This is a genomic window from Erwinia piriflorinigrans CFBP 5888, assembly GCF_001050515.1.
Classification (GTDB): domain Bacteria; phylum Pseudomonadota; class Gammaproteobacteria; order Enterobacterales; family Enterobacteriaceae; genus Erwinia; species Erwinia piriflorinigrans.
This window is the reverse complement of sequence record NZ_CAHS01000014.1, coordinates 402,396-452,063: the sequence shown is the minus strand read 5'-3', so window position 1 is coordinate 452,063 and position 49,668 is coordinate 402,396. Positions and strand designations below refer to the sequence as shown.

At 43.3% G+C, this 49,668-nt stretch carries 47 protein-coding genes and 5 pseudogenes (1 of these 52 cut by a window edge); 24 read left to right on the top strand and 28 right to left on the bottom strand.

Translation table 11 applies throughout. From position 1 onward, the window contains the following. Positions 1–325, bottom strand: a pseudogene (locus EPIR_RS18190) (helix-turn-helix domain-containing protein); the annotation flags it as partial. Between the two features lie 304 nt (positions 326–629). Between EPIR_RS18190 and EPIR_RS08265 the strand changes: the two are divergent. Then, positions 630–1,901 carry a hypothetical protein gene (locus EPIR_RS08265; protein WP_023654892.1) on the top strand — a complete coding sequence of 424 codons (1,272 nt, stop codon included), beginning with the start codon at positions 630–632 and terminating at the stop codon, positions 1,899–1,901. Positions 1,902–2,080: 179 nt separating this feature from the next. Here EPIR_RS08265 and EPIR_RS08260 read toward each other — a convergent pair whose 3' ends face one another. After that, entirely contained in the window at positions 2,081–2,788 is a 708-nt protein-coding gene (locus EPIR_RS08260; protein ID WP_157037511.1) for a hypothetical protein, read from the bottom strand. 422 nt (positions 2,789–3,210) lie between these two features. Here EPIR_RS08260 and EPIR_RS08255 point away from each other — a divergent pair, with 422 nt between their 5' ends. Together EPIR_RS08255 and EPIR_RS08250 are read left to right on the top strand one after the other, a co-directional pair. Further along, the gene (locus EPIR_RS08255; RefSeq protein WP_023654891.1) at positions 3,211–4,521 is read left to right on the top strand and encodes an SIR2 family protein; all 1,311 of its coding nucleotides are present in this window, start codon (positions 3,211–3,213) and stop codon (positions 4,519–4,521) included. A gap of 42 nt (positions 4,522–4,563) precedes the next feature. Continuing rightward, positions 4,564–4,929: pseudogene (locus EPIR_RS08250) on the top strand (IS3 family transposase); the annotation flags it as partial. Between the two features lie 74 nt (positions 4,930–5,003). On the opposite strand, the pseudogene EPIR_RS18560 reads toward EPIR_RS08250, so the two are convergent. Continuing rightward, positions 5,004–5,149 (bottom strand): annotated as a pseudogene (locus EPIR_RS18560) (transposase); the annotation flags it as partial. A gap of 123 nt (positions 5,150–5,272) precedes the next feature. Beyond that, positions 5,273–6,196, bottom strand: coding sequence for a hypothetical protein (locus EPIR_RS08240; RefSeq protein WP_157037510.1), 924 nt, complete (start codon positions 6,194–6,196; stop codon positions 5,273–5,275). Between the two features lie 264 nt (positions 6,197–6,460). Between EPIR_RS08240 and EPIR_RS18185 the strand changes: the two are divergent. From EPIR_RS18185 to EPIR_RS08225, 4 genes and pseudogenes are all read left to right on the top strand, one after another. Next, positions 6,461–6,754, top strand: a pseudogene (locus EPIR_RS18185) (integrase core domain-containing protein); the annotation flags it as partial. A gap of 68 nt (positions 6,755–6,822) precedes the next feature. Continuing rightward, a complete protein-coding gene (locus tag EPIR_RS08235) occupies positions 6,823–7,125 on the top strand; it encodes a hypothetical protein (protein WP_240987354.1) in 303 nt (100 codons plus the stop codon). Between the two features lie 252 nt (positions 7,126–7,377). After that, positions 7,378–8,229, top strand: coding sequence for an aldo/keto reductase (locus EPIR_RS08230; RefSeq protein ID WP_023654885.1), 852 nt, complete (start codon positions 7,378–7,380; stop codon positions 8,227–8,229). A gap of 26 nt (positions 8,230–8,255) precedes the next feature. Then, positions 8,256–9,245, top strand: coding sequence for an aldo/keto reductase (locus EPIR_RS08225; RefSeq protein WP_023654884.1), 990 nt, complete (start codon positions 8,256–8,258; stop codon positions 9,243–9,245). 34 nt (positions 9,246–9,279) lie between these two features. On the opposite strand, the gene EPIR_RS08220 is transcribed toward EPIR_RS08225, so the two are convergent. Continuing rightward, a complete protein-coding gene (locus EPIR_RS08220; RefSeq protein ID WP_023654883.1) occupies positions 9,280–10,173 on the bottom strand; it encodes a LysR family transcriptional regulator in 894 nt (297 codons plus the stop codon). A 148-nt stretch (positions 10,174–10,321) separates the two neighbouring features. Between EPIR_RS08220 and EPIR_RS08215 the strand changes: the two are divergent. From EPIR_RS08215 to EPIR_RS08205, 3 genes and pseudogenes are all read left to right on the top strand, one after another. After that, a pseudogene (locus EPIR_RS08215) lies at positions 10,322–10,690 on the top strand (NAD(P)H-binding protein); the annotation flags it as partial. Between the two features lie 201 nt (positions 10,691–10,891). Next, positions 10,892–12,127, top strand: coding sequence for an MFS transporter (locus EPIR_RS08210; protein WP_048697143.1), 1,236 nt, complete (start codon positions 10,892–10,894; stop codon positions 12,125–12,127). A 52-nt stretch (positions 12,128–12,179) separates the two neighbouring features. After that, positions 12,180–13,673, top strand: a complete 1,494-nt coding sequence (locus EPIR_RS08205) for a glycoside hydrolase family 32 protein (RefSeq protein ID WP_048697187.1) — start codon at positions 12,180–12,182, stop codon at positions 13,671–13,673. Between the two features lie 5 nt (positions 13,674–13,678). On the opposite strand, the gene EPIR_RS08200 is transcribed toward EPIR_RS08205, so the two are convergent. The 20 genes from EPIR_RS08200 to EPIR_RS08105 all read right to left on the bottom strand — a co-directional run bounded on the left by EPIR_RS08200 (position 13,679) and on the right by EPIR_RS08105 (position 34,090). Continuing rightward, positions 13,679–14,674, bottom strand: a complete 996-nt coding sequence (locus EPIR_RS08200; RefSeq protein ID WP_023654879.1) for a LacI family DNA-binding transcriptional regulator — start codon at positions 14,672–14,674, stop codon at positions 13,679–13,681. Between the two features lie 235 nt (positions 14,675–14,909). Further along, the gene (locus EPIR_RS08195) at positions 14,910–15,152 is read right to left on the bottom strand and encodes an acyl carrier protein (protein ID WP_023654878.1); all 243 of its coding nucleotides are present in this window, start codon (positions 15,150–15,152) and stop codon (positions 14,910–14,912) included. Between the two features lie 77 nt (positions 15,153–15,229). Continuing rightward, a complete protein-coding gene (locus EPIR_RS08190) occupies positions 15,230–16,516 on the bottom strand; it encodes a hypothetical protein (protein WP_023654877.1) in 1,287 nt (428 codons plus the stop codon). Positions 16,517–16,650: 134 nt separating this feature from the next. After that, entirely contained in the window at positions 16,651–17,718 is a 1,068-nt protein-coding gene (locus EPIR_RS17860) for an IpaD/SipD/SspD family type III secretion system needle tip protein (RefSeq protein ID WP_023654876.1), read from the bottom strand. A gap of 58 nt (positions 17,719–17,776) precedes the next feature. After that, on the bottom strand, positions 17,777–18,895 hold the full coding sequence (locus EPIR_RS08180; protein ID WP_048697140.1) for a hypothetical protein: 1,119 nt from the start codon (positions 18,893–18,895) through the stop codon (positions 17,777–17,779). 47 nt (positions 18,896–18,942) lie between these two features. Then, positions 18,943–20,844: a type III secretion system translocon subunit SseC family protein gene (gene sctE, locus EPIR_RS08175; RefSeq protein WP_023654874.1), complete on the bottom strand. Its 1,902-nt coding sequence runs from the start codon at positions 20,842–20,844 to the stop codon at positions 18,943–18,945. Between the two features lie 21 nt (positions 20,845–20,865). Then, positions 20,866–21,399, bottom strand: a complete 534-nt coding sequence (locus tag EPIR_RS08170) for a SycD/LcrH family type III secretion system chaperone (RefSeq protein WP_023654873.1) — start codon at positions 21,397–21,399, stop codon at positions 20,866–20,868. A gap of 161 nt (positions 21,400–21,560) precedes the next feature. Beyond that, complete coding sequence (locus EPIR_RS08165; protein ID WP_023654872.1) at positions 21,561–22,655, bottom strand: EscU/YscU/HrcU family type III secretion system export apparatus switch protein; 1,095 nt, start codon at positions 22,653–22,655, stop codon at positions 21,561–21,563. A 6-nt stretch (positions 22,656–22,661) separates the two neighbouring features. Beyond that, complete coding sequence (gene sctT, locus EPIR_RS08160; RefSeq protein ID WP_048697137.1) at positions 22,662–23,432, bottom strand: type III secretion system export apparatus subunit SctT; 771 nt, start codon at positions 23,430–23,432, stop codon at positions 22,662–22,664. A 12-nt stretch (positions 23,433–23,444) separates the two neighbouring features. Beyond that, positions 23,445–23,699 carry a type III secretion system export apparatus subunit SctS gene (gene sctS, locus EPIR_RS08155; RefSeq protein WP_023654870.1) on the bottom strand — a complete coding sequence of 85 codons (255 nt, stop codon included), beginning with the start codon at positions 23,697–23,699 and terminating at the stop codon, positions 23,445–23,447. Beyond that, positions 23,696–24,367: an EscR/YscR/HrcR family type III secretion system export apparatus protein gene (locus EPIR_RS08150; protein WP_023654869.1), complete on the bottom strand. Its 672-nt coding sequence runs from the start codon at positions 24,365–24,367 to the stop codon at positions 23,696–23,698. The genes sctS and EPIR_RS08150 overlap by 4 nt, the downstream gene beginning before the upstream one ends. Further along, complete coding sequence (locus EPIR_RS08145; RefSeq protein ID WP_023654868.1) at positions 24,357–25,283, bottom strand: FliM/FliN family flagellar motor switch protein; 927 nt, start codon at positions 25,281–25,283, stop codon at positions 24,357–24,359. The genes EPIR_RS08150 and EPIR_RS08145 overlap by 11 nt, the downstream gene beginning before the upstream one ends. After that, positions 25,280–26,152: a SpaN/EivJ family type III secretion system needle length determinant gene (locus tag EPIR_RS08140; protein WP_048697135.1), complete on the bottom strand. Its 873-nt coding sequence runs from the start codon at positions 26,150–26,152 to the stop codon at positions 25,280–25,282. Before EPIR_RS08140 ends, EPIR_RS08145 begins: the two co-directional genes overlap by 4 nt. Beyond that, positions 26,133–26,594, bottom strand: a complete 462-nt coding sequence (locus tag EPIR_RS08135; RefSeq protein ID WP_023654866.1) for a hypothetical protein — start codon at positions 26,592–26,594, stop codon at positions 26,133–26,135. Before EPIR_RS08135 ends, EPIR_RS08140 begins: the two co-directional genes overlap by 20 nt. Then, on the bottom strand, positions 26,578–27,873 hold the full coding sequence (gene sctN, locus EPIR_RS08130; protein WP_023654865.1) for a type III secretion system ATPase SctN: 1,296 nt from the start codon (positions 27,871–27,873) through the stop codon (positions 26,578–26,580). The genes EPIR_RS08135 and sctN overlap by 17 nt, the downstream gene beginning before the upstream one ends. Positions 27,874–27,888: 15 nt before the next feature. Continuing rightward, a complete protein-coding gene (locus EPIR_RS08125) occupies positions 27,889–28,296 on the bottom strand; it encodes an InvB/SpaK family type III secretion system chaperone (protein WP_023654864.1) in 408 nt (135 codons plus the stop codon). A gap of 19 nt (positions 28,297–28,315) precedes the next feature. Further along, positions 28,316–30,361: an EscV/YscV/HrcV family type III secretion system export apparatus protein gene (locus tag EPIR_RS08120; RefSeq protein ID WP_023654863.1), complete on the bottom strand. Its 2,046-nt coding sequence runs from the start codon at positions 30,359–30,361 to the stop codon at positions 28,316–28,318. Further along, positions 30,354–31,472 carry an HrpJ domain-containing protein gene (locus EPIR_RS08115; protein WP_023654862.1) on the bottom strand — a complete coding sequence of 373 codons (1,119 nt, stop codon included), beginning with the start codon at positions 31,470–31,472 and terminating at the stop codon, positions 30,354–30,356. The genes EPIR_RS08120 and EPIR_RS08115 overlap by 8 nt, the downstream gene beginning before the upstream one ends. Positions 31,473–31,482: 10 nt before the next feature. Next, the gene (sctC, locus tag EPIR_RS08110; protein ID WP_023654861.1) at positions 31,483–33,231 is read right to left on the bottom strand and encodes a type III secretion system outer membrane ring subunit SctC; all 1,749 of its coding nucleotides are present in this window, start codon (positions 33,229–33,231) and stop codon (positions 31,483–31,485) included. Then, positions 33,224–34,090 carry a helix-turn-helix domain-containing protein gene (locus EPIR_RS08105; protein ID WP_023654860.1) on the bottom strand — a complete coding sequence of 289 codons (867 nt, stop codon included), beginning with the start codon at positions 34,088–34,090 and terminating at the stop codon, positions 33,224–33,226. The genes sctC and EPIR_RS08105 overlap by 8 nt, the downstream gene beginning before the upstream one ends. A 401-nt stretch (positions 34,091–34,491) precedes the next feature. Here EPIR_RS08105 and EPIR_RS08100 point away from each other — a divergent pair, with 401 nt between their 5' ends. Genes EPIR_RS08100 through EPIR_RS08075 form a run of 6 tightly spaced genes read left to right on the top strand, consistent with a single transcriptional unit; the run spans position 34,492 to position 38,378 of the window. Next, positions 34,492–35,775 (top strand): PrgH/EprH family type III secretion apparatus protein, encoded by a 1,284-nt coding sequence (locus tag EPIR_RS08100; RefSeq protein ID WP_240987353.1) that lies wholly within the window; start codon positions 34,492–34,494, stop codon positions 35,773–35,775. Position 35,776: 1 nt separating this feature from the next. After that, positions 35,777–36,022 (top strand): type III secretion system needle filament subunit SctF, encoded by a 246-nt coding sequence (gene sctF / locus EPIR_RS08095; protein WP_084007842.1) that lies wholly within the window; start codon positions 35,777–35,779, stop codon positions 36,020–36,022. 51 nt (positions 36,023–36,073) lie between these two features. Further along, positions 36,074–36,397 carry a type III secretion system inner rod subunit SctI gene (gene sctI / locus EPIR_RS08090; protein WP_048697130.1) on the top strand — a complete coding sequence of 108 codons (324 nt, stop codon included), beginning with the start codon at positions 36,074–36,076 and terminating at the stop codon, positions 36,395–36,397. Then, positions 36,397–37,176 (top strand): type III secretion system inner membrane ring lipoprotein SctJ, encoded by a 780-nt coding sequence (gene sctJ, locus EPIR_RS08085; protein ID WP_023654857.1) that lies wholly within the window; start codon positions 36,397–36,399, stop codon positions 37,174–37,176. Before sctI ends, sctJ begins: the two co-directional genes overlap by 1 nt. Next, on the top strand, positions 37,166–37,720 hold the full coding sequence (locus EPIR_RS08080; RefSeq protein WP_023654856.1) for an Oxygen-regulated invasion protein orgA: 555 nt from the start codon (positions 37,166–37,168) through the stop codon (positions 37,718–37,720). Before sctJ ends, EPIR_RS08080 begins: the two co-directional genes overlap by 11 nt. Continuing rightward, entirely contained in the window at positions 37,701–38,378 is a 678-nt protein-coding gene (locus EPIR_RS08075) for a hypothetical protein (RefSeq protein ID WP_023654855.1), read from the top strand. The genes EPIR_RS08080 and EPIR_RS08075 overlap by 20 nt, the downstream gene beginning before the upstream one ends. Before the next feature lie 175 nt (positions 38,379–38,553). Here the strand turns inward: EPIR_RS08075 and EPIR_RS08070 are convergent, their stop codons facing one another. After that, positions 38,554–39,108, bottom strand: coding sequence for a transcriptional regulator (locus tag EPIR_RS08070; RefSeq protein WP_023654854.1), 555 nt, complete (start codon positions 39,106–39,108; stop codon positions 38,554–38,556). A gap of 943 nt (positions 39,109–40,051) precedes the next feature. Between EPIR_RS08070 and ycgZ the strand changes: the two genes are divergently transcribed. The 7 genes from ycgZ (at position 40,052) to dcuR (ending at position 44,480) form a co-directional block, all read left to right on the top strand. Continuing rightward, positions 40,052–40,297 (top strand): regulatory protein YcgZ, encoded by a 246-nt coding sequence (gene ycgZ, locus EPIR_RS08065; RefSeq protein WP_023654853.1) that lies wholly within the window; start codon positions 40,052–40,054, stop codon positions 40,295–40,297. Between the two features lie 173 nt (positions 40,298–40,470). Next, positions 40,471–40,764 carry a hypothetical protein gene (locus EPIR_RS08060; protein WP_048697127.1) on the top strand — a complete coding sequence of 98 codons (294 nt, stop codon included), beginning with the start codon at positions 40,471–40,473 and terminating at the stop codon, positions 40,762–40,764. A gap of 213 nt (positions 40,765–40,977) precedes the next feature. After that, positions 40,978–41,226: a biofilm development regulator YmgB/AriR family protein gene (locus EPIR_RS08055; protein WP_023654851.1), complete on the top strand. Its 249-nt coding sequence runs from the start codon at positions 40,978–40,980 to the stop codon at positions 41,224–41,226. 222 nt (positions 41,227–41,448) lie between these two features. Then, positions 41,449–41,682, top strand: coding sequence for a YgdI/YgdR family lipoprotein (locus EPIR_RS08050; protein ID WP_023654850.1), 234 nt, complete (start codon positions 41,449–41,451; stop codon positions 41,680–41,682). Positions 41,683–41,697: 15 nt separating this feature from the next. Further along, on the top strand, positions 41,698–41,928 hold the full coding sequence (locus EPIR_RS08045; RefSeq protein WP_023654849.1) for a YgdI/YgdR family lipoprotein: 231 nt from the start codon (positions 41,698–41,700) through the stop codon (positions 41,926–41,928). A gap of 195 nt (positions 41,929–42,123) precedes the next feature. Continuing rightward, entirely contained in the window at positions 42,124–43,764 is a 1,641-nt protein-coding gene (locus tag EPIR_RS08040) for a sensor histidine kinase (protein WP_023654848.1), read from the top strand. Next, positions 43,761–44,480, top strand: a complete 720-nt coding sequence (dcuR, locus tag EPIR_RS08035) for a two-component system response regulator DcuR (protein WP_023654847.1) — start codon at positions 43,761–43,763, stop codon at positions 44,478–44,480. Before EPIR_RS08040 ends, dcuR begins: the two co-directional genes overlap by 4 nt. Here the strand turns inward: dcuR and EPIR_RS08030 are convergent. Both EPIR_RS08030 and EPIR_RS08025 read right to left on the bottom strand, forming a co-directional pair. After that, a complete protein-coding gene (locus EPIR_RS08030) occupies positions 44,461–45,429 on the bottom strand; it encodes an FAD:protein FMN transferase (RefSeq protein ID WP_023654846.1) in 969 nt (322 codons plus the stop codon). The genes dcuR and EPIR_RS08030 overlap by 20 nt on opposite strands. A 71-nt stretch (positions 45,430–45,500) precedes the next feature. Continuing rightward, on the bottom strand, positions 45,501–48,278 hold the full coding sequence (locus EPIR_RS08025) for a flavocytochrome c (protein WP_023654845.1): 2,778 nt from the start codon (positions 48,276–48,278) through the stop codon (positions 45,501–45,503). Between the two features lie 584 nt (positions 48,279–48,862). Between EPIR_RS08025 and EPIR_RS08020 the strand changes: the two genes are divergently transcribed. Then, a protein-coding gene (locus EPIR_RS08020) for a DASS family sodium-coupled anion symporter (protein ID WP_023654844.1) crosses the window boundary here: on the top strand, positions 48,863–49,668 show its 5' portion. Its footprint extends 706 nt past the window's final position; the window shows 806 of its 1,512 coding nt (coding positions 1–806); the start codon lies at positions 48,863–48,865; its stop codon lies beyond the right edge, outside the window.

Below are 49,668 nucleotides of genomic sequence, written 5' to 3'. Positions count from 1 at the left end.
GTGCTCCAGCGCGAACGCTGGTAGCCAAAATCACCCGGAGCATACTTTACCAGCTGGCGCAGAAGTGAGCAGATCTGCTCAAACGGCCAGCGTCGACCGCGCCCGGCCGGCAGCGATTTCAAGCCGTCGGTGTCAACCAGTTTATCCAGCGACTAACGGATGAACGCGCGCAGCAGAGCGTTCTGGCAACCTCGCTGACGCTACCCCCCAGGTTCAGCATCAGCATGGTTGTAAGCCTTCGGGCATGGTTTTTATCACGCGTTTTATGAAGCGTTTTTTGCATCAGACGTCGTTCGGTACGGGTTGTTGGTGCTATGATCGGCATCGCTCAGTCCGGTTTGTGATTTGTGATGTTTGGCTATTGATCAGATCGCACAATCCGGACTGAGTTCCCTCGAAGTGATCTACTATTCCGAACGGCTATTTGGAGTCATATTAAAGACCAAACCTTCCCTTAACTTTCGCTTTACGCTCAATGCGCTCCTTGAGGACTGTCAGCCAAGCCTCCGTGCCAGACGAAGGGTATTTCACATATCTATTTGAGCAACACATGCAAAATTACGCCAGTATAGACAGTAGAGTCATCAGCCAGATACTGTTATTCCTGTATAGAAATTAAGGAAAAAGTTATGCAGTGCCCCCCTATTTCAGACGTTCTTTATCTTGCCCTACTCAACAGTGATCAGGAGGCGTTGGCTTCCATCGGTGAAGAACGTCCTGAGGATATGATCCACTTACGCACAATCATGTGCACTACCGCATCTGGGGCAATTGATATTGAGCTCGGACTGGGGCTAAAACTAGCTGAAAACGAAAATATTATTTCATTTTTTGAAGGTCCACGGGCCTACTTCATGTCAGCAGCAGTAAGTCTTCACGCACATTTGACAGGAGGGAAATGTAACGTACTGTTCGATTATTCTCTTAGCTTTGATTCTAATTTTGCCGAGAAACTGCGTGCGGTCGTGTCGGGGGAGAAGATACAGGATGTTGAACGCAATCGCGTTATCGAAATTCTGATGCTGAAGGCAAACAATTCCCGAGTACAGTTCGATATTCTGCCGTTTCTCATGGAAAACACTCGCCTTTCGCGGGGTAATCCTGAAAACAAACGACCTCTCGACACCCTAATTGCTTTCCGTATGCTCGACTATCTGGACTGGAAGTGCTTTCGTGATTCGCCGGGCACGTTTGTTTACAGTAAATCAGCAGATACACTACGGGCAGAACTTCTTGCTGATGCAAAGGCTCTCATGCAGGAGATGCACAATAGTGAGCACATCAAACATTATGAAGCAAAAAGCGCATTCACGCAGGCTCTATTGTTACGCTTTGCCAGACTCTGGCACCGCGATATTAAACGCGATAACGAGCAGATCTTGCGTGAACTTCTCATCTATTCTGTCAGAACGCTTGGCGCGGTCCCCCTCACGGAGTTGCAGCTTATTTGGGGAGGAATATTATCATTACCGATTGCCCCTTTTTTCGGCCCTATAACAGGAAAGTCACGCGAAATACTGAAGGATATACGCGGCATGGCTTGGGATATGACGCTGCTACGCTTGCTGGAACAGATTGCCACTTCTACCCAGAATGGTTCCTTTTTTATTCCCTATTTTGTCTCAAATGATACTCGCTGGCGTAAATTATTACGGCTTAACCCGGTAAAAATGATGGTCATTGATGACCGCGACCATCGAGTACAAATAGCTCGACGGAGTGAGAAAGAGTTCAGAGCTATCTTCAGTGAGTGCCTGCAAGGTGAATTACGCTCAGACATGACACCTGAAAAAATAGAACATCGCCGTCTAGCAGCGAAGAACTTACAACTTGAAATGATGTTAGCCTGCGTCTTGGAAGAGGAAGCATACTGGGACGACATGCTAAATGAGAGCGTCTGAATCTCCACAAATTCAGTAGTCATCTTATAGTCTTCGAGGCCCACTCCTCGCTCACAGCGGACCACCCAGTAAGCCTATCTGCTCCGTACCATAAGCGGAGTTTAGTGATTCAAGAAAGCTCTCGTACTGGTGAAAAATTTCATCGACGACTACACATGAAAGGGCCGGAGCCCACCATTTCAGAATGATGCCAAAGGGATATACGGATATGTCGCTGACTTGTTGCGGGTATCGTCGATCTCCTGATTGAAATCATCAATAGATATCTTCTTGAAAGTCACACCAAGAAGAACCTCATAATGATCAACTAGTTGAGTGAATGTACGCGCACCACCATGACGACCATCCTTGAGCGCCTTGTACAGAGTGGTATTTACCGATCTGATATTTGACGTGCTGGGGGTATCTTTTGACGCTTTTATTAGCTTCTGTAGGACAGTCAGTGTGGTTGATTCGCCTTTGATTTTCCTTTTCTCATCGTCCGTCAGAGAAATGAATGTCTGGAGTACCCTGATTAGACGTTTCATTCTTGGGTCTGATTCAGCTTTCAGCGGCTTTGTTATACCGTACCCACTCGTTTTACTAACACCGGAGGACTCGCCCGTAAGGGGATTGTATGATGGAATTTCCTCAGATCGCTGTCCGTTCAACTCGAACCACCCCTTTGCTGCATACAAGCCACAGGTAAAATACCCTGCAAACTTCGGATTCTTCCTGCAGGTGAACAGGAAAAGGTAATAATCCGTCGTTAGTAGTCCATCGTGATAAGCCGTTTTCACCTGTCCAGGTAGCAGAACCGACCGGGTGATAGCTTCAACATAGTAGAGTTTATACGCTGCATCTCTTACCGCTTGAGTTGTCTTGCTGTACTCTTTAGGCCAATCCATATAGCTCTCCAACTTAATGTTTTTCAACGGGAACAAAAAGTAACAGCGTAACATGCAATCATATCAACGCTCTTAGTGTTATCGCCCATTTTTAGCAAACGTAACAAAGTAACATAAGGGGGATTTATTGTGGTTCGCCGCCCCCTAACGCTTTCCAGCCCACAGCCTGTCCCTTTCAGCGAACTATAGTGCCGATTTCTGTCGGGTGCTGCTGCGGGCGATTTCGCTGCGGAGACGCTTATAATGAGGAAATGTGATGGATTACTGAATTTAGGCACCTAAAAAAAATGTAAATGTCCGCTCCTCGCTCATAGAAGACCTTCATGCCTGTCCGTTAAGTGCCTGAAGCGGACATTCCTATATTGAAAAGGAAATCGCTAAGCTGTATTTTGGCAGTTATAAAAATGAAAAAGGATTCTCAGATGAGAGAGATGTTTGAAATTGCATATGCAGCTGCCACAAATAGACTTTGTCTATTTACCGGAACAGGTTTTTCAAAGGAGGTATCTAATGGCGATGCTCCAACATGGAAAGGTCTTCTCGAAGAACTGTGCGATATTTTACCAAATGCAGATAAGTTAAAGGCGTCACTTTTTCCAAAAGAAAAGCCATCACCTTTGAGCCTGGAAGAAACAGCACAAATAATCTCAATAAAGCTGGCAGTTCAAGACAAGGACATTCATGAAGAGGTTACTAAGATTATTTCTAAGATACAATTAGGTGATAGCAATGAGGAAATTGAGAACTTTTTTTCTAACCGTTCTTTCCGGGTTGTAACAACCAATTATGATAAACTAGCTGAAAGTTTAACATGTGAAAATACTTCTCAATCAATTACACCTGGATTACCCATACCAAGATCTTCTGCGAATGTTAAAGTCTATCATGTACATGGTTCCGTAGACTCCCCCAAAAACATGGTGATCACATCAGAGGATTATTTTAAATTTATAAATAGTGATTCATACTTCTCTCGAAAACTAAGCACTGTTTTGTATGAAAACACTGTTGTGATTTTGGGTTATTCTCTTGGAGATACGAACCTAAAAGCAATTATTAATGATTATAAAGGTTTTTCTAAAAGTCATGTGGTTGGTTCAAATATATTTTTGATTTCCAGGTCTTCAATCGACCAGAATGTGAAAGATTATTACTTTCACTGCTACGGAATTAGAGTGTTAGATGCCCTTGAAATTAATATTTTCTTTAAGAATTTAAATAAAGAAATACCAAAAGCAGAAATGATTTCTGACAACTCTTTAAAATCCATTCGAAAGGTCGTGTATGAGAATCACTCATTCAAAGATACGTTCTTAAAGCTCGAAGACTCATTTTATCAGATTATTTCTGCAATTGCCGCTGAAGGGTTGAGCTGGAATAATACGATGGTAGTAGCAATGATTGGCGATGTTATTGAAACCAAAACAAATTTAACTACCGAGCATAACGCCTGGGAACAATATGAACATCTGGCTCGTTGGCTAATTTATCTCGGAGCTATTTTTGAAGTACGTAAAACCTCAATAGAAGGTAAATATCTTGATGCAGTACTACGCTCGATGACAACGATGAGAAAAGATTACTATATTGGATATTCTTGGCATGCATACCGCTCTTGGAAGAATCGTTGGCCATCTATGATTGTGTCGAACCGGATACTAATTAAAAAACACATTGAGGCAAATACCACGTGGTCTGATGCGCTAGCCATAGTAAATGATATTGATTCATAATTTGTGGACTGCCCCTATGCCGGTAGACGATACTGTCGTATATTGTACCTGGCGGTGGTTATCGACCCCTTCGCCCGAAATTTGGCGGGCTGGTCGATGAAACCGACTCTGTCGCGGGAGCTGGCGCTGGACGCACTGATGATGGCCGTATGGCGGCGGTTCTGTCGGGCTAACAACCTGGCACCCAGCATTAGCCATCGAGGCAACTGCTGGGATAAAGCAGTGGACGAATCGTTTTTCAGTTCGCTGAAAAAAGAGCGCATCAGAAAACGGATCTACAAAACCCGGGATCTGGCCCGCGCTGATATCTTCAATTACATTGAAGTCTTCTACAACCGGGCACGGCGTCACAGACATCTCAGCCCGGAGGCCTTTGAACAGGCCTTCGTGAGGACAGGAAATGTCTAGGGCTGTGGGGTCAGTCCAATACAGTTCGACGCAACGAAACAGGCCAGCAGGCTTGCCAGATGCTTAGAGCAAATATCGGTACCACGTAGCTTTGCTTTCCAGTTGTAGTAACTGGCCTCTGAGATTCCGGCTTCACGGCAAACATCCTTCACCGTTCTGCCAGCCTCCACAGACTTCAGAACGGCGATGATCTGCCGTTGGGTAAGCGGACTTTACGCATAGCGCCCTCATCATTGGCAGTATGCCGCGAGATCTCTAAAAGAGAACGGAACTATCTTACGGGATGGTTACACCCATTTTTAGTGGTCCGAGAGTATTTATTCTCGGACCACTTGCTTATTGCTTACTCATGAGCGCTGGTTTTTTTATTTGCATATGTCCCCTCAAAAGGATGTTCACATCTTGGGTATAATTCTACAGTTATAGGCATTTTCGACTTCTCAGATAGATAAGCGTTTAAATCTTTAAGCATTTCATCTTGAGAATAATTTAAGTTTATAAAATTGAATCCATTAAGGCTAAAATTTCGATCATCGTTCCAAATACTAAATAGTGGATAAAGCATATCAATTGCCGTAAGACTTTGCCAGGGCAAGGGGATTATCCCAGAATGAATAAATTTATTAGACCATGTATTTATGCTTCTTAATGTGTTGATAGACACAGGAAGATCTACATATTTATTGAATTTTTCATTCTGAAAAAAACCAAGTAACTCTGCAATTGTAACCGAATAATTTCGTTCTTTTCCTTTTTTATATTTCTTTTTAGCACCTTTATACTCGATCATATTTTTAATGTATAGCTCTATAGCTAGTCGTAATTTCATCGGAATACACGCTATCTCCAAGTCTCCTTGATAGAAGGGATGCGGCATCTTTTTTATTGCTCGACTCGCATCATAATAGAAATTATTGCTAAATACTGTATTATCACCATAAGTTCCTCCTTCCATTTCAAGGGTTTTTGTTATGCCATCAAAAATGGTTATTCCTTTTGCAAACTCAACATATAAACCTTCGGTTTTGAAGGTATTCTCTGACTCTGGAGAAAGTATCTTTTTAAGGTGTGTATGTAAGGCCTGGAGATGTATTGAAATTATTTCTTTATTCTTACTGTTTAAGTCATCACTAAAGATGTGCTTTAGAAATTCAGTATCAGTTAATTCTTTATTCAAGAGTTGACTGTTCTTTTCATGCTCACACTTTTCTTTGGCCTCCTCTAAAAAACTGCGACCCATGAAAAGTTTTATCTCAGTTTGATTCATTGAAAAAAAATCCATTTCAACCTCATTTTCATTCATTGGGGGTAAATTATTGCGCTAGCAGCTACCATTTTTTCGCGGAGTCGTCGTCACTATTACTTTTATTAGTGATGTAAAAAAATCACCATGTAGTTGAATAACATACTCTTTTTTTACCATCTTTATAATGCGGAATACTTTAGTCTAGATTATGAGTGGTACCTGTCAATAGCAGGTCGAAAGGAATGATGTTAAGGCTATAACTGGAGATCACAAGGTAGCCGCTAAACAAGCAGGCAGTTCCGACAGTTACTGTGGCGATACCGGATCAGACAAAGTATGAGTCGCGGCGGAAACTGCTGGGATAACAGTTTTATGGAGCGCTTCTTCAGCAGACTGAAGAACAAGTGAGTACCAGTGACAGGTTACGTAAGCTTCAGTGATGCAACTCATGCAATAAGGGACTACATCGTCGGATATTACAGCACACTCAGGTCGCACGAATATAACGGTGGGTTGCCACCAAACGAATCAGAAAATCGATACTGGAAAAACTCTAAAGCGGTGGCCAGTTTTAGTTGACCACTTCACTGCGGTTTCCGTTATTAATCGCGGTATACCTTGGCATATTGTATTTTCAGCACGGAGTAGTGGTTAACAGCAATATCCTCTCTGCAATCCTGTTTATTGCGCTCATTGGCGTAAGTGCCTCATTATATTTTCTTCAAAAAGGAATTGAGCTGGCAACCCCTCTGGCGGTATCAACCGTGCTGGCACTTTCGCCGCTTGCAGTATTTATTATCCAGTTGTTTAATTCTCAAACATCTTTCAGCCTGATGTTGTTTGTGACGATCATGATAATTGTAAGCGTCTCAATTATATCGATAATTTATAATGCCGGGCAGATAGGGCGGAGAGTGTGTGAAAATGAAACCTCTCCATGTAAACAGTAGGCTGGTGAATCAGAAAACGGCCTACACCAAGTTTCGATATCCAAAACTGCCCCCAAAAGGCCAATTCTTCGGCCTTTATTTTATCAAAATAAGATCCAGGTGCATCGCCCCATTGAACTCACAGCACAAAGCCGACCGTCAGCCCCTACAAATTAATGAGCATACCTAATAAACCCTAGCTAATTACCCTATCTAATCGAATAAATCACTTTGCGTTATGCTTTTCCTGGACTAAGGCTGAAGGATAACGCTATGCAAACTGTAAAACTGAACAACGGTATTGAGATGCCCCTGCTGGGCTTTGGGGTGTTTCAGATGTCTGATGCCGCCGAATGCGAAAGAGCCGTCATTGATGCCGTCGAAACGGGATACCGCCTGATCGATACCGCTGCGTCTTACCAGAATGAAACTCAGGTAGGGAACGCACTGAAACAGAGCGGTATCGCCCGTAAAGAACTCTTCGTAACGACCAAACTTTGGCTTCAGGATACCCATTACGAAGGCGCTAAAGCACAGTTCGAACGCTCCCTGAATCGACTGCAACTCGATTACGTTGACCTGTACCTGATTCACCAGCCTTACGGTGATGTTCATGGGGCCTGGCGTGCTATGGAAGAATTGCAACAGGCAGGCAAAATTCGCGCCATTGGGGTCAGCAACTTCCATCCTGATAGACTGGCCGATCTTATCGCCTTCAACAACATTGCCCCTGCGGTAAACCAGATTGAAGTTAACCCCTTCAACCAGCAGCTGCATGCCGCTCCCTGGATGCAAAGCCGTGGCATTCAACCAGAAGCCTGGGCACCGTTTGCTGAAGGTAAAAATGGTCTGTTCCAGCATCCCGTGCTAACGGCAATGGGTCACAAGTACGGCAAAAGCGTCGGGCAGGTTGTACTGCGTTGGATCTTCCAGCGAGGCATCATTTCACTGGCGAAATCGGTGCGAAAAGAGCGCATGGAGGAGAACATCAACGTTCTCGATTTTGAACTCAGTTCTGAGGATATGCTGCAGATTGCCGCCCTCGACACCGCAACCAGCGCCTTCTTCTCCCACCGCAACCCAGCAATGGTGGAATGGCTGACAGGCCGCAAACTTGATGTTTAAGTCTCGATAAAAGAGGTATTCATTCAATGCAAAAACGTTATCTGGGTAAATCCGGACTCGAAGTCTCCGCTCTTGGACTCGGTTGCATGGGCCTCAGCCACGGCTACGGTCCGGCGACAGATACTGGTCAGGCTATCGAGCTCATTCGCGCTGCGGTTGAACGTGGCGTAACATTCTTCGATACCGCCGAAGTATATGGCCCCTTTCTTAATGAAGAGGTTGTCGGTGAAGCCTTAAAACCATTTCGTGACCGTGTGGTCATCGCCACCAAGTTCGGTTTTACCTTCGGTGAGGACAACAAGCAGCAGGTCTTAAACAGCCGCCCGGAGCATATCCGTGAAGCTGTTGAAGGTTCATTACGTCGTCTTGAGACGGATGTCATTGATCTGCTGTATCAACACCGTGTCGACCCGGATGTCCCCATTGAAGATGTTGCGGGAACCGTGAAAGACCTGATAGCTGAAGGTAAAGTCAAACATTTCGGTCTGTCCGAAGCGGGTGCGCAAACCATTCGTCGGGCGCATGCCGTACAACCGGTCACTGCCCTGCAAAGCGAATACTCCATGTGGTGGCGCGAGCCAGAGCAGGAGATCCTGCCGTTACTGGAAGAACTGGGCATTGGGTTCGTACCATTCAGCCCATTAGGTAAAGGCTTCCTGACGGGCACAATTAAGCCTGGAGTAACGTTTGGCAAGGATGATTACCGCAGCACCGTGCCGCGTTTCGCCGAACAAGCAATTGAAGCTAATGAAAAGCTAGTCTCATTGCTGGGTAAACTGGCTGCAGAGAAAGACGTGACGTCTGCGCAAATCGCTCTGGCATGGCTGCTGGCACAAAAGCCGTGGATTGTTCCCATCCCCGGCACCACTAAGCTACACCGGCTAAAGGAAAACCTGGGGGCTGCCGACATCATGCTTTCGCAGGATGACTCGCGGCAGATAACACAGGCGCTTAAAACGATTAAAATCGTCGGCGAACGTTACTCTCCCGAGCACCAGGCTCGCGTAGGCCGTTAATACCCGGACGGGTCCCCCGCAAATGGCGGACCTGTTATTCCGAGTAGCGAAGTGCATCGATCATGAGCGCAAAAGCGGGCGGATGCTGCTTACGGCTCGGGTAGTAAAGATAATATCCGGGGAAAGACGGACACCAGTCCTGCAGAACCTGAATAAGCTCTCCCGACTTTATATAATCCTGCACCCTATCTTCAGGTATACAGGCAATGCCAAAACCGGATAAAGCAGCATCAATCCTTTCCGCCTGCAGATTAAACGTTACCTGCCCTTCCACTCTGACCCGTAACGGTTTTCCTTCATGCTCAAACTCCCAGTGGTAAAGTCCACCGGCCGTCGGCAGGCGCATATTGATACACCGATGATGTTGTAACTCGTGCGGCGTTTCAGGCGCAGGGTTTACGGTGAAATAGGACGGTGCTCCTACCACAGCCATTCTCATGTCCGGCCCAATTCTTACAGCAATCATATCCTTATCCACGCTTTCGCCCAGGCGAATCCCGGCATCAAAACGCCCGTCAACGATATCGACAAAGCCGTTATCAACCACCAGTTCGAGATTAATTTCCGGATATTCCCTGAGGAAGGGTTTTAACTTCGGCCATACCAGGCATCGCGCAGCATGCTCCCCGGCAGATAAACGGATATTGCCGGAGGCGGTGCCGTTCAGTTGAACAAGCGATTCCAGCTCCTGTTCAAGATCGGCAATACGGGGTTCAAGGCAGGCAATAATTCTCTCCCCGGCTTCTGTAGGGGCAACGCTTCGGGTAGTACGAGTCAGAAGACGGATATTTAGCCTTTCCTCTAGTGCCTTCATCGCATGGCTGAGCGCAGACTGAGAAACACCCAGTTTGCCCGCTGCTTTGGTAAAACTTCGCTCCCTTGCCACCACAAGAAAGATTTGCAGTTCGTTGAAGTTTTCTTTGAGCATTGGCGATTTCCTTATGGAGGCATTCCCTTCAGCCTGTACTCATGAAGGGTGTTCATATACACAATCATTTTAGCCCCATTACCGACGATAATCATAATTGACAATCTGACCATATCGAAAATAAGTCTGAATTATCAGAAGGTTTATCATGAGAATACTCGTTGCAGGGGCGACAGGAAGTATTGGTCTTCATCTCGTGAATAGCGCTATTGAAATAGGCCATCAGCTCATGGCACTGGTTAGAAATAAGCGCAAAGTAAAATTGCTTCCTCGTGAAACGGATGTTTTCTATGGCGATGTTTCATTGCCTGAAACACTCACCGACTTGCTGAAAGATATTGATGCCGTCATCTTCACACACGGTTCCGATGGCCAGGACCGTATTGGTGCCAGAGCGATAGATTACGGCGGAGTGTGTAATATTTTACGAATATCCAAGGATACGCCTGTTCGCATCGGCTTAATGACCACTATTGACGTGACTGAACGGCTCAGCACCGGGGATCAACATACTGAGGGGATACTCACAGAACACCTCTACCAAAGCGCCTCTCCAAAAGCACCCCGCCCCCCCCGAGCAAAGTGTGGCACCGATCACACCCCCTGAATGTTAACGTTAACATTCGTGATTAACATCACATACTGACAACCAGAGGTATTTATCCAGCCAGGAGTTAACGTTAACAATATGCGCAGTGCTCGGCTACATGGAACAATCATGAATAACGAAACCCGTAAAAACTATCTTCTGCTTAGTGGTCTGCTATTTTTCTTCTTTTTCACCTGGTCCTCATCATTCTCACTAATCTCTATCTGGCTGAATCAGGAGGTGGGATTGCGAGGCGCGCAAACAGGAGTGATATTTTCCGCCATTGCACTGGTCGCGTTCTGCGCCCAGCCGCTGTATGGATTTATCCAGGACAAACTGGGTTTGCGCAAAAACCTGCTGTGGTTTCTGGGCATCATGCTATTGATGTCCGGCCCTTTTTTTGTCTTCGCCTATGCGCAGCTGCTGAAATTCAACATCCTCCTCGGCGCACTGGCTGGCGGTCTCTATGTTGGCGCGACCTTTTTTGCGGGTATCGGGGCGCTGGAATCCTATATTGAACGTGTGAGTCGCATCGTCGGTTTCGAGTTTGGTAAAGCCAGAATGTGGGGCTCACTGGGTTGGGCTTCTGCGACATTTTTCGCTGGCATGCTGTTAAATATTGATCCTGACATCAACTTTTGGCTGGCTTCTGCATCTGCTGCGCTTTTCCTGATCCTGCTGTATTTGTTGAAAGAGGTAAAAGTTGATGCGTTAAGTACCCTTGAATACGGCAACCCACAAAAGCTCACCATGAACGATGCACTGGCCCTGCTTGCCATGCCGAATTTCTGGGCGTTAGTGATATTCGTGATGGGCGTCAGCGTGTACAACGTCTACGACCAACAGTTCTCCGTCTATTTTGCATCGCTGTTTTCAACGCCACAGCAGGGTAACGAAATGTATGGTTTTCTCAATTCTCTACAGGTGTTCCTTGAGGCTGGCGGAATGTTTCTTTCTCCTTTCCTGGTCAACAGGATCGGGGCGAAAAACGGCCTGTTACTCAGCGGTTCGATCATGGCCGTGCGGATTTTCGGCTCCGGTTTAGCGGACGGAGCGATAATGATTTCCGTAATGAAGTTGTTACACGCCGTTGAATTACCCATTCTGCTGATTTCGATTTTTAAATACATTGCTTCGCGCTTCGACCAACGTTTATCCGCCACGCTTTACCTGGTCGGTTTCCAGTTTATTACCCAACTTTGCGCCAGCGTGCTCTCCCCCATTGCAGGCTACGGCTACGACCATATCGGCTTTGCAGACACCTATATGATTATGGGTACCCTGGTGGCCAGCTTTGTCGTGATATCAGCTTTTCTGCTGAAGGGAGAAAAGCAAAGTGCCAACGTGAACGCCGTTTCTGTTTAACGATTTCAACTATTTCCGCCTGCTGTATCGGCCTTAAATGAGTTAAAGAATGATGAAAAATACGCTGCACCGCGCAAATCAAGCCCAACTGGAACTGAAGAAAAAGGTTAATGACCGCTTTTATCCTGAATTCCATCTGGCGCCTCCCGCTGGCTGGATGAATGATCCCAATGGTCTGGTCTTCAGTCGTGGTATTTATCATGCCTTTTATCAGCATCACCCCTACGACCAGCATTGGGGCCCCATGCACTGGGGACACATGACCAGCAGCGATATGATCCACTGGAAGCATCAGCCGATTGCATTAGCTCCAGGTGATGAATATGACCGTGACGGCTGTTTTTCCGGCTGCGCAGTTGAGGATAACGGTGTACTGACTCTTATCTATACCGGACACGTTTGGTTGAAACAGCCCGGTGACGACAGCGCAATCCGCGAGGTACAGTGCCTTGCGACCAGCGTGGACGGAATAAACTTTAGCAAGCAAGGGGTGATACTCACACCGCCAGAAGGCATCATGCATTTTCGCGACCCCAAAGTATGGCGTCAGGATAACCGCTGGTACATGGTCGTCGGCGCTCGTACCCAGGATAATACCGGGCAAGTTTTATTGTATAGCGCTGATTCACTGTACCAATGGCAGTTTGAGCGGGTACTGGCCAGCGCGGATAACCGTTCAGGCTATATGTGGGAATGCCCTGACTTTTTCCGGCTCGGCGACAAGTTTATGCTGATGTTCTCCCCTCAGGGAGTGGCGGCTGAAGGCTATCGCTACCGTAATCTTTTTCAAAGTGGTTATCTGCTGGGTAAATGGCAGCCTGAGAGTGAATTTGTGGTCGAAGAGGCTTTTCAGGAGCTGGATGGCGGGCATGATTTTTATGCGCCCCAATCCTTTCTCGCCGAAGACGGACGCCGCATCATTTTCGCTTGGATGGATATGTGGGAATCTGCCATGCCAAGTAAAAAGGATTTTTGGGCCGGATGTCTGACGCTGCCCAGGGAACTGACGCTGGATGCTGAAGGCAAAGTGAGAATGAATCCGCTACGCGAACTGGAAAATTTGCGTGAGGATCGGCATTCGCTTGCGCCTGCCATCCTCAGCAATCAGCGTTACGAGTTCAGCCTCCCTGTTGTCACCGGTGAACTAGAACTGACACTGGATAGCAAAAACAGTCATGCCGAACGATATGGGCTGGAGCTTGCTGCCGGAGAAAATGGTAACTATATCACCCGGCTGTATGTTGATAATCAATCAAGGAGGCTGATATTAGATCGCGGCCAGTCAGAGCTCGGCGTCACCGGCTACCGCAGCGTTCCGCTGCCAGAGGAAGACCTTCTCGAGCTAAGAATATTTATCGATCGTTCCTCGATTGAAGTATTTGTTAATCAGGGAGAAAGCTGCCTGACCAGCAGGATATATCCGCCAGCGCAGGGGCAAGCACTAAGACTTTACGCAGAAAATGGCAGCGCACAGATAATTCAGTGTACTCACTGGACGTTAGGTCGTATCGCTGACCAGGGTGAGGTATGCAACCCGCACGGCTGAAAGGCTCAATAACGGGTGGAGGCACGAAGCAGCAGCGGACTGGAGAGCTTATGCATTTCCACATCGTTTCGCTGCTCAATGATATGCAGCGCTGCTTCACGGCCAATATCCAGATGAGGCAATTGAACCGTGCTCAGAGCCGGCAGGAACAGCTCACCAATACCCACCATATTGTCATAACCCAGGATTGCCACATCCTGGGGAATGCGCAATCCGGCAGCCAGTAAATACTGATAGGCAACGAAGGCAATACGATCGTTACCGCACACCAGAAGATCAAAATCAGGGCGGCCATTGCGTATATGAGCGGCAATGATTTTGGCGGTATCCAGATAGTGTTGGTCTCCTAAGGGTAAATGCTGCTGACGAGCAGCATCAGGTACACCAGCCTCTTGCCAGGCCATTTCAAAACCCTGCCGCCGCTTGACACCAGCCATAGTGCACTCTGGAAGATAAATACACAGAGGTTTACGATATCCCTGAGCAATCATATTGTGCGTTGCCAGATACTGCCCCTGAAAATCATCCGGAATATAACTGGCTACGGCGTGATCGTCAGTCACGCAGTTGGCCAGCACCAGTGGTTTGTCCTTTAAGCGCTCGGGGATATGCACTTTACGCAGTCCCATCGTGGTAAAGACAATCCCCGTCGGGCGGAAGGAAAGTAATTTATCGACTGCTTGTTCCGCACTATTATTGTCAAACAGGTTAACTACGAAGGTACTCCAGCCATGATGCTGCGCCGTTTTTTCTAATGACAGCAGAAGATCAACGGAGAAAGGCGTGGTAGCCGTATCTAAGGCCAGTACCCCAATGGATGGCGGGGCACCCTCTCCACGAATTTTTCGCGCGGAGAAATCGGGTACATAGTTCAGCTCTTCAATAGCCAGTTTAACGCGTTTGAAGGTCTCCTGACTTAACAGGCTGGGATTATTGATAGCGCGCGATACTGTCATCAAAGAAACCGATGCGAGTTTTGCAACGTCTTTTAACGAGGCCATAATTATCTATTCCTCAAAGAGGGTATTAATATAATCACTATAATACGGTTGGAGAGCATGATAACCAAGCATTTACACCATCCTTTAAGTTCCTTAACTGTAGAAAGTGGCAACGGCTAAGCTTATCTGATTATGGAGTGCGGAGTATCAACATTTAGGGAGGTCACAATGTTGACGTTAATACCCATGAATGAGCCTACTAACATACGGCATTAAGCTGCCCGTTATTTTTGCGCTAATTATTAACAGCTGAATTTATAAATCGTGCAATATCACCTACCGTTAACCCGCTGCTAATTTTCGATTCTTCAACGGTGACTCCGGCCTGCTCAAGTCGTAAAAAGAGGTCAATCAACTCCACAGAGTCCATTGCCAAATCTTTTACAAGGCTATCCTGCTCTTTTATATTGATTGGCAGAACGCCATTAATCTGATGTATTAAGTTAATGGCTCTTGACAACGCACTGGCGTCTATCACGATATTTTCTTACCCCTATTTTAGATTACCTCAGAGTAATACTGGCGCTGTCTCTGCCCCGGCATCTCTGTGGACACTTACGGTTTGCTCCCCGAATTAACGGGTGACTTGAACTCAAATTGGTGTGGATTTCCAGAAATGCCAAATTGCTTGATAGCCTCTTTGATAAGTTCCGACACATTATTCTCATCAATTTTCACTCGCTTAGCCTCGCGAGAATGGAGAGTGTCTATAACAAGCGCCTTCTGAGTTTCATCCATTTCGATCTCTAGTAGCTTGTGGTTTGTATTTCCAGAATTTTCTTCTTCAATTTCATCATCATTTGATTTATCAGAAGCCAACTGTTCAGCACCTATTTCATTCGCCCTACTTCTAACAGTCGTATCTGAATCCCGTTCAAACACTTCATACGAGATGCCACGTGTTTTACTGCTTGCTGGTGGAGTATGTATCTCAGCAACTGTCTGAAGTAGGTGTGGCGATTTGGCATTTTCAACATTTAGGCCATTTGAGCGATCATTTTTAACTTCACTGACAGAGTTTGTAAGAGATCTTGCCAAATATTTGTCAGGAGCATATCCGCTATCCACCGAAGATGCCTGTGCCAGAAAAACTTCCCGGAAGGAGTGAAATCGCATCTGAATTTCAAATTGCGATAAATTCTTGGCAGTTAACCTCTCAATAAGGTCTTTAGCACGGATATTGCAAAACTCTCTATTTACCTTATATTGAACCGCCTGCGGATTGCTCAGTTTATTCTCTGTTTTTTTTCCCAACCACATTTGATCGCACGCAAGGTTAAACTCCCCCATGAAGTGAGTCAATGCTTCGTGACCACTGGTGACTAATAATTCTTTTAACTCTTTACTCATACCCGTATGTTCTGAAAACTCGACAGCATCTTTTTCTATAATTCTATCTATCTTTTCTGTCGTGCGCCCACGATTCTTGATATGACTGAAATTTACGAAAATACCTAACAAGGATAAAACAGTTTTTCTCGCTCTCCCCCCTTCTTCTATATTCAAACCAATACTCGACACTGTCAAATCATTGAAGAGTTTTTTCGCGTCAACAGTAAAAGACGGAGATAGCGAAGTGACTATGTGTTTTTCTTTAACATGATGTTGATCACGGATATTTCCCTGGGTGTCCCCCCCCAAGGAACTGTTATTATCAGATTGTTGATTGCTTGGTGGGTTGTTACTGCCTTTTACTTGCGTAGAAAGACCTAAAGGACTCGGTGAAAGAACAGAAGATATTGAAGAAAGGGTTACATCTCGCGCCCCCATGATTTCTTTGCCTGATAAACGAAAGTTTGGTTCGGCGGCCGATTCAACAACGCTTATAATATTTAATCCCATGGCTCTTCCTTATTTTATTAACCAATATTTGACGTAAAAATAAAAGTCAAAAATTAAATTAGCGTCATACACCACATAGCGATTATCATTGACTCGCCTGATAAGTGATTAAAAAATCAAAAAAAATAAGCTTATTATCTTAAAAAATCTTTGGCATTATCAGCCATTCTACTGATGGTTTCACTAAACACTTTATTTAAAATATCATACGTGCTGTTAGCCTGACTGTAACGTGAAGAAAAAGACTGCATATTACTTTGAAGTGCGGTTCCAGCGGCATTGAATTGTGCCAGCCATGCATTATATATGCTGACAGGCACCTGACCTTTTTCCCCCTTAGGGTATTGATCTTTAGTAGATAAATACGGACGCATATTGAAAGTAATTTTCCCGTCACTGTCAATTTCAAAAGCAGGATCCAGCGTTAGCTTCATACTATCCTTCTCTTGTACAGACATCTTGTTCCAATCTTTCACACTGCCCAGATCGGCCTTAGCTAAAAAAGAATTGAACTCCTCGTAGCCTGCGCGCATTACATCATTATTAAATTTGACGTTATTGCCGTCATCACCGGTTGAAAGCGCGGCCGAAGAGGCTTTCTGAACACTTTTGTTATATGATTGATACATATCTAAATATTTACTCATTAAACGTGAATAAAAATCGACATAATCAGACTTTATTCCTCCTATGGCCACAGCAACCTCCCCCCACAAATCGGCATAACTTGTCCTGGTCGTAAGCTCTCTTTCGAAAGATACTGCTTGCTGATTCTCCAGCGCACGCTTAGACCGATCATGAATACGATTAATATTAATCGTATCGTTATACAACTCACCCTTCACAAGACGTAAAGTGTCGAAGGTCACATCTACGAGGTTATTTTGTTTGCCTATAATTTCTAATACTTTTTGGTTGTCCAATACAATACTATCTATAACAGGTATATTTTTTAAATGTTGGGCTATTTTTTCCACATCCCCCGAGGTTGAGACGTGCCCCTGTAGGTTAGAATCATTCAGAAACCGTTTTAGTTTTTCGATTTTAAAACCACCGTCTTCTAAGATAGCAAGACATTTTAGAAGTATATGGTCATTTAAAATACCTTCCATTTTAAGATGAGAATCTTGTTGTTTCTCATTCGTATTTATTTCAGGGAAAGGTTTGATAAGAGGAGGTTGCATAATCATTGTCACAATCATATTAAGTCCTGTTAGTTTCCGCAACGGGGCATTTTCATGCATTGAGTTAATATCTTTATCAACGACCTGCAATGGCAGAGGCGGCACTGTTGTTATTAGCTATCCAAGATTCAACAAATTGATTAATTGATGCCTGAGTTTCTTCCGAGCCTTTATTTCTCTGTTTATGATTATCTGAAACATCATGATGAACCTGTTGACCAGATTTTAACACTTCAGCTTGGCTGGTTTCTGTGGCAGCATTGATGCCGAAACCTGCTACAATGGCCTGTTGTCCAGAATGGTTCAACTGGTTAACTAAGTCTGTCTTAGCACGCATTTGGTAAGTCTTGTTAGCATTCTTTTGATGATCAATTTGATGATTAGCTGCTTCTGCCTGCAATTTGTTGTGCGATTTTGTCATATTTTGTATCACATCATCGTCAGGTGATTTACCTTCTTTTTTTAGCTGCTGCAGAACCTGTTGAATATTATCCTGGTTTTCTTTAATCTCCAGGCTTTTAATATTGGCAGCCTTGAGATTTCCATTAATAGACTTATTTTCATTTTTTATCGCCTTACACATATTAACACCACTTCCTACCTGTACACCTGAACCGACAATACCTGATGTTAATGCTCCAGAAAAATTCTGTTTAGCAGAAGCGATGATATGTTTACCTGCATTTATTGCAGCGCCTACCATTCTACGAATACTATCAGCAGTCATCTTATTAAACAAAGTACGTGTACTATTGGTCATAAGGATAACGAAATTACTGACGGACAACATATTTAAATCACCAAACATATTTTTAAATGAAGATGAAATGACTGTACATTTCTCTGCCACTCCATTGTTATTTATATCCCCACCCATGATTTCACGAAAACCAGAAGTTAAATTACCGCCATGAGATTGAGCTAATTTTTCCAGATGTTCAACATCTCGTAAGTATGTCATGCTATCTGCAAAAGTCCGGGCATTAAAAATACTAATATTATTTCCATACTCTTTTACCTGCTGCGGTGCTGACAACTCAGGCACATTATAAGTTGAAGCCCGAATATGTGAATCCTGATCTGTAATTAGTTCGTCAATAAAGTTTTTCTGATCTATTTGAGTTTGCTTGCTTGTGATTCTGTCCATATTTTGTGGTGGCATCACATAGGAAGGTAGAACATTGATTGAACTCATAATAATTGTTTCCTTTATAAAAGGTTAATTAGGGATTGAAGCCAGCTCTAGCCCGCTACATGGCTCATTTTATTCAGTATGAATTTCCCAGCCTGCATTTGGTTTTCAGCGACTGCAGCCATATTTTCAATAATTTTTTTAACCATATTAAGGCGTAAGCTGAATGCGTCAGTGGCCTGACTCATCAGGCTATCAAGCAGGTCCTGCATGGCGGAATCTTTCATCATTTTAGCCTGGGCTTGCGCGGCAATAATCAGCATATCAGCCGCTACTATATCACCAGCAGACTTAACAACGGTATTCACCATACCAGCCCCCGTTATGGTAGCCTGACTATAAGTTGAGGTACGCGCAATGGTTATTTCATCCACATTTAAGGAGCGAGAAAGTCCCTGAGTGGCACGTTTGAATACCTGACCGGCCGCACCATCCATGATTTTTCTTAACGACGCGCCTGCTACACCGTTGCTAATTTTTTCCATCAGCAAGCCACTAACTTTGCCAATGCCAATGCCGGCTAGCATCACGCCAGCAATCATAAGCGTCGCGACTGCAATCGCCGCCATAATTTGCCCCGCCATTTCGGCGGCGGCTTTGTCAGCACCAAATATACTGACAACTTCAGTGAATGCATCAGCAAATATATTCATCAGGGGTTGAATAATACTTTCCATAATTGGCTGCATAGCCTCCTGTAAGAAGGAGTGCCCATTAACGGCCTGATTGATTTCATCTCCCAGCATAAGAGCAAGGCCCACCGTGGCGAAAACCAGGGAAGCCCCTCCGGTGAAAGCCGCGGCTGCAACGCTAACCACAGTGATGACCCAACCCAATATCTTTCCTATGCAACCCATCGTTTGCTGCAACTCTTCAGACTTACGGACTTGTTTTTCATACTCCTGGGCTTGTTTTACAGCATCTTTCGCTGCTGCTTCAGATAATTGCTGTTTCAGCAAGGCTGTGGCCTTTAGGTCTTCTCCTGCATTTTGGTTAATCAGCTTCGACATCAAAGCAATGAGAAAAGTCAGGCTTTTCACCTCCTCCTCATTTTCCTGATGACGATTCCGGATCACGTTTTGCTGCTGTGCAGTGAGTGAGCCTATCAGTGATTTTGCCTGCTCTATCGTCGAATTCAGCGCCGATCTAGACAGGCTTTCCAACTTCACGACAGGATCCAGCACCGTAGTCACGTATTTCTGATAATTCAACATCATGCTGTTGAGATTAGACTGCGTTGCTATAACACGATTATCTGCTGCAAGAAGTTTTTCTTGTAGCGTTGGAGATATTGGGTCTTGCGTTTCAGCCTGAGTACGCAAATCGTTGAGAAGATGCTGCGCATCGTCCAATATTGATTGAGCATTAACGGTTTCCGACTTTAGGACGGCAGCATGAGTCCTTGCTACAGATAGCGAGTCGCTGTGAGTACTCCAATCAAGTCCCTGAGTTTCAATGTCAGCCGCTAAGTTTTTATAGGATAGGGTTGCTCCGCCTATCATGGCATTGTAAGCCTGGAGCTTGGACATCATTTTTTCCTGCGTACTATCAGCTACTAACTGAGAGACGGTACGCAACAATGCGGTCATCTCTGCAAAAGAACTATAATGGTTTTCAGCTTCTTGAACGGTAGCCAGCCGGGGAGCCATAGTATTCTCAATCCTCTGGAGATGAAAAGGAGTGGCTAATTCTGGTTTTTTTTGACGATCCAAAGAGACGCTACTTCCATTGCCGTAGAGTGCATTGCCTGCTTTTTCTAACACATGAGACAATTGTTCAGGCTGAAGTAACTTGAGGGCCTCTCTAACTTTATCTACCCGTGGGTCCTCTCTTAATGCTGGATTCGCAAAACGATATAATCGGTTAACGCCCTTTTTTAATTCTTCGCCACTGGCTTCTAATCCTCCAGAAAGATGAAATGGGTCATCTGAACTATCTAAAGGTATTTTCATTATAATCCCTGTTTAACACTTTTATTCATCGCGAAGATCATCAGGACTACCATTAATCTCATTCAGTGCTGAAATGAAGGTTTGTGCTTTTTCTTTCAGCAAAGGAACTTGGCATCTTTTGATCACAATGGAAAAGCATTTTCTAGCCAACGCTTCATTACGCAACATTAAATTACATTGACCTGCATAAAACATGGGCCGGTAATCTTCCTCTGCCAAAGAAAAGGCTAACGCATAGAAGTCAATTGCCTTACGGTACTCTTTTTTTAGTTGATAGACAGCGGCCAATCCCATTGGGTACTCCGAATTATAGAAATCATAAATACAAAGAAATCGGAAAAGAGATTCCGCATCATCAAGCTTACCTTGATGATAAAAATCATATGCGATTTTATAAATATCATGCATTGTTTCATCTGATACACCCTGCACATCTTTGAGAACAGCTCCATTTTGGATGGCATCGATAAGGCTACCAGAGTATTCATCCAGCTGGGTATTGCTGTCAATTTCGTCTTGAGGGTTCGAAACTCGCTCTGTACTTTCATATTCCATTCTTAACCTCGTGCATTATTTCCCAAGTACTTTTTAGAACGCGTAGTTAACCCGAATGCAGACAGTAAAGAATATACCGTATATTATACGTAGCATTCGAGGATCCAGGTACAAAAAAACAGTACTTTCGTGTGGTTATCTCGATCGGGTAAACTAATTAATTATGTATCTGTTACATCGTTTTCAACTTCGCCTGGATCACTGTGCAAAACTTCCCTTTCCATATCAGCAGTTTCGACCTGACGCAACCAAATGAGAATATCCATCACTAACAGCAGATCGTTATCATTCACGGATATAAAACTATATTGAGCATAAGATCGATAAAGCCGTCGCGTCAAAATAACATTGCGTACGACTGGAATACCAATTTTCTCTGCATACGCAATTGCCGATTTGGCTTTGAAATTAGTAGCACGCAGCGCAATAAAAGGCAAAGGAGCGACTTCAGGATTGAAGTAGATAGCAATCGCAATATGGGTGGGGTTCGCCATAACGACTGATGAGTTTCTTATTGCAGATTTCTCCTCGCCAGAGAGGATTTCCTGATGGGCACGCCTCCTGGCACTTTTTATTTGTGGATTACCGTCCGTTTCTTTACGCTCCTGTTTAACCTCATGTTTATCCATTTTCAGGTCTTTGATATGAAGGAAGTATTCCGCTATGAAATCTGCCAAAAACACAAATATTGCCCAAGCAGTAAATACCGTTACCGATTTAACCATGAGAGATGACATACTGGTGATTAGCTGGCCGATACCGGAATGATAAATAGTTAACGTTCTTTTTAAATCGCTATGGATAAGACTGTAGCAGGTGCATAAGAAGACGATTAAATAGCATAACGACTTGATGAACTCCTTCAGCGTACGCATGCTAAAAATTTTCTTAAATCCCTCAACAGGATTCAAAGCCTTAAAGTTTAATTTCAATCCTTCAGTAGCGATACTAAAATGGGTTTGTAAAAGCGTGGCCAAGATACCAGAAACAGCACAAACAGCAATGAACGGAAATATTAATTGAGATAGCAGAAGCATCATATTTATAAGAAAGTCATTTTCGCTTGCAGATGTGCTATCGGTCAGTATCAAAGAATAAAAAAAGATAAAATCATCAAAATTGAAGCTGTAAAGTAAAAAATAACTGCCCGAGAGTAATATCAGTGTAGTGGTAAAATCTTTGACTTTGAGCGTTTGACCCTTTTTCGCTGAGTCCTTGCGTTTTTTTTCCGTTGGAAGTTCAGTCTTTTGCGCCATTGTTCATTACCCGCTTGGAAAAAAAACATACAAAGAGTCAATATTAAAAAATCCGATTGGTTTATCCATCAAAGCATTCATCCCATAAAAGAGAAATATTATAAAGGTAATGAAACTCTTTACTATCAGAGATAGTGAAAATGCATTGAGCTGCGGACAATATCGAGCGAACACGCCAAGTAATATCTCTGTAACCATCATCACTATGATTACTGGTGCTGCAAGCATAATGCTACACTCCACCAATTCAACCAATAGTTTTCCAGCTTTTGACCAGTTGAAATGTGAGACCGTATGCCCTTGAGGCAAGTATTGATAGCTCTCCATCAAAATGGTGATTAATAACAACATTCCATTGCTTGAAAAAAAAATCACACCGAAAGCAAAGTTAAAAAAAGCAGACAGTACAGAACTTTGCCCACCGCTCAAAGGATCGATGCTATCACTTATCGTTGCTCCACGTTGGTTATCGAGAATGTCACCTAGTGCTATTACAATCCAGAAAGGAAGGCACAATACAGTGGCGAGAACTAATCCAACAAAACACTCTTTAACAAGCAGGGAAACCCACCCCTGTTGCAGAGTAATCGTTTTTTCAAAGCAAGGCCATAAACCAATGATGATGAGAGATATTATTGAGTTTTTTACGATCAGATTAGATATGACGCGCTCACCCAATACAGGGAGAATATAAAAAACAATTGCCAGACGTGCATAGGCCATTGCATACATTAGGGCATAATGTTGGAAATCAAAATAAAGCGTGATAAACATTATGAGTATACCGCGTCAACTGAAAGCTAAGGAGAAGGCTTGTCTTGAAAAGTTTAGCATTTCTGCCGAGAACCATTCAAATAACATGAAAATAGTGATGATCACGGCAAGCATTTTCAAACCGAAAGGTAAAGTTTGTTCCTGAATTTGCATTACCGTTTGGAAAAGGCCTACTATAATTCCAACAAGTGTAGCGAAAGTAATAGGCGCAGCAGTGAGCTTTAATACGACGATCAATGCTGCATTGCTAATATATAATATATTATTCATGATGACATCAGATCGACGTATTGCGTGACCAGCCCCTTAGCTAATAACGTCCAACCATCCATTGCGACAAAAAGAATCAATTTAATTGGAATTGAAATAGTCACGGGGCTCATCATCATCATCCCTAAAGCCAATAGAATACTTGACACCACCAGATCTATTACAACGAAAGGAATGTAGAGATAAAAAGCTATCCTGAAAGCACTCTGTATTTCGCTTAGCGCATAGGCTGGCATCAGGGTCATTAAGGACATCTGGCTTAATTCCTCAACATCGAGCTGGTCTTCAACTATTCCATTCGTTTTCTTTTCTACATGATTGAAGAAGCGAATCAAACTATGGTCAGAGTAACGCACAAGATAATCGCGGTAGCTGCCCAGCCCCTCATCCATCAACTGGTGGAGCGATCCACTTTTGTTGAAATCAATATTTTTAGTCTCAATGTAGTCAGTAATACGCTGGCAAACCGGCATCATCACAAACGTAGTAAGTATAAGCGCAACCCCATTGAGAGTCAGATTCGAAGGTACCTGCTGTATACCTAGCGCATTACGCATCATTATCATGACAATCGAGAATTTTATAAAACAAGTCCCTCCAGCAATGATAAAAGGAAGTAAGGTAAAAAGGGAGAGTAATGCAATTAACGAAATCTCATTATTCAACATCAGAGATGTCCTTTGCATCCGATGGAAAAGTATTAACCTGATTGATTTCCACAGCGAGATTTCCATTCTCAAGAGCCACCAATTCTCCACGCGCAAATAATTTTCTATTCAAATAGATCTTGACTCTCTGTTCCGCATTCTGATTCAAAGATAAGGTCATTCCCGGATAGATAACGTCCAACTCGGCCAGCGTGAAATATCTACTGTCGAGGACAAACTCAATTTCAACAGGCAGCTCAGACCACCTTAGCAGCGTTTCTTCCTCATTACGGTAGCTATCTTCAATGTCAGTAAATTTTTCCTGCACGACAACCTCTATATTGTTATCAATGTTCAAAAGAAATAACTTTTTCGTTCCAATTTTTAAATAGCCAGATTGATGCTGAATAAGAAGCAGATCGCCCTTTGCAACATCAATAAATTGGGACACTGGCAGCTGGCTATATCCCAAAACGACATCAACGATAAATGGAATACGGTATTTCTTTAAGTGCAATGCATTAAGTATGGGGTTATCACCAGCTGACCACTCCAGACACAAAAGTGAACAAGGCTGCGCGGGCAGACAAAGCATTTTTTTTGGCAAGACCGTAGGAGGAAGTTCTATCCGCCCAACGTTCCATACCCTGGATTTTAATATAAAAGAAAGCTGCATGCCCTTTAACCACCTCATTAGATAGTTCAAAGGCACCTGACGCCAGGGAATACCCGGTAGCTTGTTATCGGTTTCTTGTAACCATGTATCTACATTGAGCAATGCTTCATTATGCAAATCATTTTCATCATAGAGGAAAATTCTCAGGTAGCGTCCTTCCAGCTCAACCTCTCTAATTTCACTCTCTGGATGATGATTTTTAAGTAACTCAAGCCCGCATTTTTCTTCCTTCTTTAGGCGTAAGCCACTGCGTAATTTCATTCTTCCACTTCTTCTTCTTGATGGCGTCCCCGTTTATCTTGACTTTGCTGCTGCATAAGAACATCAGGTACCATATCATCCATATGTCTGGAAATCGCATCAGCTACGCGTGTGCCAGAAGGTATTAGCTTAATGATGGTCTCGTGACTCAATTCTGTGGAGATGAGTACTTTTACCGAATGGTCACCATTCCAGCGCTGGAACTGATATTCAAGGTCTACACTTTTATTTGCAGGAACGTCATCACTGGCTCCCCCTGTTGTCATCACGCTTTTTCTATATTGCTGTGTATTGCTCGATGCCTGGTACGCCATTTTACTATGTCCTGTATTTTTCTTTTCGGCTGAAGTAGTATTTTGATGAATTATCGGCACAGGATTAAATGGTTTAGTGACAGCAAACTCGTCTTTATCTTCCCTTCTGTTTTTCGGTTCACCCCACTTTTCCGGCCCCGTAAGCATCATTCGTGATACGTCTGGATCAATATTGTCTACATGGTTATTCTTATTGATTTGCGAAAGTTCAGAATCCTTGATCTGTTGAGTTGATACCGATTTAATGACCGAATCGGACAGACGATGGCTCATACCCTCATTACTTATATGTGAGTAAAATTTTTTAAGGTCTTTCTGTGATGATGAGTGGTTAATTTTGGCCTCTTCAGATTTATCACCACCGCCGCCTCCCGCAGAGCGCTCAGGGGATAATTGATGATTGTACGGCTGAGCAAAAGCTGAATCGCATCCCGAAAATTCTGGTTCTTCCAATTTCCTCCGTTTCTCCAACATATCAAAAAAAGAGTCTTGAGCAGCAAAGGCATCATTACATAAAAATGAGACCCCGGATATATTAGTATTTTTCTCTACCATAGGAAATTGTCTCATGAAGTTCACTTTCAATATTGTTCTCAGAGCGAATACGAAAGTCGATATAACGATGACGAAAATAGCTACGAAATTTGTGGTTTTTCTTTTCTAAAACATTTCTTGTGTGAAGAAACACCTGAACATTTAGTTCATTTTTTTCTTTATCTTCCTCAAGCTCGTTGATTTGATGATAGATAAGTTGTTGTTTAGATAATAATACACCCTGACGTCTTATCTTTTGGTAGATATCAGATCTATGGAGCACCCCGGTTGGCGTTAATGAGTTTATTTCGTCAATAATGGCTTTGCGCTCAAATATCTTTTCCTCCAGAAGAGACTGAATTTCAGATAATCTTTTATTGATCTTAGATACCTGACAATTAACTAATGTCTTCTTATACTCTAACAGCGCATTGAGTTGCCGACCTTTACGCCATACACTCATACAAGCTCTCCAGACATGATGACATGTTAACGTTCTCTGATATTTCCTGTTTGATAAATGACTCCATATCACCTGCTTTATTAAAAGCAATATCATTTTCAGCATTTTCGCCATGACGGTATTCACCAAGATCAATATATAACTGCATTTCCTTTTGACGCTGAAGAAAATATCGAAAACGATTAACTAATTGCTGATGGCTATTATCAGTGACATTTGAAAAGACCCTGCTAATACTTTGTAACACGTCAATAGCCGGATACTGCCCTTTTGCCGCAAGTTTGTGGCTCAGATAAATATGTCCATCAAGAATTGAGCGCACTTCATCACCAATCACATCGGGTTCATCTTCATTTTCAATTAAAACGGTATAAAATGCAGTTATTGAACCGGTGATAAAACACCCAGGCCGCTCCAATAATTTTGGCAGTGCTTCAAAAACTGAAGCCGGATAGCCGCGACGCGCAGGCACCTCCCCCATACCCAAAGCAACATCGCGCAGTGCCCGAGCATAACGCGTGATTGAGTCAACGAACAGCAGTACATTGTTGCCTAAATCACTGAAGTATTCTGCAATACTCGATGCGATTTGCGCTGCATTGGTGCGCTCCACCGAAGAGCGGTCCGAAGTTGCATAAACGAGTATGACTTTTGAACTGCGTGAGGAAAGTTTCATAGTTTCAACAAATTCTGTGACTTCACGACCTCGTTCACCGACCAAGCCTATCACATAGAGATCGGCTTCAGAGTGCTCAATGATCATGTTCATCAGGGATGTTTTACCACAGCCTGCTGTCGCAAAAATCCCGATTCGCTGCCCCATACCACATGTAAGCAGGCCATCAATAGCGCGCACGCCGGTTATTAATGGTTTAAGGATGGGTCTACGCAAGGTAAAGTCGAGTGGTACCCTGGACGCTACGATACTTTTCCCCTTGATAGAAGGCATTACGGGCTGCCGATCGAAACGCCCTCTGATGGCACCAGAAGCATCTATGATAGCGCCGATAACCCCTTCATGAACCTCAATACTAAATGGCTTCCCCGTGGGTAATATGACATTCTCTCGGGAAAATCCCTGATTATCTGTTAGCAAACTTAAAAATGTGTTTTCTTTATTAAATCCCGTCACCTGAGCAAATCCCAATATATCATCCTCAATCAAAGATTTCTGAATTTCGCAAATTTCACCAATCTTAGTTCCTGGAAGGAATGCCTCAATAACGTTACCCTGGATACGCAGTGGATGTGCGAGACGAACTAACAATTTTGGATGCATCGATAACACCTCCTCTTAAGCTAAAACATCGCGATAATTCAGCATAATTGTCAGGTAATGATCGAGTACCGACAAAAAATCATCTGCCGAGCCCAAATATTTTTCCATAACCTTCGCACGTAATTCGAGCTGCCCATCAACAGGATATAAACAGGGCTGCCCGAGATAAAATACTTCCTCATTATAATCGAGCATGACCGGCAACAGATTAATACTACAGTAGGCCAGTGAGTTAATATTATATTCGCAGAGATTTGCCCACAGCCATACGTCATCACCCACACTCTTAATATGAATCGCCGGGATGTCATCTTTCATATTCAGAGAAATTGTTGAGTGATTAGTTAGATCATCGCTGAGAAATTCTGACATGCCAGCGTCTTTAAGCATGGTAGAAATCAATTCCGCAATATCATATTTCATATATTTCCTCTTTTAAATTTTACAATGACCCTATAACATCCACATCCACACTGCTAGAAATCTCGCCAAATGAGAGCACATCTAATTCCGGATAGGTCCCTTCTATTAGAGCCTTTGCAAAACGTCTAATATCCATAGATACAATTAAAATAACATCTCGCGTGTTGACGCCATTCATTTGCAGACAGGATTCGAGACTTTTTAAAATATTTTCCGTTTCATCAGGTGGTAAATTGATAAACGTTCCACCAGAGGTCTGCCGAATGCCGTCCCGGATCTTCTTTTCCATATCGTGTGACATCACCAATGTTTTAATACATCCTTGAGTAGCAAATCTGTTAGAGATATAGCGTGCTAAAGTTCCACGCACATGCTCAACTAACATAATAGGATCTTTTTCTTTAGAAGCCCATTGCACTAATGCTTCAAGAATGAGTCGCATATTTCTAATCGATATACGCTCTTTAAGTAGACGTTGGAATACTTCAGTGATACGTTGTACCGTATTATTTCGGTAGCACTCCTTTAATAAGTCAGGATATTTTTTCTCGAGATCGTCAAGCAGTGTTTTAGTTTCTTGGATACCGAAAAATTCAGCAATATTGCGAACGAGTAATATCGATATACACGAATAAAATTCGTCTATTGAATTACGTGAATAGTAACCAAGATCAAGAGCGGCCTGTTGGTTTTTTTCTGCTATCCAATAGGTCGTACCCTGTGATGAACTTACAGCTTGTACGCTGTCATTGATCAATTTCAGCTCATCTCCTCTAAAGAGGATTCTGTGCATATCTGGGAAAAAATCGAAAATAGCCACCTGAATTTCATTAATTGCCACGATCAACTTCCCTTCTTCAGCGTTGTGATCATAACTAATTATTATTTCTGGCAGGCGAACGCCGTATTCAATAAAAAAAAGCCGTTTCAATAATGATGGGAAGTTTTTTGAGAGTAAATAATTTTCATATCCTTTCCAAGACCTGATAATTAACGGTACCGTCTCAGGAATATATTCTCCATCAATTACAACAGGTTTATTTTTAACAGAAGAGTCTTCTTTATGGTCTGAATCTTCTGATTTGGATTTCGCATTCTTCATTTTAGCTAATTTGTCCCTGAAAAAAAAACCTAGTAAGCCTATCGAAAGCATGAAAAATACGATGAAAGGGAAACCGGGAAGCAGGCCCAATGACAAGGCGAGAATGGATGAAATGACTAAAGTGGATTTATTTTTAAAAATGTCCTGTAAGATCTTTGCACCAAGATTAGTATTCTCACTGTTATTTACTCGCGTGACAATAAGGCCACCACTGATTGAAATCAGCAACGCAGGGATCTGCGCTACTAAAGCCTCACCGATAGTAAGTAAGGCATAAATAGATAGGGCATGATGGACTTCCATTCCTTTCTGAACGACACCAATAAAAACCCCTCCCAGCAGATTGACAGAAATAATAATAATCCCGGCTATAGCATCACCTTTGATGAATTTCATCGCTCCATCAAGTGCACCATACAGTTGGCTTTCAGCCTCCAGGTCTTTACGGCGCTGTCTCACTTCATTTTCATCAATAAGACCGGCCTTAAGATCGCCATCGATACTCATCTGTTTTCCTGGCATAGCATCCAATGAAAAGCGGGCTGCAACTTCAGCAATGCGCTCAGAGCCTTTCGTGATGACAATAAATTGCACTATCGTAACGATGAAGAAGATAACCATCCCCACTACCAGGCTATCGGCAATAACAAATGCCCCGAAACTCGCTATGATTTCACCTGCATCCGCATCTGAAAGAACTAAACGGCTGGTACTAATAGATATAGCCAGACGAAATATGGTACTGATCATGATCATTGACGGGAATGTTGAAAAGTCCAGAATACGGTTAATATAAAATGAACCCAGAAAAATCAGCAATGCCATCGTTAAATTAAAAGCGATGAAAAAATCAACCAGGTACGTCGGCAATGGGATGATTAGCATAACAACGACCATGATCATCATTAACAAGATGATCAATTCTGGGCGAGCGCTAAATTGTAAAAAAGAACTTTTAAACATATTTACCAGCAACTTTAAACAGTGCAACCTCTTTTATATAAAGCGATTGTTGTACCGAGGTCAAAAAAGAATAAAATTTTTCGTGACAATCAGACCTGGCATAAAGGTAATCGGGAGTCACATCAAAAGTTCTGCGTATGAGCTGAACGACTGTTGCCTGTTGACGAATAGCTCTCTTTGACGAAAAATCATTGAAAAAACCTCCATAAGCTGTCACTAACTCACCAGGATTAATTAAACCCATTAGATAAATATTTAAAACACCCTCTGCGTTTAATGCTGCTTTTGAATTCTTCGTTGTTGAGCTATACGCAGAATTATTGAAATTGACAATCAGCTTGTTATCTAATGAATTCAACGTACGTGCGTCGATTATCCTGGCAGATAGAGGGCCAAACTCATGCGAATGAATGCCCGGTTCAGTGGACTTCATATCTGATATCAATGCAGTCAGTATAAATGACAGCATGATTTTTCTATTGCTGAATCCATATACATCAATCCAGTCCTGATAAATAAATATCGCAGGCAACTCATAATCTAAATACTTCAAGTAGCTATCACGAAGCTCTTTAGCAGAAAGACCATTATTATTAGTACATTGACTAAAGCGTTTAGCGACATCACCAACATTGGCAGAAGAATTTAGTTTCTTAAGATCGCTAAACTTCATCAAATCATCGATTGCTTTTTTAATCTTTTTTTTCAGAAACTCTGACAAATTTTTACTCAAAAGTAACTCACGTAAGGCTTGCATTAAGTCCCAATCATTACTAAACAACTGGCGGGCAAAGTTCAATATAGAAGCGCTATTCTGGGACTTAGCCACTCGAGTCATTATTGTATAAATCTTTTCATCTGCATTTTCTTCGAGTATTTCTGAACCCGTGTCACTATATGAATTATCATTTTTCCTACCTGTTTTACTTGCACGCCCCAAACTGCTGAAGAGATCTGCTAACTCTTCTGCTGCATTAATTATATTTTCGTCATGATTTATTGGTTGGACATGATCATTGTGTTTGGTTGAAGATCGAGTATACATTTTTTCTGAATCTTGCCTGCGATGCGCGCTGTTATCTGTATAATTAAAAGGACTAATTCTCGCCATCTACATCTCCTTATTTTTTATTCATGATTTCGCGCAACATAGACACAGTAGATTTTAACGTCTGCTCCTTACCTTCAGATGAAACACCGAGAACCGGATCATCATTTCTATGTCCTCGCCATCTTTCTCCATCCTCTAACAATTCAGGATGAATCAAAAAGAGTCGAACCATTTTTGTTTGGCTTTTATAGCTATAGTCAAATATTCTACCTAGATAAGGAATATCCCGTAGTAAAGGTATTCCTATGGAATGGTTTTCATCCTGATCACGACTATATCCTCCCACGAGTAGGCTATGCCCTAAAGGAACACGAGCCTCTGTACTGATTTGTGTGTTACTGATAACAGGCATGCTATCAAAATTGCCAGATTGTCCTTCTGAATTAAGCGGAATGGTACCATCATGGATATTGAGGATCATCTCAATTTCCTGCTGACGCGATGCCAAACGTGGCAGGACACTTATCATTGTCCCATAGGTAATCTTCTCCAGTGATGATGTTCGTTCTCCAATAAGTTTGGCATAAATACTGCTATTATTATCAAAAAGCGCGGGTACATTTTCCTGAGTCAAAATTTCAGGACGAGAAATAACTTGTGCTGAACCTGACTTGACTAAAGCAGAGACATCTGCAAGAAAGTGAATACTATTTTCAGGAGTCAGTGAACTGGTGTTAAAAGTCACGCCTGAATTATTCACTTTACCCGCCGCACTCCACTTCACTCCCAATTCATTAATTTCCTTTTTTGAGATGTCGATTATCCATAATGAAAGTTGGATTTGTCGTTTCGACACATCAATAGCTTGTACCAGATCTTCTACGAAACTCACCTGCCTTTCGCTTCCCATGACAAGCAGACTATTTGTATCTGTATAAGCTACGATATTGACAGATTCATTCCCGGATGGGGACGAGTCGTCATTGCTATTCGCTGATTCAGCATCATTGAAATCAGGCCATAGTTCTGTTGGATTAACTTTCGGTGTACGCGCAGTGACTCGTTTTTCATTAACAGAGTCTTCATTTATAATGATACTCGCACCGCCCATGCTTGATACTTTACTTGAGTTATTCATCAGTTTTTTCAACACCGAAGCCACTCCCGGTATGGTGATAGAAGTATCCCGCTGCGTGTAATTACGGTCATTGACAAAGGTATTTGTCAATTTAATGACGCGTACTGTCGTTTCTCCGGCACCGGGCCTGGAATATGATGCGTCAATGTATTTAGCCGCAGCCGTAACAAGTTGCACATACACCGGTGGGCCGGAAATATAAAATGAACCAGACGCCCCATCAGACCGCAATGGAAAACGTACATCATACAGTTCAGATGATTTCAAATATGCCACGAGGCGCTCAAAAGGTGCATAGGATAAACGGATCACCGTGCTTTTTATTTCATTGGCGTCATAAACATAAATCGAACTTCCATCGTTGTACCATATCAGTCCGATGCGAGATGCCAACTTACTCAATAACTCCTGAGGTTCATTGAGGTCAAAATTCCCTGTGACGCGTTTTTTAGCAGCCTGACGACTAACAATTATCGGTCTATGAAATTCTCCTGCCATCACATAAAAAAGTTGCTGTACACTGTTGTCACTCGCTACATAAATATTGTCGGCATCGCGAGTGGTACTGATCCCTCCCCTTTCATTATCATCGAATTTCGCCGAAGCGACATTACAATTCAGCAAGAAAAAAAGTAACGAAAAAAATATAAAAGAGAGTTTTTTTGTCTGTTGCTCATTCATAAAAACAACCCTTCAAATCTTTAAACTCACGAGGACGAATGCCAAAAATTGATTTAATTTCACTTGAAAAATGCGATGAAGATGCATAGCCGTTATTTCCAGCAATTGTCGCGATTGAGTTGTTCTTCTCTATCAGTTGCAATGCACTGTGGGAAGCCCTCCATATGCGCAGTTGTTTTTTGGGGCCACGAGTGAATGTGTTATGACAAAGTTTTCTAAAGTAAGATTCAGATACGCCATAACTCTTGCTGGCATTGTAAAGTCTGTCGCTACCACTCTCTTTGTCTTCTTTTAATAGCTGAGATAACAAAAAGTGAGATATCCAGTAATTTTCAATTTTCCGTATAAAGGAAAATAAATTCTCAACGCCATAATCTAAGGGGCTTATTCTGCTACCTATTAGTGCTCCGATGAGGCATCGTCTATTATTTTTTACATTTGAGATATAGAATCGTTCTGTTTGCATTATGATTGATTCGTCACAATCAGCTCCCGTTTTAGCATGGATGGCTCGACACGGATTGGCCTGATAATCCAGAAACGCGATAAGTATTGCTACTTGGGGCATTGTGATTTCTTCGAAAAACCAATCACCCGTAACCTTGATTTTTACAGCATCTACAGTGGCTAACAAACTGGATTGATTTATCAGCACCTCATTATTTTTCCCATCCTCATTTGAGGTGAAAACCATAAATGAAGTCGCACTCAATGGCCGCGCAAAAAGCAACGAATTGTTGAGATTAACAATTCCATTCTCTGAAACACTGACTGCTGGCTTCCCTTTCTTTTTATGACTTTTCATAAGGAATAGTTTATTGGCCCTGCATCGTTTACTGCTTGAATGAACATCACCCATAGAGCCTCTACAGTTACCCAGTCGCTTTGTAAGTACAATGATGAATATTTACAACACTACCCTATATTAAATCGCATGGTCAACGCAGAGGTGCGAATTTAATAATTTTATAAAATATTTAAATTTTTTCTAAAGAAAAATTCAAGATGATTAATTGTACTCAGCCATTTTATTCGATAGGATGCAGACTTTCGTGTGTTGTGAAAGAGAATCTATATATGAAACTTTATATCTACACATATAGTACGCACTCTTACCTTTTTTAAGTGCAAGTTTTGGATGCATCTACATAAAAAGCATTGTGTTATTTATTAAAACGTTAACCCTCTAAAAACATGCAATGATCAACCAAAACTCATTTATATTACATCAATGTCAGACTTCTTATTATGATAAGCAATATGGAAAAACCAATCAATACTGAATACCTTGAACGAAATGGGTCCAACTTTACTTTAAAAATTCTCTTTGGCCCCATGTTTGGCTGTGAGCTACATCTCATTGCAGAAGATTATTTTCTCATTATAAACTCGAAAAAATCATTATTCCCTGCGAATGCTGAAGTTTCATTGGAGCATGTTCACTCCGCACATTATACTTACAATACCTTATATATCCCATACGATCTCCCTGCTCCTAATATTCTTTTTAGATTATCATCACTCAGTGATTATGAGGGAGATAAGGCTGTTGGCATCGATGTCTATGGATTATCTGATAGCTATGCAACTGAACTCTATGAGAATGAAATTTTCACCCATGAAAATATTTGCTTTGCTTTCAAGCAAAGTAGTGATAAATGGTCTGATAAAATCATTAATTACAATCCGTTTAAAAGAGAATGTGATAACCCTTCTGAAGCATGTGATTTTCTCACTACAAAAAAAAACAGACGTCTAATTTTTTTATCGTTCTCGGGTATGTTAGTCTCTTTATTGATTATCACCTTCATCTATTTTTATAGTAGTGATGTTAGTCAATTTGATAATCGTATGGCGACTCTTAACAAAGAGCTCACTGGTAATTCAATGTCGTACAATATTGTAAAAAGCAGGGATGATGAAATCATATTTGTTTTGGTTTCACAAAAGCAAGAGTTGGAATGGCTAAAAGAAGCGCTTTCAAAACTAAACGAAAATGGTCGTGTTGTTCCAGTGTGGCTTGCTCAACAAAACAAAACCGTCGTCAGCCAGCTGGTTCAAGCTGGCCATCCCGTATTACAGATCGATTACAGTTCGCCTGTACATCCTGTCATTGCTGTATATAGGGAATTAGAAAAAAATGAAGAGGAGATTTTGAAATCAGAAGTACTTAAAAAGATTCCCTATGCGTTGGATGCTGAAGTGCTATTTAACCCCAAAGAAAATCTCTTAACTGAAGCCCGCAATGGCTTAGACAACCTCAACATTCAGTATCGTCAGGTAAAGGCCAGTACGGGTTATAGCTTAATTATACGAGATGCCCTCAGCGATGTTATCCTCCTTAGACTAAGTGACTTCATTGAAAATTTTCGCTCCAAATGGGGAAGCGAAATGATCAATTTTTCAGTTAATTTGGATGATAACTGGTTACTTAACAAATCTTACATTGACTCCAATGATGGTTACCTTTTTCTAAATTCCCATCACTGGTACTTCCCACTTAATTTAGGAGACATGAGTCGTGCCCAATATAACCAAAAATGAAATGCCTGAAGGATCAACAGACCAATATTTTATAGGTCAAATTTCGACCGGCTTTGAGTCAGGGGCATTAGATATGATGAACGCGCTCAATGCTGCCTTGGAACAATTAAAGCAGGACCCATCCAACCCATCAGTATTGGCTAATTATCAATCGAAATTGCAGGAATATACTCTTTTTCGCGGTGCCCAAAGCAGTGCTGTCAAGGCTTACGGTAGTATAGGTAAGGAAATTATTCAAAAATTCTAGAGACTTCTATGTTACGGCTTTATTTCGTCCCCTTCATTTTGAGGTTTTTTAATGATTATACAGCCAGAATTTCTGTCAGCCCAAACGCAAACAGCACCTGATACACTCAACGATAAAGATCGGACATCGGTTTTTTCCGGCAACGGATCTTTCAACGACCTTGTATTCAGTGCATTTGAAAATGTTAGCGAAAGGACGATAAATTTAAAAAACGCAATCAGCACTATTAGTGAATCATCGCAATTGACCGGCAACCCTGAAAACCTTTTGATACTGCAAAAGTATATTATTGAATATACTAATTATCTATCACTGATAAGTACAATCTCTCGTAAAGGAATCGCTACTATCGAAACACTGGAAAAAGCGCAATAATGTTAAAAAAGAAAAAACTTCCAGCTTTTATCACAATAATGACCTTTATGTTGTCCGCCTGCGATAATGAGATGTTATTGGAAAATCTTACTCAGGAGCAAGCTAACCAGGTACTGACGATTCTTCATCAGCATAACATCCCTGCTAATAAGAACGGCACTCTTAAATCGGGCTATACGATTAGAGTCGATGAAAAAGAAAATACGGCAGCCCTTTCAATCATCAACCAATATCAGCTTCCGTGGTCCGCTGATGTTCAAATAGGGCAGGCATTCCCAGACAGTGCACTCATTGCATCACCAAATGCAGAACGGGTCCGTATCCTTTCTCTGATTGAACAAAGGTTAGAGCAGTCTCTGAGAACCATTGCGCAAGTTGTCAGCGCTCGGGTGCATATTAGCTATCCATCTTTTAAAAGTGAAGTGGTAAACAAAACATTAACTAATCATGTCGGTATTTTGATTTCATATAACGGGGACATAGACCAGAGTCTTTTCATTCCACGGGTCAAATCCCTGATAAAAAACAGTCTTGATGATATAAAATATGAAAATATTTCAGTAGTACTTTTCGATACACCACCTATTCAATACACACCACCAATAAAAATTTCCCATTCACTATCAACCCAATGGCTTATCTCTTTAACGGCTATCATTATTCTGGTCATTGCTGCTCTCTTATATTCTTTCAGAAGGTATTATCGCCGTTTTAAAGTAGAAGATGTTAAGCAGGAATCCCTACACAAAAAACAGGAATCAGCCAAAAATGTTTCTTGAAACCGAAAAAATGTTAAAGATATTATATTCTCCTGTTATATACTCGCATCCGACGCATTTACCTGACAGCATTCATAATATGAATAATGAGGATAATGTACTGATTAATTATTGGCTTATTACTCACTATCAACTGAAAGATCTTCCTGCTCACTGGGAAGCCCGTGATAGCATTTCGTTACTGATTCTTAGTCGATGGGAACTGATCCATGACGCTGCCTGCATGATAGGTGGCTATCTTCTGCGTTGCCAATTACTCAAAAAATGTGCAACGCTGATGTCAAACCCTCGTTTATCATCATTTATTTCTCTGCCTATCCGCCATCATGTTTTACTTGCCAACACTGAAAATAATTTAGATACATTATCCTTAGGAGTGGCTTTCGTTCTTAGTCAGATTCCACATCTGCCTATCGGACTAAAAGAACGTGTAATATTGATCCTCCCTGCTGAGATTAAACTTCCTGAAATTTACATAGCAAGATGCCCCGATCACCTCAATCTTTTAAAAATGGCAATAAACTATGCGATTGATTACAAGTGAAGAATTACCCGCAGAAACTCACGCTGATGTATTAATAAAATTGAGTCAGATTACCCGCTATCGTCGTCTTTCATCCGCACTTGAGCGGACATTGTGTCAATGCAGTGATATTCATTTCGAATTTGAATCTCGTAAAGATGAACTGCAAGAAAACTACAAAAAAGAGGGATACGCTACAGGGTTACAACTTTTTTTTTCGCAATTAACGATAATGCTCGACGATTACGAGCAGCAGTATAATTTACGCATGGACACATTTAAATCTCTTATGATTGAGGCAGTGAGTACCTCATTCGATGATCCTGTTATTGTTGAACGGATCGTTTACCATATGAAGAGAATTTGCAGTCAGCAAAACATGCACAAGGTTATTATACCTCAAACAGTTAAGCTTCCTGCCGGAGCTGACAAATCGAACTACCTTTTTACCGATAGCTCTCATATTACAATTCAAGGTGAAAAGGATGCGATACGTTTCCAAAGCACCCCTTTATGCCAACAATGGTTAGAGCAGGCAGCACTTGAAATGACAGAGATCAATGACAGTATCCACAAAATCATACCTGATGTTTTATATGGTATTGGTCATAAGCTTATTTCATTAAGTAATCAAAAAAACCTAACATATTTTAATCTATCGCGAGAGGATAATTTATAGCATCACTTAAATCTGTTAATTCCGCACATAAAGCATACGGTGGGAGCATCTTCTGATGATGATCTGTCGAAAGGGATCTGAAGACATGGGGAGAAAGTCTTATCCAGATTACTTGAGTAAATCTCAAAGACCTTTCTAACATCAGGTTGAATAACCACTAATTCAGCCTTTTCCTTCATATAAAAAAAAATAAAAATAAAGTGGCTACTATCAATGTAGTGCTGTAAAAAAACTTCTTTAGCAACCTGAGCTTTTCAGTTTGTATTTTTTTCTTTTTCGAAATATTTGTTTTCTCTGTTAAAGTGCCAGATAGCACAGGATTATGAGCATCTCCCGGTAATTCTTCAGCGTATACTTGATTTATATCATCTTTATTATGAGCATTTTTTCGATATGAAATATCACTAATCACAGGTTCTTTGTATAATGGCTGAACGGTAAACCGGTATCCCAACTTGGGGATGGTTACAATGATTTTTTTATTACTATCATCCAGATTCAGTCTTAGCGATCTTATAACCTGTGCAATACTTTGCGTAGTGACATAGCCTCCATCCCATGCACCAGCCAAAAAATCCTCTCGAGAGACAGGCTCCGGATACTTTGCGCACAAGAGATTAAGCACATCAGCCTGCTTTTTACGAAGCTGTATTCTACTGTCACTCTTTTGTAACGACCTTGTCTTCGGGTTAAAAGTGAAATCAAGGAAGTAGATTTTTGAGTCGTCCATAAAATTTTCCATTCACAACTTTTTGGATTTACCGTTCCATGAGTTAATTTAAATTCAGGATAATATGATATTTATTTCTTTTGATCGTATTACTAATAAAATTTATCTTAGAATATCTCCGACTCTTACCCTTCCAAAGCAAGATCGCAAGCTAACCATAATACCGTTACGGGTTCCAGTTCATCACTTTCTCTATCGGAGTCATTGCATTATTTATTTAGCAATCTACTTTATAAAGCTCCAAAATTTGACATTTTTTTTTGTGAAAAATTCCTAAAACCTTTTTTGAATGTCGATACTTATGATCATACTTAAAATTTTATCAAAAATAGTCACTACGCACCATCGATCATTGATATAAATATCTGATTTATAGCTAAATAATTCCTTGTACGACACTAACTAATCTCGTCTTCCTTAATAAAATAATTTTTCTAACTGGCAGCCTGGATATCGATTTTTAATACTGCATTTTAGTTATATTTGAGGTACAGGAACAGTAAACACATCACTATTCGTCAAACAGTCAAAACGGACAATAGCTCACGTAACCAGGTCAGTCTGGTCAAATGGATTTTTTGGGTTTTTATCTACAGATAACCTACTCGTGGTAGAGGATATAAGTTTCTTGTGCAGCTCTAATGGTGAGTGCAATGTTGCTAGCCAGGACAAAACTCAACCAGCCTATTGCTGTGTCAGGCGGGCCCAAGGTGAATCAGCGCTTGATTTATATCAGGGATACTTGCTTTCAAAGCTGGTCATACGCTTTCACATACTGTCGTCACACGCAGATATAAGTCATTGATCATCAACACATAGCATTTTATGCAAAATTTTAGCTCTAGCCAAAAACCACTATTGCTGTACAAAAGTCTCTTTGTTGTATAACTTTAGATTTTATACAGCAGTACACAATTTAAGCAATTCGATAGAGGGATATCTTATGCGTCAGGACGGTTCTAATCCAAAGATAGAAAATGACATCAGCCGTTACTTTAGTGAGGTGATCATGCCATCTCAACAAGAAACGCTGGGGCAAATTGTCGTTGAGATCCTTCGCTCTGGCCGAAATCTGAACCGCAAGGCCATATGTTCAAAATTGTTGACCCGTTTGGAACTGGCTTCTGGGCCCGAACAGGAACGCCACTATCAACAGCTGATAGGTATGCTGTTCGGACGTGGTGAATGAGTTAAGTAACCCTGTGTCTCTGTAATATTATCTACCTCTCTTTGTATTTTGAGTTAGTCAGATATTCTTACCGGGCGACCGGGCAGTGACTCATTCGCAGGTGTCAAGTTCCCGAATGGAGGTCTATGTGGACAACTTCTTTATGTCCGCATCACAGGTTTAGAGAAGTTTGTATGTATAAAAGTGAAGATGAAAAACTGTCTGATAAAATGATGGGCGAAGCCGTTATGGTACTGCTTAAACAAGATGCTGCCGTTAGTAATTCTGCCTTAATGAGACAGCTTCGACACATGATCGCTGTAGAAAAAAACTCGCTTCGACAAGATGCTTTAATGCGCGCTATCGATGAGGTTAGCCAATATATGGGTGTTAAACGCGCTACCAACACGGTTGAAATTCGCGACCGCGATAATGTGGCACATTTTTTTACCAGCGAAGGTCCGGTCGATGGGGCTAAAAAACATTAAGTGATGAACTGTTACTCACCTCATCCATCTGGTGAAAATTAATTTTCTTTAATAAAGGTATCTTTTTTAGCGGTAATTAATAATTTCTGGTTTTAGTTAATGAGGTTATCCCCTCAATATTCGCCTGTTTATTAATTTTAAATCCTCTGCCCTGCGTAAGCCTTAGCAGGAATTTTTGAGAAGCTTATCGCTTTTCTTTATAGGGTCATGAGCATGCAGCAGATATCATTACAGTCAAAAGTTTTTGCATATTTCCCGCCGGGAGTAGAAAAATCATCCCTCAAATTTCAGTCGCTTGGCTGTGTCATAAGCGAACTAAATGCCGAAGGTAGGCATATCACTAATAAAGCGCTTATTCTTAAACTCATCGAAAAACTTGAAATGACTACGGATGTGATAATGCTTGACGTCTATCGCCATCTTCTTGAAGTTATTATTGGTAGCACTCCAGACGATGCCTGAAAAATTGTCATTATAAATAATCACCCATGAAAACAGTAACGCCAGGAAAACACATTGAGCATTTTATAGACTCTTTTTATCCTCTGTAGTTTTTTTCGATTGTGAATATTCAAAGTAGCTAACAATCTTGACCGCTAAAAATCATCACCCTTTAACAGCATCATTCAAAATATCGTCTATAGTTATCTCGGATGAAATTTTTTACCCATAAGGAAATCCTTGATGAAAGTCAAAATGTTAAATACTGCAATCGTTGCCCTGCTGTCATTGCTTTTCGTTTCTGGTTGCTCATCAAATCAGACAATCAGAACTACGGATGGCAGGACTATTGTCACGGATGGCAAACCGCAAATTGACAGTGATACTGGACTGGTTTCGTATAAAGATGCCCAAACCGGCAAATCAGAACAGATCAATCGTGAGCAGATTAAGAACATGAGTGAACTAAACAACTAAGAAAACGGAGTCCATATGAATAAAATGATCGCTTTACCTCTTGCTGCCGTCTTTTGTGTTGCTGCTCTAAGCGGATGTACCCGCGCCAGCTATGCCATTCACACAAGTGATGGACGTACCATCATCAGCGATGGCAAACCACAGGAAGATTCCAAAACCGGCCTGATTGCTTACAACGACGCTAACGGCGTTAAGCAGCAAATCAATAAAGCCGATGTTAAGGAAATGAGCGAACTGCCTAAGTAACGCATAAAAGTTTCGCTCCTCCCTGCACCTGAAAAGTTGAACGCCAGCTGATTAAGGTGCAGCTTTATTGCACAGTACTCTCTGCCCCTGCCCCCTGTGAACGACTTTTCTTTTCTCAGATCGCCCCCTACTCTCTTCCGCGCTATATTACCCAACACTTAATTCGAACAGCCATCCCTGTCTAGCGGAGTTCTAATGAATCACATTCAGTCGTCGTTCTGGATACCTAAACGCCCGATGAAACTGAGTACCTCCGTTAGCCTGCTGGTAAGCGCTGTTATCGCAGCGGTATTGCTAATAGCTCATCTGTTCTATTTTGTTCAAATAAGCCACACCACACAGGATGCGGTTAAAGATAAAGCACTGGCGGTAGCCCGTACGCTGGCTCTTTCCCCGGATATCCAGCGTGGCCTGTTGCAAAAACCAGCAGATGGGATTATTCAGACCATCACCGGGGCCGCACAGCGCAGTAATCACCTCCTTTTTGTCGTGGTGACAAATATGCAAGGCATGCGTTATTCACACCCTGACAAAAATCTAATTAACCAACACTTCCTTGGTGATGACCTGTCTCCGGCCCTCAAGGGACACGAAAATGTTGCGATCAATACGGGCAAGCTTGGCATCGCGCTCCGGGTATTTAGCCCTGTTTTTGACCAAAACAGGCGTCAGATTGGCGTGATAGCGATTGGGATTTCGCTTAGCGAGGTCGCGCAACAAATTAATCACAGCCGTTGGAACATTCTCTGGAGCGCATTATTCGCTATTCTGGTTGGTGCTATGGGAACTTACCTGCTGGTCAGGGCGGCCAAACGCATTTTGCTCGGGCTTGAGCCCTTTGAAATATCCGCTCTGTTTGAACAGCGCCAGGCCATGCTGCAATCCATGAAAGAGGGCGTGATCGCCGTTGACGATCGGATGCAGGCCACTGTTATTAACCGTGCCGCACGGCATCTGCTGCGTGAAACCGGTCTGCTTCAGGCGCTTGACTGTGACAACGGTGAGATTGTTGCAGCATCGGGGCCGCTGATCGACAATCTGCATTACGTGATGAAAAGTGGCATTGCACTACGCGATGAAGAGATTAACTTTAATGGTCGTATATTGCTCTGTAATACCATGCCGGTACGCAATAACGAGACCATTATTGGTGCCATCTGTACGTTTAGAGATAAAACAGAAATAATTCAGCTACTACAGCGGCTTGATGGTATGGTCAGCTACATCGATGCTCTTCGTGAACGTTCACACGAATTTATGAATAAGCTGCATGTCATTCTCGGCCTTATGCATATGAAAAGCTACGACAAGCTGGAAGAGTATATCCTTAAAACAGCTCATAATTACCATACCGAAATCGGATCGCTGCTGGGCAAAATCAAGTCACCCGTTATCGCCGGTTTCCTGTTAAGTAAAATCAGCCGCGCTTATGATAACGGCAACCACCTGACGGTCAATGATGATAGTCTACTGCCAGACTGTGGCAGTGAGCAGCAGGTTGCGGTATTGATTACCGTATTGGGTAACCTAATCGAGAATGCACTTGATGCCGCTGGCGAAACTGGCGATGGCGATATCAGTGTCCTGTTACACTATCAGAACGGCTGGCTCAGCTGCGAAGTGAGCGATGACGGCCCAGGTATTGAAATGACCCGGCTGAATGACATTTTTGCTAAGGGTTATTCCACAAAGGGTGACAATCGTGGCGTGGGTCTGTTCCTGGTGAAACAACAAATCGAGAGCCTTGGCGGGAAAATCATTGTAGAGTCCGAACCCGGTGTTTATACCCAATTTTTCGTACAACTGCCCTGGGATGGAGAGCATAAAAACGCATGATCAATGTTCTGGTCGTCGATGATGACGCGATGGTTGCTGAACTCAACCGTTGCTATGTTGCACAACTACCTGGTTTTGCCTGCTGTGCCGTCGCATCGACCCTACAGCAGGCCAAAGAGTTGGTTCTGAACAATGAATTAGCTATTGACCTGATTCTACTGGATATCTATCTGCAACAGGATAACGGACTGGACCTGTTGCCCGTACTACGCGAGTCAAAACGACCGGTCGAAGTCGTCATCATCTCATCGGCTGCTGATGCCACCTCGGTCAGACAGTCGCTGCACTATGGTGTCGTTGACTATTTGATCAAACCCTTTCAGTTCTCGCGTTTTGAAGAAGCATTGACGAGCTGGCAGCGGAAAAAAAAGCTTATGGACTCTCGTCCATTTTATCAACAGGAGGATGTTGATCGGCTTATTCATGGTAGTCACCCGTCGGCAGATGAGGCGAAACGCCTACCTAAGGGACTTACCCCGCAAACGCTGCGCACTCTGTGCCTGTGGATCGATGCTCATCCGTCTGAAGAGTTTTCCACAGACGATCTTGCGGCTGCCGTCAATATTTCACGCGTTTCGTGCCGTAAGTATCTAATCTGGCTTGCGCAGATCAATATCTTGTTCACCAGCATTCATTATGGAGCGACCGGCCGCCCGGTATATCGCTATCGTTTGCAGGCGGAACATAGCGCCCAGCTTAAACAATATTGCCAGTGAGCCGGTAGCTATCGTTAAGTTGCTTAAAACTGAATTGACGCTGCGAAGAGCAAATGATTTGCTTGTCTCGGGTGACGAAAATAGCCTCAATCGCCGGATTTTGCGAAAGCGTTGCCAGGCCTTGTTCTACGCCCTGACCGTACATCAGGGTAGTCCAGATATCGCCGTCGGTGGCGTTATCACAAATAATGGTCACGCTCAGTAATTCGTTATCAAGTGGATAGCCGGTCTGCGGGTCCAGAATGTGATGGTAGCAGCGGCCGTCCCGTTCAAAATAACGTTCGTAGATACCTGAAGTCACCACCGATTTATCCGTCACACCGATCACCCCGAGCGGAGCCTCATCCGTGGCAAACGGCTGCTTCAAGCCTATGTTCCAGCAGTGCTGAACGCTGTTCCCTAATGCCAGCACGTTTCCCCCCAGATTGATAAGCGCATCCTTAACGCCTTGCTGACGCAGATAATCACGCACTACGTCAGCGATATACCCTTTGGCAATCGCCCCCAGATCAATCTCCATACCCGCCCGTGACAAAAATACCGAGGCCGTCTCGTCGTCAAGGACGACCTGGTGAGGGTCCGCTAGCGTTAGCAGCGCACGCAGCTCAGAAGCTGCCGGCACGCTGTTGCCCTGAAATCCAATCTTCCAGCGCTTGACCAACGGCCCGATAGCCAAGTTGAAACAGCTACCTGGCAGTACGCTGGCCTCTTTAGCCCGTTTGATCACCTGATAAAGCGCCCTGCTTACGGCGACAGCGTGATCGCCTGCCGCACGATTTATCGCCATGACTTGAGAATGTTCACGGTTGACGGTGAAAATATCTTCCTGTTGTTTAATCAATCGAAACACATTCCCCGCCAGCTGCTGATTATGTTCAAACAGCTTTAGCAGGATCGGAGAACCCATAAGGACAGCAGAATAACTGTAGACGCCGGTATCAGAGGACATGATACCTCCCGGGGTGAAGTGATTTGCAGGGGCGACGCAATGATCGCGTCGCCCCTGATGGTAAGAGTGTTTTAGCGCAAAGCCCATGCTGCGGCATGACGGCCGGCCAGAATACCAAAGATGATGATATCTGCTACCGCATTTCCGCCGATTCGGTTAGCACCGTGGATACCGCCAACCACTTCACCCGCCGCCCATACTCCCCCGAGCGGCTGTTGATGCTTGTCCAGCACTTCAGCATTGGTGTTGATGGTCACGCCTCCCATTGTGTGATGCACACCGGGAGCAATGCGAATAGCAAAGAATGGTCCCTTTTCGAGCGGATGGCGCAATGCAGTCTGACGGCCAAAGTCCTCATCATGTTGCTGTACAACGAACTGATTATAACGTTCCAGCGTAGCCTGGAGCGTTTCCTGATCCATATTCAGCTTCACTGCCAGTTCATACGGGGTTGGCGCACTGACCACAAATCCTTTAGCGATATATTCGTCGGCAGCCTTATTGTTTTTACGCACCTGGTCATCAAAGACGATCCAGGCGCTCTTTTCAGGCAGGGCGATGATCTGGGCGGAAACCTTATCGCGCGTTTCCATTTCATTATAGAAACGGTGGCCTGCCTGGCTTACCAGAATCGCCCCGCCGCCACGAATAGCTTCAGAAATCAGGTAAGAGGTCGTCTGTTCGACTGTTGGGTGAATCTGTATTTCTGCCAAATCAACGGTCGCCGCGCCGATCTGCTGTAACATCGCGATGCCGCTACCGGTGGCTCCTTTATGGTTGGTGGTAACAAATCCATCCAGTTCTGGGCGATATTTCACCACCATTTCACGATTTGCGCTAAAACCGCCGGTGGCGACAATCACGCTTTTCGCATGCAGAATGCGGCTGTCATTATATTCGTCGACCACTTTTACCCCAATGACGGCACCCTTTTCACACAGGATCTCTTCAACTGAGGTTTCCAGCAGCACCTCAATGTCACGCTGGTTGATATTCTTTACCAAACCGCTAATCAGGAATCCCCCCACCGCAGAACGGTCGGCCGGACGATGGGTACGATCAATACTCATGCCGCCGGTGATCGTGATATCGTTGAGTTCGATATGGTGACGTGCCAACCACTCAATGGCTTCCGGTGCCTGGTCAACAAACTGGCGCAGCAGCTGCTGGTCGTTTTTGAATTTGCCGCCTTTCAGGGTCTCACTGAAAAACAGTTCTTTACTGTCTTCAATACCCTTCAGCTTCTGAAAACGGGTTTCGGCGGCATTCATTCCTACGGAGGCCTTAATGGTGTTCCCGCCAATGGTGGGCATCTTCTCGATAATTACCACTTTTGCCCCTTCTTCAGAGGCCTGGATCGCCGCCGCAAGACCGCCGCCGCCACTGCCTACCACCACCACATCGTAGTGCTGAGGTGCCTGCGGATTCCCCCCCGCTTCAATGACATGCTCTTTGCTGGAGGTGGTCATAGCACGGGAGACCGCCTTTTTCAGCGCCTCACTTTGCGTGGTGGCACCGGTGATGGCATCCACATGCGGGCTGTTTGCCACCAGCATACGTGTACGCAGGCTTTCGAAGGTGGTGGTGAAATCCACGTCCAGCGTAGCGTCCGGCACCAGCGAGATATCGGTGATACGGTCAGTATCAAGCGTGACGTTGATTTGCAGTTTTAACGCCTCGGCCTCCACTTTTTCCTGATAGACACCGGCTTTATATTTGCGTCCGCCGCTACTGACATCACGGATCATCGCGTCAACCAGTGAGAAGCGCCACAGAGGCTCCGGAATGTTCAGCGCTTCACGCTGCGTGCTGTCAATAAACAGCTCCAGATGGTCATTATCAATAATGCGGTCAGTCCAGTCAGGGTATGCGATGCAGGCTTTACCTACGGCCACTAAATCAAAGCCATGCTCCAGGGCACTTTCAGCGTCGGCTTTGTTCACCACGCCACCGACACCAATTACCGGGATCTTTGCCAGCTGCTCTGAACGCGCGGCAAGATATTTACCGATCAGGGGTGTCGGATCGCTGACATCAACAATTGAAGATCGCAGTAGTTGACCCACCGAGAAATGAACATAGTCCAGACCGCGCGCGGCGAGTTTCTCCAGCAGGTACAGGGTGTCTTCGAAACGGATACCCGGAACTTCGATCTCTTCCGGCGAAAAGCGGTAGCCGATAATGAATGAGGGATCGGCAAAGCGTTGCGCCATTTTATGGGTGATGTCCAGCACTTCCAGCGGGAAGCGGGCGCGCTTTTCGCGGCTTCCTCCCCACTTGTCATCACGTTGATTGGAATGGGGTGAATAAAATTGCTGAATAAGATAGGTGTTGGCACCGTGGATCTCCACGCCATCAAACCCGGCTTTGATCGCACGGTTCACCGCATCACCGAACTTGGTGATCATGACCTCGACTTCTTCAGCACTTAGCGCCTGTGGTATTGTCGCACCGACACGCGCGGCGGCGACAGCACTGGGTGCAACCGGAGTTTTACCACCAATCAGCTCGGGTTCGACCATACGGCCGCCGTGATAAATCTGTAGGATAGCCTTAGACCCGGCAGACTTAATCGCATCAGCGATCCTCGCCAGGCCCGGTATTTTGTTATCGCTATCGATGGCAATCGCTCCGGGGAAGGCCGGGCCTTTAGTATCAATGAAGCAGCATTCCACGATAACGGTTCCGATGCTGCCAGCGCGAACGCGATAGTACTCAACCAGTTCACTGGTCACCGTACCATCATAAAAACCGGTGCAGGTGGTCATAGGTGCCATCAACAGACGGTTTTTTAGCACCGCCCCGTTTGGCAGTGTCAGCGGATTCAGGACAGGAGTAAGTGTATTCATATAGTATGAACTCCGAAAATTAAAAAAACATGGAATCTTTTAGTGGACATCATTTTGATTATATTAGTGGTCCAACCTCATGCTTTCAATATAACAACTTATTAGATTTAATTTCCAGTAAATTTAGTTTTAAAAGTTTTTTGCTGTATAGAAAACTCAATTAGATTAAATCCGCTTACACTATCCTTTTATGTTAACTAGCGAATGACTTCACTCAACAAATATTTTACACAATAAAAAATTGTTATATATCATAAAGATAAAACAACATAACCCTTCCACTTAAAAGTTAACCTGCCTTTACCGAACTAAACAGAGCTGTCAATAAGAATAAAAACCGGTAAATCTTCGTAACTCCTTAAAAAACATAATGGAAAACCGCAGTTTATTGATCTGGATCAATAACTATATTTACGGAAGTATCACTATATTTATATTCAATAGCCAAATACCCCCACAACCGTTCGGGAAGGCAAACTGCTTATTTGCACGCCACGGTTAAATTGCTTAGTAAATTAAATAAATAATGCTCACTCCCTGACCGGGGCGCAAAACGAATTCTTAATAACTTGCAGAAAAATACTATGAAACATACATCGACTGTTAATGAACACGCGAAGGCCCCGCCTGTTGCTGTCCAGCAGGCAAAACGTCTGCTCATGCTTGCCATACCGGTGCTGGTTGCCGTTTTGCTACTGCTCGTTCCGGTTCCGCAAGGGCTTGAACCTTATGCCTGGCACTTTTTCGCTATCTTCGTCGGGGTGATCGTCGGCCTTATTTTTGAACCACTGCCGGGCGCGGTGATCGGTTTAACCGGGGTGGTGGTTATCGCCCTGTTCAGTCAGTGGCTGCTGTTCAGTCCGGCAGAACTGGCCGATCCCGCCTTCAAAACGGCCACTCAGGCGTTCAAATGGGCCGTCAGCGGCTTCGGAAACTCGACGGTATGGCTTATCTTCGGTGCCTTTATGTTTGCCGCTGGCTATGACAAAACGCAATTCGGTCGCCGACTGGCATTGATTCTGGTGAAATATCTCGGCCGTCGCAGCCTGACGCTGGGTTACGCCATCACTTTCGCCGACCTGCTGCTGGCACCTTTCACGCCATCTAATACCGCTCGCAGCGGTGGAACTATCTACCCGATTATTGCCAACCTCCCGCCGCTCTACGGTTCAAAGCCTAACGATCCTAGCGCACGCAAAATCGGTTCCTACCTGATGTGGGTAGCCATTACGGCAACCTGTATCACCAGCTCCATGTTTCTTTCAGCACTGGCTCCTAACCTGCTGGCTCTGGCACTGGTAAAAAGCGTGGTCGGCTTCGATATTTCCTGGGGAATGTGGTTTATTGCTTTCCTGCCGCTGGGCCTGCTGCTGCTGCTCACCATGCCACT

Bases quoted from the DNA above. Each gene is read 5' to 3' on its own strand.
- EPIR_RS08145 (WP_023654868.1), bottom strand. From the start codon at position 25,283: ATGAAATTACGCAGTGGCTTACGCCTAAAGAAGGAAGAAAAATGCGGG.
- sctC (WP_023654861.1), bottom strand. From the start codon at position 33,231: ATGAATGAGCAACAGACAAAAAAACTCTCTTTTATATTTTTTTCGTTA.
- EPIR_RS08220 (WP_023654883.1), bottom strand. From the start codon at position 10,173: ATGCTCAAAGAAAACTTCAACGAACTGCAAATCTTTCTTGTGGTGGCA.
- EPIR_RS08180 (WP_048697140.1), bottom strand. From the start codon at position 18,895: ATGAGTTCAATCAATGTTCTACCTTCCTATGTGATGCCACCACAAAAT.
- EPIR_RS08225 (WP_023654884.1), top strand. From the start codon at position 8,256: ATGCAAAAACGTTATCTGGGTAAATCCGGACTCGAAGTCTCCGCTCTT.
- EPIR_RS08025 (WP_023654845.1), bottom strand. From the start codon at position 48,278: ATGAATACACTTACTCCTGTCCTGAATCCGCTGACACTGCCAAACGGG.
- EPIR_RS08230 (WP_023654885.1), top strand. From the start codon at position 7,378: ATGCAAACTGTAAAACTGAACAACGGTATTGAGATGCCCCTGCTGGGC.
- EPIR_RS08150 (WP_023654869.1), bottom strand. From the start codon at position 24,367: ATGTTGAATAATGAGATTTCGTTAATTGCATTACTCTCCCTTTTTACC.
- EPIR_RS08240 (WP_157037510.1), bottom strand. From the start codon at position 6,196: ATGAATCAAACTGAGATAAAACTTTTCATGGGTCGCAGTTTTTTAGAG.
- EPIR_RS08080 (WP_023654856.1), top strand. From the start codon at position 37,166: ATGTTTCTTGAAACCGAAAAAATGTTAAAGATATTATATTCTCCTGTT.
- EPIR_RS08125 (WP_023654864.1), bottom strand. From the start codon at position 28,296: ATGAAATATGATATTGCGGAATTGATTTCTACCATGCTTAAAGACGCT.
- EPIR_RS08210 (WP_048697143.1), top strand. From the start codon at position 10,892: ATGAATAACGAAACCCGTAAAAACTATCTTCTGCTTAGTGGTCTGCTA.
- sctS (WP_023654870.1), bottom strand. From the start codon at position 23,699: ATGAATAATATATTATATATTAGCAATGCAGCATTGATCGTCGTATTA.
- EPIR_RS08055 (WP_023654851.1), top strand. From the start codon at position 40,978: ATGCAGCAGATATCATTACAGTCAAAAGTTTTTGCATATTTCCCGCCG.
- EPIR_RS08120 (WP_023654863.1), bottom strand. From the start codon at position 30,361: ATGTTTAAAAGTTCTTTTTTACAATTTAGCGCTCGCCCAGAATTGATC.
- EPIR_RS17860 (WP_023654876.1), bottom strand. From the start codon at position 17,718: ATGATTGTGACAATGATTATGCAACCTCCTCTTATCAAACCTTTCCCT.
- EPIR_RS08040 (WP_023654848.1), top strand. From the start codon at position 42,124: ATGAATCACATTCAGTCGTCGTTCTGGATACCTAAACGCCCGATGAAA.
- EPIR_RS08255 (WP_023654891.1), top strand. From the start codon at position 3,211: ATGAGAGAGATGTTTGAAATTGCATATGCAGCTGCCACAAATAGACTT.
- sctI (WP_048697130.1), top strand. From the start codon at position 36,074: ATGATTATACAGCCAGAATTTCTGTCAGCCCAAACGCAAACAGCACCT.
- EPIR_RS08170 (WP_023654873.1), bottom strand. From the start codon at position 21,399: ATGGAATATGAAAGTACAGAGCGAGTTTCGAACCCTCAAGACGAAATT.
- sctE (WP_023654874.1), bottom strand. From the start codon at position 20,844: ATGAAAATACCTTTAGATAGTTCAGATGACCCATTTCATCTTTCTGGA.
- EPIR_RS08205 (WP_048697187.1), top strand. From the start codon at position 12,180: ATGAAAAATACGCTGCACCGCGCAAATCAAGCCCAACTGGAACTGAAG.
- EPIR_RS08260 (WP_157037511.1), bottom strand. From the start codon at position 2,788: ATGGATTGGCCTAAAGAGTACAGCAAGACAACTCAAGCGGTAAGAGAT.
- EPIR_RS08060 (WP_048697127.1), top strand. From the start codon at position 40,471: ATGTATAAAAGTGAAGATGAAAAACTGTCTGATAAAATGATGGGCGAA.
- EPIR_RS08165 (WP_023654872.1), bottom strand. From the start codon at position 22,655: ATGGCGCAAAAGACTGAACTTCCAACGGAAAAAAAACGCAAGGACTCA.
- EPIR_RS08140 (WP_048697135.1), bottom strand. From the start codon at position 26,152: ATGGTAGAGAAAAATACTAATATATCCGGGGTCTCATTTTTATGTAAT.
- EPIR_RS08200 (WP_023654879.1), bottom strand. From the start codon at position 14,674: ATGGCCTCGTTAAAAGACGTTGCAAAACTCGCATCGGTTTCTTTGATG.
- dcuR (WP_023654847.1), top strand. From the start codon at position 43,761: ATGATCAATGTTCTGGTCGTCGATGATGACGCGATGGTTGCTGAACTC.
- EPIR_RS08135 (WP_023654866.1), bottom strand. From the start codon at position 26,594: ATGAGTGTATGGCGTAAAGGTCGGCAACTCAATGCGCTGTTAGAGTAT.
- EPIR_RS08030 (WP_023654846.1), bottom strand. From the start codon at position 45,429: ATGTCCTCTGATACCGGCGTCTACAGTTATTCTGCTGTCCTTATGGGT.
- EPIR_RS08050 (WP_023654850.1), top strand. From the start codon at position 41,449: ATGAAAGTCAAAATGTTAAATACTGCAATCGTTGCCCTGCTGTCATTG.
- sctN (WP_023654865.1), bottom strand. From the start codon at position 27,873: ATGCATCCAAAATTGTTAGTTCGTCTCGCACATCCACTGCGTATCCAG.
- EPIR_RS08045 (WP_023654849.1), top strand. From the start codon at position 41,698: ATGAATAAAATGATCGCTTTACCTCTTGCTGCCGTCTTTTGTGTTGCT.
- ycgZ (WP_023654853.1), top strand. From the start codon at position 40,052: ATGCGTCAGGACGGTTCTAATCCAAAGATAGAAAATGACATCAGCCGT.
- EPIR_RS08070 (WP_023654854.1), bottom strand. From the start codon at position 39,108: ATGGACGACTCAAAAATCTACTTCCTTGATTTCACTTTTAACCCGAAG.
- EPIR_RS08190 (WP_023654877.1), bottom strand. From the start codon at position 16,516: ATGGGATTAAATATTATAAGCGTTGTTGAATCGGCCGCCGAACCAAAC.
- EPIR_RS08100 (WP_240987353.1), top strand. From the start codon at position 34,492: ATGGAAAAACCAATCAATACTGAATACCTTGAACGAAATGGGTCCAAC.
- EPIR_RS08105 (WP_023654860.1), bottom strand. From the start codon at position 34,090: ATGGGTGATGTTCATTCAAGCAGTAAACGATGCAGGGCCAATAAACTA.
- EPIR_RS08265 (WP_023654892.1), top strand. From the start codon at position 630: ATGCAGTGCCCCCCTATTTCAGACGTTCTTTATCTTGCCCTACTCAAC.
- sctJ (WP_023654857.1), top strand. From the start codon at position 36,397: ATGTTAAAAAAGAAAAAACTTCCAGCTTTTATCACAATAATGACCTTT.
- EPIR_RS08075 (WP_023654855.1), top strand. From the start codon at position 37,701: ATGCGATTGATTACAAGTGAAGAATTACCCGCAGAAACTCACGCTGAT.
- EPIR_RS08115 (WP_023654862.1), bottom strand. From the start codon at position 31,472: ATGGCGAGAATTAGTCCTTTTAATTATACAGATAACAGCGCGCATCGC.
- sctF (WP_084007842.1), top strand. From the start codon at position 35,777: ATGCCTGAAGGATCAACAGACCAATATTTTATAGGTCAAATTTCGACC.